53 protein-coding genes and 1 riboswitch (2 of these 54 cut by a window edge) are annotated in these 55,593 nt (G+C 70.1%); of the genes, 22 read left to right on the top strand and 31 right to left on the bottom strand.

The window, feature by feature from the left end; genetic code table 11:
• The 3 genes in view from dapC to ABIA36_RS12950 are tightly spaced (at most 45 nt apart) and all read right to left on the bottom strand, a layout consistent with a single transcriptional unit that may run on beyond the window.
• Positions 1-47 carry the 5' end (the start) of a succinyldiaminopimelate transaminase gene (dapC, locus tag ABIA36_RS12960; RefSeq protein ID WP_369962839.1) on the bottom strand. It extends 1,087 nt beyond the left edge of the window, so 47 of the gene's 1,134 nt are visible here — the first part of the coding sequence; its start codon is at positions 45-47; its stop codon lies beyond the left edge, outside the window.
• 14 nt (positions 48-61) lie between these two features.
• Positions 62-382 carry a ferredoxin gene (gene fdxA / locus ABIA36_RS12955; protein WP_369962836.1) on the bottom strand — a complete coding sequence of 107 codons (321 nt, stop codon included), beginning with the start codon at positions 380-382 and terminating at the stop codon, positions 62-64.
• 45 nt (positions 383-427) lie between these two features.
• Positions 428-856: a DUF6113 family protein gene (locus tag ABIA36_RS12950; protein ID WP_369962834.1), complete on the bottom strand. Its 429-nt coding sequence runs from the start codon at positions 854-856 to the stop codon at positions 428-430.
• Between the two features lie 99 nt (positions 857-955).
• Between ABIA36_RS12950 and efeU the strand changes: the two genes are divergently transcribed.
• The 3 genes from efeU to efeB all read left to right on the top strand — a co-directional run bounded on the left by efeU (position 956) and on the right by efeB (position 4,367).
• Complete coding sequence (efeU, locus tag ABIA36_RS12945; RefSeq protein ID WP_369962832.1) at positions 956-1,810, top strand: iron uptake transporter permease EfeU; 855 nt, start codon at positions 956-958, stop codon at positions 1,808-1,810.
• 65 nt (positions 1,811-1,875) lie between these two features.
• Positions 1,876-3,054: an iron uptake system protein EfeO gene (gene efeO / locus ABIA36_RS12940; RefSeq protein ID WP_369962829.1), complete on the top strand. Its 1,179-nt coding sequence runs from the start codon at positions 1,876-1,878 to the stop codon at positions 3,052-3,054.
• 2 nt (positions 3,055-3,056) lie between these two features.
• Positions 3,057-4,367, top strand: coding sequence for an iron uptake transporter deferrochelatase/peroxidase subunit (gene efeB, locus ABIA36_RS12935; protein WP_369962827.1), 1,311 nt, complete (start codon positions 3,057-3,059; stop codon positions 4,365-4,367).
• 102 nt (positions 4,368-4,469) lie between these two features.
• On the opposite strand, the gene ABIA36_RS12930 is transcribed toward efeB, so the two are convergent.
• The 6 genes from ABIA36_RS12930 to ABIA36_RS12905 all read right to left on the bottom strand — a co-directional run bounded on the left by ABIA36_RS12930 (position 4,470) and on the right by ABIA36_RS12905 (position 11,182).
• The gene (locus tag ABIA36_RS12930) at positions 4,470-5,036 is read right to left on the bottom strand and encodes a hypothetical protein (protein WP_369962825.1); all 567 of its coding nucleotides are present in this window, start codon (positions 5,034-5,036) and stop codon (positions 4,470-4,472) included.
• Positions 5,033-5,578: a DUF4062 domain-containing protein gene (locus ABIA36_RS12925; protein ID WP_369962823.1), complete on the bottom strand. Its 546-nt coding sequence runs from the start codon at positions 5,576-5,578 to the stop codon at positions 5,033-5,035. Before ABIA36_RS12925 ends, ABIA36_RS12930 begins: the two co-directional genes overlap by 4 nt.
• Positions 5,579-5,684: 106 nt before the next feature.
• Positions 5,685-6,155, bottom strand: a complete 471-nt coding sequence (locus tag ABIA36_RS12920; protein WP_369962822.1) for a hypothetical protein — start codon at positions 6,153-6,155, stop codon at positions 5,685-5,687.
• A gap of 47 nt (positions 6,156-6,202) precedes the next feature.
• Complete coding sequence (locus tag ABIA36_RS12915) at positions 6,203-6,673, bottom strand: DapH/DapD/GlmU-related protein (RefSeq protein WP_369962821.1); 471 nt, start codon at positions 6,671-6,673, stop codon at positions 6,203-6,205.
• Positions 6,674-6,811: 138 nt separating this feature from the next.
• On the bottom strand, positions 6,812-8,728 hold the full coding sequence (gene typA / locus ABIA36_RS12910; RefSeq protein WP_369962820.1) for a translational GTPase TypA: 1,917 nt from the start codon (positions 8,726-8,728) through the stop codon (positions 6,812-6,814).
• Positions 8,729-9,325: 597 nt separating this feature from the next.
• On the bottom strand, positions 9,326-11,182 hold the full coding sequence (locus tag ABIA36_RS12905) for a dipeptide ABC transporter ATP-binding protein (RefSeq protein WP_369962819.1): 1,857 nt from the start codon (positions 11,180-11,182) through the stop codon (positions 9,326-9,328).
• Between the two features lie 68 nt (positions 11,183-11,250).
• Here ABIA36_RS12905 and ABIA36_RS12900 point away from each other — a divergent pair, with 68 nt between their 5' ends.
• Positions 11,251-11,877: a PH domain-containing protein gene (locus tag ABIA36_RS12900; RefSeq protein WP_369962817.1), complete on the top strand. Its 627-nt coding sequence runs from the start codon at positions 11,251-11,253 to the stop codon at positions 11,875-11,877.
• Positions 11,878-11,909: 32 nt separating this feature from the next.
• Here the strand turns inward: ABIA36_RS12900 and ABIA36_RS12895 are convergent, their stop codons facing one another.
• From ABIA36_RS12895 to ABIA36_RS12885, 3 genes are all read right to left on the bottom strand, one after another.
• Positions 11,910-12,923, bottom strand: a complete 1,014-nt coding sequence (locus tag ABIA36_RS12895) for an ABC transporter permease (protein ID WP_369962816.1) — start codon at positions 12,921-12,923, stop codon at positions 11,910-11,912.
• Complete coding sequence (locus ABIA36_RS12890) at positions 12,923-14,455, bottom strand: ABC transporter permease subunit (protein ID WP_369962815.1); 1,533 nt, start codon at positions 14,453-14,455, stop codon at positions 12,923-12,925. The genes ABIA36_RS12895 and ABIA36_RS12890 overlap by 1 nt, the downstream gene beginning before the upstream one ends.
• Positions 14,456-14,643: 188 nt before the next feature.
• Positions 14,644-16,437, bottom strand: a complete 1,794-nt coding sequence (locus tag ABIA36_RS12885; protein WP_369962813.1) for an ABC transporter family substrate-binding protein — start codon at positions 16,435-16,437, stop codon at positions 14,644-14,646.
• Between the two features lie 280 nt (positions 16,438-16,717).
• On the opposite strand from ABIA36_RS12885, the gene ABIA36_RS12880 reads away from it, so the two are divergent.
• Complete coding sequence (locus ABIA36_RS12880) at positions 16,718-17,545, top strand: CPBP family intramembrane glutamic endopeptidase (RefSeq protein ID WP_369962811.1); 828 nt, start codon at positions 16,718-16,720, stop codon at positions 17,543-17,545.
• 19 nt (positions 17,546-17,564) lie between these two features.
• Here ABIA36_RS12880 and ABIA36_RS12875 read toward each other — a convergent pair whose 3' ends face one another.
• The 7 genes from ABIA36_RS12875 to gcvT form a co-directional block, all read right to left on the bottom strand.
• A complete protein-coding gene (locus tag ABIA36_RS12875) occupies positions 17,565-17,918 on the bottom strand; it encodes a hypothetical protein (RefSeq protein ID WP_369962810.1) in 354 nt (117 codons plus the stop codon).
• On the bottom strand, positions 17,915-18,250 hold the full coding sequence (locus tag ABIA36_RS12870; protein WP_369962809.1) for a hypothetical protein: 336 nt from the start codon (positions 18,248-18,250) through the stop codon (positions 17,915-17,917). The genes ABIA36_RS12875 and ABIA36_RS12870 overlap by 4 nt, the downstream gene beginning before the upstream one ends.
• Complete coding sequence (locus ABIA36_RS12865) at positions 18,250-19,488, bottom strand: DUF6792 domain-containing protein (RefSeq protein ID WP_369962808.1); 1,239 nt, start codon at positions 19,486-19,488, stop codon at positions 18,250-18,252. The genes ABIA36_RS12870 and ABIA36_RS12865 overlap by 1 nt, the downstream gene beginning before the upstream one ends.
• Positions 19,485-19,883 (bottom strand): hypothetical protein, encoded by a 399-nt coding sequence (locus ABIA36_RS12860; RefSeq protein WP_369962806.1) that lies wholly within the window; start codon positions 19,881-19,883, stop codon positions 19,485-19,487. The genes ABIA36_RS12865 and ABIA36_RS12860 overlap by 4 nt, the downstream gene beginning before the upstream one ends.
• A 180-nt stretch (positions 19,884-20,063) precedes the next feature.
• Positions 20,064-22,979 (bottom strand): aminomethyl-transferring glycine dehydrogenase, encoded by a 2,916-nt coding sequence (gene gcvP, locus ABIA36_RS12855; protein ID WP_369962804.1) that lies wholly within the window; start codon positions 22,977-22,979, stop codon positions 20,064-20,066.
• Positions 22,980-22,993: 14 nt separating this feature from the next.
• On the bottom strand, positions 22,994-23,368 hold the full coding sequence (gene gcvH / locus ABIA36_RS12850) for a glycine cleavage system protein GcvH (RefSeq protein ID WP_369962803.1): 375 nt from the start codon (positions 23,366-23,368) through the stop codon (positions 22,994-22,996).
• A 1-nt stretch (position 23,369) separates the two neighbouring features.
• Positions 23,370-24,587, bottom strand: a complete 1,218-nt coding sequence (gcvT, locus tag ABIA36_RS12845) for a glycine cleavage system aminomethyltransferase GcvT (RefSeq protein WP_369962802.1) — start codon at positions 24,585-24,587, stop codon at positions 23,370-23,372.
• Positions 24,588-24,760: 173 nt separating this feature from the next.
• Positions 24,761-24,856, bottom strand: a riboswitch (glycine riboswitch).
• Between the two features lie 159 nt (positions 24,857-25,015).
• On the opposite strand from gcvT, the gene ABIA36_RS12840 reads away from it, so the two are divergent.
• The 9 genes from ABIA36_RS12840 to ABIA36_RS12800 all read left to right on the top strand — a co-directional run bounded on the left by ABIA36_RS12840 (position 25,016) and on the right by ABIA36_RS12800 (position 33,695).
• The gene (locus ABIA36_RS12840; RefSeq protein WP_369963747.1) at positions 25,016-25,786 is read left to right on the top strand and encodes an NUDIX domain-containing protein; all 771 of its coding nucleotides are present in this window, start codon (positions 25,016-25,018) and stop codon (positions 25,784-25,786) included.
• Positions 25,783-27,078 (top strand): quinolinate synthase NadA, encoded by a 1,296-nt coding sequence (nadA, locus tag ABIA36_RS12835; protein WP_369962801.1) that lies wholly within the window; start codon positions 25,783-25,785, stop codon positions 27,076-27,078. The genes ABIA36_RS12840 and nadA overlap by 4 nt, the downstream gene beginning before the upstream one ends.
• A gap of 1 nt (position 27,079) precedes the next feature.
• A complete protein-coding gene (gene nadB / locus ABIA36_RS12830; protein WP_369962800.1) occupies positions 27,080-28,630 on the top strand; it encodes an L-aspartate oxidase in 1,551 nt (516 codons plus the stop codon).
• Positions 28,624-29,484, top strand: a complete 861-nt coding sequence (gene nadC, locus ABIA36_RS12825) for a carboxylating nicotinate-nucleotide diphosphorylase (protein WP_369962799.1) — start codon at positions 28,624-28,626, stop codon at positions 29,482-29,484. The genes nadB and nadC overlap by 7 nt, the downstream gene beginning before the upstream one ends.
• A gap of 13 nt (positions 29,485-29,497) precedes the next feature.
• Positions 29,498-30,646: a cysteine desulfurase family protein gene (locus ABIA36_RS12820; RefSeq protein WP_369962798.1), complete on the top strand. Its 1,149-nt coding sequence runs from the start codon at positions 29,498-29,500 to the stop codon at positions 30,644-30,646.
• A 159-nt stretch (positions 30,647-30,805) separates the two neighbouring features.
• On the top strand, positions 30,806-32,269 hold the full coding sequence (locus tag ABIA36_RS12815; protein WP_369963746.1) for an MDR family MFS transporter: 1,464 nt from the start codon (positions 30,806-30,808) through the stop codon (positions 32,267-32,269).
• A 133-nt stretch (positions 32,270-32,402) separates the two neighbouring features.
• The gene (locus tag ABIA36_RS12810; protein ID WP_369962797.1) at positions 32,403-32,972 is read left to right on the top strand and encodes a peroxidase-related enzyme; all 570 of its coding nucleotides are present in this window, start codon (positions 32,403-32,405) and stop codon (positions 32,970-32,972) included.
• Positions 32,969-33,331, top strand: coding sequence for a hypothetical protein (locus ABIA36_RS12805; protein WP_369962796.1), 363 nt, complete (start codon positions 32,969-32,971; stop codon positions 33,329-33,331). Before ABIA36_RS12810 ends, ABIA36_RS12805 begins: the two co-directional genes overlap by 4 nt.
• 10 nt (positions 33,332-33,341) lie before the next feature.
• Entirely contained in the window at positions 33,342-33,695 is a 354-nt protein-coding gene (locus tag ABIA36_RS12800; protein ID WP_369962795.1) for a DUF488 domain-containing protein, read from the top strand.
• A 36-nt stretch (positions 33,696-33,731) separates the two neighbouring features.
• Here ABIA36_RS12800 and aceB read toward each other — a convergent pair whose 3' ends face one another.
• Both aceB and aceA read right to left on the bottom strand, forming a co-directional pair.
• Positions 33,732-35,381 carry a malate synthase A gene (gene aceB / locus ABIA36_RS12795; RefSeq protein ID WP_369962794.1) on the bottom strand — a complete coding sequence of 550 codons (1,650 nt, stop codon included), beginning with the start codon at positions 35,379-35,381 and terminating at the stop codon, positions 33,732-33,734.
• A gap of 32 nt (positions 35,382-35,413) precedes the next feature.
• Positions 35,414-36,733, bottom strand: a complete 1,320-nt coding sequence (gene aceA / locus ABIA36_RS12790; protein ID WP_369962793.1) for an isocitrate lyase — start codon at positions 36,731-36,733, stop codon at positions 35,414-35,416.
• A gap of 120 nt (positions 36,734-36,853) precedes the next feature.
• On the opposite strand from aceA, the gene ABIA36_RS12785 reads away from it, so the two are divergent.
• A complete protein-coding gene (locus ABIA36_RS12785; RefSeq protein WP_369962792.1) occupies positions 36,854-38,320 on the top strand; it encodes a helix-turn-helix domain-containing protein in 1,467 nt (488 codons plus the stop codon).
• A gap of 24 nt (positions 38,321-38,344) precedes the next feature.
• On the opposite strand, the gene ABIA36_RS12780 is transcribed toward ABIA36_RS12785, so the two are convergent.
• The 6 genes from ABIA36_RS12780 to ABIA36_RS12755 all read right to left on the bottom strand — a co-directional run bounded on the left by ABIA36_RS12780 (position 38,345) and on the right by ABIA36_RS12755 (position 46,475).
• A complete protein-coding gene (locus tag ABIA36_RS12780) occupies positions 38,345-40,270 on the bottom strand; it encodes a cellulase family glycosylhydrolase (RefSeq protein ID WP_369962791.1) in 1,926 nt (641 codons plus the stop codon).
• 44 nt (positions 40,271-40,314) lie between these two features.
• Complete coding sequence (locus ABIA36_RS12775) at positions 40,315-41,154, bottom strand: carbohydrate ABC transporter permease (RefSeq protein ID WP_369962790.1); 840 nt, start codon at positions 41,152-41,154, stop codon at positions 40,315-40,317.
• Positions 41,147-42,130 (bottom strand): carbohydrate ABC transporter permease, encoded by a 984-nt coding sequence (locus ABIA36_RS12770; RefSeq protein ID WP_369962789.1) that lies wholly within the window; start codon positions 42,128-42,130, stop codon positions 41,147-41,149. The genes ABIA36_RS12775 and ABIA36_RS12770 overlap by 8 nt, the downstream gene beginning before the upstream one ends.
• 94 nt (positions 42,131-42,224) lie before the next feature.
• A complete protein-coding gene (locus ABIA36_RS12765; protein WP_369962786.1) occupies positions 42,225-43,529 on the bottom strand; it encodes a sugar ABC transporter substrate-binding protein in 1,305 nt (434 codons plus the stop codon).
• A 148-nt stretch (positions 43,530-43,677) separates the two neighbouring features.
• A complete protein-coding gene (locus tag ABIA36_RS12760; RefSeq protein ID WP_369962785.1) occupies positions 43,678-44,697 on the bottom strand; it encodes a LacI family DNA-binding transcriptional regulator in 1,020 nt (339 codons plus the stop codon).
• A 167-nt stretch (positions 44,698-44,864) separates the two neighbouring features.
• On the bottom strand, positions 44,865-46,475 hold the full coding sequence (locus tag ABIA36_RS12755) for a PucR family transcriptional regulator (RefSeq protein WP_369962783.1): 1,611 nt from the start codon (positions 46,473-46,475) through the stop codon (positions 44,865-44,867).
• 90 nt (positions 46,476-46,565) lie between these two features.
• Here ABIA36_RS12755 and ABIA36_RS12750 point away from each other — a divergent pair, with 90 nt between their 5' ends.
• The 5 genes from ABIA36_RS12750 to ABIA36_RS12730 all read left to right on the top strand — a co-directional run bounded on the left by ABIA36_RS12750 (position 46,566) and on the right by ABIA36_RS12730 (position 52,134).
• Positions 46,566-48,050: a CoA-acylating methylmalonate-semialdehyde dehydrogenase gene (locus tag ABIA36_RS12750; protein WP_369962782.1), complete on the top strand. Its 1,485-nt coding sequence runs from the start codon at positions 46,566-46,568 to the stop codon at positions 48,048-48,050.
• A 25-nt stretch (positions 48,051-48,075) separates the two neighbouring features.
• Positions 48,076-49,488 (top strand): aspartate aminotransferase family protein, encoded by a 1,413-nt coding sequence (locus tag ABIA36_RS12745; protein ID WP_369962781.1) that lies wholly within the window; start codon positions 48,076-48,078, stop codon positions 49,486-49,488.
• Between the two features lie 127 nt (positions 49,489-49,615).
• Positions 49,616-50,716, top strand: coding sequence for an NYN domain-containing protein (locus ABIA36_RS12740; RefSeq protein WP_369962780.1), 1,101 nt, complete (start codon positions 49,616-49,618; stop codon positions 50,714-50,716).
• Positions 50,713-51,147, top strand: coding sequence for a hypothetical protein (locus ABIA36_RS12735; RefSeq protein WP_369962778.1), 435 nt, complete (start codon positions 50,713-50,715; stop codon positions 51,145-51,147). Before ABIA36_RS12740 ends, ABIA36_RS12735 begins: the two co-directional genes overlap by 4 nt.
• Positions 51,148-51,198: 51 nt before the next feature.
• Entirely contained in the window at positions 51,199-52,134 is a 936-nt protein-coding gene (locus ABIA36_RS12730) for a zinc-binding alcohol dehydrogenase family protein (RefSeq protein WP_369962777.1), read from the top strand.
• 75 nt (positions 52,135-52,209) lie between these two features.
• On the opposite strand, the gene ABIA36_RS12725 is transcribed toward ABIA36_RS12730, so the two are convergent.
• The 4 genes from ABIA36_RS12725 to ABIA36_RS12710 form a co-directional block, all read right to left on the bottom strand.
• Positions 52,210-53,595 (bottom strand): glutamate decarboxylase, encoded by a 1,386-nt coding sequence (locus ABIA36_RS12725; RefSeq protein ID WP_369962776.1) that lies wholly within the window; start codon positions 53,593-53,595, stop codon positions 52,210-52,212.
• A gap of 139 nt (positions 53,596-53,734) precedes the next feature.
• The gene (locus ABIA36_RS12720; RefSeq protein WP_369962774.1) at positions 53,735-53,980 is read right to left on the bottom strand and encodes a hypothetical protein; all 246 of its coding nucleotides are present in this window, start codon (positions 53,978-53,980) and stop codon (positions 53,735-53,737) included.
• Between the two features lie 89 nt (positions 53,981-54,069).
• On the bottom strand, positions 54,070-54,393 hold the full coding sequence (locus ABIA36_RS12715; protein WP_369962773.1) for a hypothetical protein: 324 nt from the start codon (positions 54,391-54,393) through the stop codon (positions 54,070-54,072).
• 1 nt (position 54,394) lies between these two features.
• Positions 54,395-54,760, bottom strand: a complete 366-nt coding sequence (locus ABIA36_RS12710; protein ID WP_369962772.1) for a hypothetical protein — start codon at positions 54,758-54,760, stop codon at positions 54,395-54,397.
• Between the two features lie 94 nt (positions 54,761-54,854).
• Between ABIA36_RS12710 and ABIA36_RS12705 the strand changes: the two genes are divergently transcribed.
• Together ABIA36_RS12705 and ABIA36_RS12700 are read left to right on the top strand one after the other, a co-directional pair.
• A complete protein-coding gene (locus ABIA36_RS12705) occupies positions 54,855-55,100 on the top strand; it encodes a hypothetical protein (RefSeq protein WP_369962771.1) in 246 nt (81 codons plus the stop codon).
• A 66-nt stretch (positions 55,101-55,166) separates the two neighbouring features.
• Positions 55,167-55,593, top strand: partial view of an MFS transporter gene (locus tag ABIA36_RS12700; protein WP_369962769.1) — the start only. The gene runs 986 nt beyond the window's last position; only the first 427 of its 1,413 coding nucleotides appear in the window; it begins with the start codon at positions 55,167-55,169; its stop codon lies off the right edge, out of view.

Below are 55,593 nucleotides of genomic sequence, written 5' to 3'. Positions count from 1 at the left end.
GGCGCCATCAGGTCCCAGGGGTAGTCGGGCAGCTCTGCGAGAGCCACGTCACTCCGCCTTGTCAGTGCGCCTGCGGAGGCAGGGCGGTGATGAGCGGGTGGTCCTTCGCGATCACGCCGACCTTGGCGGCGCCGCCGGGAGAGCCGATGTCGTCGAAGAACTCCACGTTGGCCTTGTAGTAGTCGGCCCACTCCTCGGGGAGGTCGTCCTCGTAGTAGATCGCCTCGACCGGGCAGACGGGCTCGCAGGCGCCGCAGTCGACGCACTCGTCGGGGTGGATGTACAGCGATCGCTCACCCTCGTAGATGCAGTCGACGGGGCACTCGTCGATGCAGGCGCGGTCTTTCACATCGACGCACGGGAGGGCGATGACATAGGTCACTGTGGTTCCGGTTCCCTTCGGATGGACGGTCGGGAGGCTACCCCCCTAGCTTAGGCCGTCCGGGCTCGGGCCGCCGTGCTCGGCCACCGCCGGCGCCGTCCGGCGGTCGCGGTCACGCCGGGCGCCGCGGACGTCCGGCCACGCGACGACGATCGCGGTGATCAGGATCGGGCCGACGAGCCAGACCACGCCCATCGCGTTGTTCGGGATCAGCACCGAGCCGCCGGGGCTCTGCTGGGTGAAAATCAGGATGACGGCGATCGCCCCCAGCGCCGCGCACAGCGCGGGCCAGCGGGAGCTGCCGAGCAGCCGCAGACCGACCAGCAGCGCGGTGAAGCAGAGCAGCGCACCGATCAGTCCAAGCGGGACGGTGACTCCCCAGTCGACCGTGAGCTGCTGCGCGACCGTCCCGATCCCGCCGACCACCGCCCCCGCGACGACCAGGAGGACGGCGTTGACGATCCGGCTCAGCATGCTCGAATCCTAGCTGGACACGACAACCGGACGTGTCCTAGAGTCGTGCAGGTAAGGTTAGCCTTACCAACATCCCTCACCTCCACTCGAAGGTCCCCTGTGCTCGCGAACTACCTGATCGGCCTCCGCGAAGGCCTCGAAATGGCGCTCATCGTCACCATCCTCGTCGCGTACGTGGTCAAGATCGGCCGGACGGACGTGCTCTCGAAGCTCTGGATCGGCGTCGGCGTCGCGCTCGTCGTCCCGCTCGGGATCGGGGCGCTGCTCACCTGGGGCCCCTACGGCCTCAGCTTCGAGGCGCAGGAGATCGTCGGCGGAACGCTGTCGCTCGTCGCGGTCGGCTTCGTCACCTGGATGATCTTCTGGATGGGCAAGACCGCCCGCAGCATGAAGTCCACCCTGCAGAACCGGCTCGACTCCGCGCTCGTCGGAGCCGGCTGGGGCGTCGTGATCCTCGCCATGCTGAGCGTGGGCCGCGAGGGCATCGAGACCGCGCTCTTCGTGTGGGCCACGGTCGCCAGCATCGGCGGCGGCTGGGAGCCGGTCATCGGCGCGGTCCTCGGCCTGGTCTCCGCCGCGGCGCTGGGCTTCCTGCTCTACCGCGGCATGGTGAAGATCAACCTCGGCTCGTTCTTCACCTGGACCGGCGCGTTCCTCATCCTCGTCGCGGGCGGCGTGCTCGCCTACGGCATCGGCGACCTGCAGGAGGCGGGCGTCATCCCAGGCGCCGGCATCCACGCCTACGACATCAGCGGCATCATCCCGTCGTCGAGCTGGTACGGCACCGCGCTCGCGGGCATCCTCAACTTCAACCCGTCGCCGACCTGGGCCCAGGTCATGACCTGGGCCGGCTACATCGTCGTCGTGACCTTCGCCTACGTGCGCCAGCACCGCGCGTCGCACGCCCGGCCAGCGTCGACGTCCGCCGGGCCGTCGACGGCCGTCCACTCCTGAACGACAGCCTCGCGACCGCGCGGGGCGTCCACAGCATCCACCAGAGCAGAAAGCACAGCATCGCCATGCCCCGACTCCGCCACCTCGGCCCGATCGCCGCATCGCTGGCCGGCGCCGCCGTCGCGCTCGCCCTCACCGGCTGCGTCCCCAACAGGGCCGTCGCCGAGGCGGAGGCCATCCAGGTCACGCTGACGGACACCTCCTGCACCGTGAAGACCGCGACCGCGCCCGCTGGACCGGTCACCTTCCAGGTCAGCAACACGGGCTCCGACGTCAACGAGTTCGAGGTGCTGGCGCAGGACAAGCTGCGGATCGCCGCCGAGCGGGAGAACATCGGCCCTGGCACCACGATCAACTACGTGGTGCAGCTCGCCGAGGGCAGCTACTACACCGCGTGCAGGAAGGGGATGGTCGGCAGCCCGACCTCGCTCGCGAAGTTCACCGTCACCGCGGGCTCCTCCGACACGAAGACCGCGAGCGAGAGCAAGCAGGTCGCGCAGGCCGTCGGCAACTATCTCGCCTACGTCAAGGACCAGGCCGGGGAGCTCCTCACCGCGACCACGACCTTCGCGGCCGCCTACGAGTCCGGCGACGACGCGGCGGCACGCGCCCAGTACCCCGCCGCGCGGACGTTCTACGAGCGGATCGAGCCGACCGCCGCGCAGTTCGGCGACATCGACCCGGCCCTCGACCTGCGGGAGGCCGACCTCGAGCCAGGCCAGGAGTGGATCGGCTGGCACCGGATCGAGAAGGACCTGTGGGCGCCCGCCGGCTTTACCACCTCCGACGCCGCCGCACGCAAGACCCTCGGCGGGCGGCTCGTCGCCGACACCCGGCGGCTCTACGACCTCGTCCACGCCACGGACTTCACCCTCAGCCTCGACCAGATCTCCAACGGCGCCGCCGGCCTGATGGAGGAGGTCTCCCGCACCAAGATCACGGGCGAGGAGGAGATCTTCTCGCACACCGATCTGTGGGACTTCCACGCCAACGTGGAGGGCGCGGAGGTCGCCTACGGCACCGTGCGCGCCATCCTGCTCGAGAAGGGGGCGACCGGGACGGCCACGGCGAAGCAGCTCGACAGCGAGTTCGCGACGATCAACACGCTCCTCGCGCAGCACAAGGAAGCTGACGGCTTCGTGAGCTACCCGCAGCTGACGACGCCGCAGGTCAAAGCGCTCCAGGACTCGGTCAACGCGTTGAGCGAGCCGCTCAGCCGGCTCACCTCGATCCTGGTCAAGTAGCGGTGAGTGAGGACACGAACTCCGCCGACCGCCCGGCGCCGGAGCCGGACACGGGACGCTCCGGCCTGTCCCGACGCGGGATGCTCGGGCTCGCGGGCGCCGCGGTCGGTGCCGGCGTCGTCGGGTTCGGGGCCGGTGCGGCCGTGGGCCACGCCGTCGCCTCCTCCCCCGACGGCGCGACGTACCCGTTCTACGGCGCGAACCAGGCCGGCATCGTCACGCCGACGCAGGACCGCCTCCACTTCGCGGCGTTCGACGTCGCGGCCGGGCTCGACCGCGCCGGGCTGATCGAGCTGTTGCAGGACTGGACCGTCGCCGCGGCACGGATGACCCAGGGCAAGGCCGCCGGGAAGTACGGCCCCGCCACCGGCCCGGCGGACGCTCCCCCGGACGACACCGGCGAGGCGCTCGACCTGCCGCCGGGCGGCCTCACGCTCACCTTCGGCTTCGGGCCGACGCTGTTCACCGCGGCGGACGGGACCGAGCGGTTCGGGATCGCGGACAAGCGCCCGGCCGCGCTGGTCGACCTCCCGCACTTCCCGGGAGACGCGCTGCTCGACAGCCTCACCGGCGGCGACCTGTGCGTGCAGGCGTGCAGCGACGACCCGCAGGTGGCAGTGCACGCCATCCGCAACCTGTCCCGCATCGCCTTCGGCCGCGCCGCCATCCGCTGGTCGCAGCTCGGTTTCGGCCGCACGTCCTCCACCTCGCGCAGCCAGACCACGGCCCGCAACCTGTTCGGCTTCAAGGACGGCACCGCGAACATCAAGGCCGAGGACTCCTCGGTCGTGACCGAGCAGGTCTGGGCCGACCGCGGCGACGGCGCGGCCTGGATGCACGGCGGCTCGTACCTGGTGGCGCGGAAGATCCGCATGGTCATCGAGACCTGGGACCGCCAGCAGCTCGGCGAGCAGGAGCGCATCGTCGGCCGGGACAAGGGCGAGGGCGCGCCGCTCTCCGGCGGCACCGAGTTCAGCGAGCCGAACTTCCTCGCGCTGTCACCGGCCGGCGGGACGAAGATCGACCCCGACGCGCACGTCCGCCTCGCGCACCCGTCGATGAACGACGGCGCGCAGCTCCTGCGCCGCGGCTACAACTTCGTCGACGGGAACGACGAGCTGGGCCGGCTGAACGCGGGACTGTTCTTCATCGCGTTCCAGCGCGACCCGCGGAAGCAGTTCATCCCGATCCAGAACCGGCTCGCCAAGAACGACCTGATGAACGAGTACCTCAAGCACGTCGGCTCCGCCGTGTTCGCGGTGCCGCCGGGCGCCCGCGAGGGGTCGTACGTGGGCGCCCCGCTCTTCGGCTGAGACGCCGCGGAAAAAGTACTAGGCAGACCGGCGGGTCGCCAAAAATCATGAGCGGCCAACCCACCGAGCGGGCTCGTGCCTGGGCTCGGAGACACTTGTCGTTCAATTTACAGGTGCGTCATCCACCGGTGCGGACTCCGGCCGAGCGCCTCCGCTTTCGCCGCCCGGTGACGTGGAACCGTCATCATCGTGCGGTGACGGGGTTTCCGGCGTTTCGGATAACGTCACCTTGAATATTGCTTTGAGAGCCTCCCTACCAAACGCGGAAAGGGACCAGTAAGCCTCCGTATCGCTAACTGGATGTTTCTTAGGCGAAGGCTGTACCAAATCTAGAGTCGTGAGGTCGGCCAAAAGGCCCTTCATTTGATTCAGCGCGACAATGTCCCAACCATTGGCTTTGTCGGCCCTAATATGCATCGCTAGAGTCCCCGCCATGCCACTTACGGAGGCTTCGATGAGCATCTCCGGCCCAAGAATGCGGAACACATGGAACAGTTCGACTTCAGCGTCGGTCTGCCACTTTCCGCCGGGAGTGTAACGGTACGAGGGAGTCCGCTTCGTATTGAAGAGCGTGCGCATTGTGCGCTGCACCTCTTCCTTCTGTTCCTTCTTCGAGGCCTCCTGTGTTTCTGTGATCTGTCGCCGCAGCGCGGCATTCTCTGCGCTCAAACGGACAACTTCGGGGTCACCTCTGGTCCACCGCCCCTGGTAGAAGCACGTACCCACCCCTCACGAGGGTTTGCAGCGAATGCTTTCATCAGCGCAACCGAGAATCGCCCGTAAAGGTCTTCCGCTGAAGACCAGAAACTGACGGGCTTGGCTCGGACTAGTGCCTTGAAGTCGACCAGGGCTCTCTGACTGTCCGCTCCCGTTTCGGTGCGGTCGCCAGGCCATGGAGCCTTATCGTCGATAATGAAGCCCAGAACTGGAATCCCTTGCGCGACGGCGTGTTCGTACTCTTTGCGCGTGTAGCTGATTCCGTCACCGGTGAGCGAGCCGAGGCGATGGGCAATGACTACGGCGTAATAGTCGCTCTCCTCAATATGCCTAGCAATGATCTTCCATTGCTCCTCGTCGGCTGCGCTGAACATCTCCATTCCCACAGGGATGTGGCCCATTTCAAGGACCGCCTTAATTACTTGTTCGCGCTCATCCCTCAGGTCTTCGTATGTTGAACTGATGAATACCTGATATTTCGCCGAGGTGGCCATGTGCGTCCCTTCCCAATGTCGCGGAACGCTCGGTGGTCAGTTGTCCCGGACCTGGACCAGCCTATTTGCTCCGAATCCAGGAACGAGGTACTTCGGCGCTCTTGGCTTACGGCGTCGCCGTCGGCGACGGCGTCGCCACGGCGGCGCTGGACACGGAGTAGTTCGCGACCCAGCCGTTGTTGCCCGCGTCGCTGACCACGACGAGGACGCCGTAGTCGGCGTTCGCGAAGGTGCCCGTTCCGCCGCCGTCCGGCCCCTGGGCGCCGAACTGGCCGTCGAAACCGGCGTCCGTGAGCTGCTTGGCGATGTCCGTGTACGCCTTCGCGTCCGCGACCTTCACGGTCACGTTCCAGACCTTGCCGTGGCCGCTGCCGACGCTCGCGCCGAACACGACCGCGCCCTTGTAGAGCGGGACCGACGTCGGGAAGTCGGACGGGACCTTGTTGCCGCCGATATCGACGTTGCCGCCGGTGACGTCCTTGACGACGGTCTGGAAGCTGCAGCCCGCGAGAGCGGGCGCGGCCCCCAGCAGAAGGAGGGCCGCGACCGGGAGCGCGACAAAGCGCGAACGTCTCATGTGTCGATTATCCGCGCCCATGTTCCTGCCGGTACCGCAAGCCGCGCTCAGGAACCCGGTACAGAAGCCGATGAGCCAGATGCCAAGGTCCGGATCCGGCGAGCGGGCACCCCGACGTAGACGCCATCGGGCTCGGTCGATCGTGTCACAACCGCGCCGGCGCCGATCACGCAGCCCGGTGCGATAGTGACGCCGGCAAGCACGACGACGTTCGCCCCGACCCAGCTTCCATCGCCCACGACGATCGGCTCGGTCCGGTCGTCGCTCGCGCGCTTGGTCGACCCGCCGATCCCGTGTGTTCCTCCGGCGAGTGTGACCTGAGGACCGATGTATGCATTGGTGCCGATGTCGATTCGCCCGCCGTCTACGATGCAGCGGTGATTGATGAAGACACCGTCACCGATGGTGAGTTCCGACGCGCGGAAGATGCTCCCGGAGAGGATGGTCGCCCTCCCGACGCGCACACCGCACACACGCAGGATCGCCAGTCGCAACGGGCGCGGCACGATGTGTGACATCGCGAAACCGTTCGCTCCTACGAAGTTGACGGCGCGACGGATACGACTGGTCATACATCACAGGTTAGCGTGAACTTTCACGCATCGCCGAAGCTCCGGGCGATCCCTCAGGAGGCCGCCTCACGGCCGAAGCCGTGCTTACGCGTCCTGGCGCTTGAGGCGCGAGGCGGCGCGACCGCGAGCGGTGGCGTCGAGCTCGACCTTGCGGATGCGCACGGCCTCCGGGGTCACCTCCACGCACTCGTCCTCGCGGGCGAACTCCAGGCACTCCTCGAGCGTCAGCTGGCGCGACGGCGTCATCGACTCGAAGTTGTCGGCCGTGGACTGACGCATGTTGGTCAGCTTCTTCTCCTTGGTGATGTTCACGTCCATGTCGTCCGAACGCGAGTTCTCACCGATGACCATGCCCTCGTAGACCTCCTCGGTGGGGTTCACGAAGAAGGTCATCCGCTCCTGGAGGGCGATGATCGCGAACGGGGTCACGACGCCCGAGCGGTCGGCCACGATGGAGCCGTTGCTGCGGGTGACGATCTGGCCGGCCCACTCGTCGTAGCCGTGCGAGATCGCGTTCGCGATGCCCGTGCCGCGGCTGATCGTCAGGAACTCGGTGCGGAAGCCGATGAGGCCGCGCGACGGGACGATGAACTCCATGCGCACCCAGCCGGTGCCATGGTTCGCCATGTTCTCCATGCGGCCCTTGCGGGCGGCGAGGAGCTGCGTGATCGCGCCGAGGTACTCTTCGGGAACGTCGATCGTGAGGTGCTCGTACGGCTCGTACGTCTTGCCGTCGACCTTCTTGGTGACCACCTGCGGCTTGCCGACGGTCAGCTCGTAGCCCTCGCGGCGCATCTGCTCGACGAGGATGGCGAGCGCGAGCTCACCACGACCCTGCACCTCCCAGGCGTCGGGGCGGCCGATGTCGAGCACGCGGAGCGACACGTTACCGATCAGCTCGCGGTCGAGGCGGTCCTTGACCATACGGGCGGTGAGCTTGTGGCCCTTGACTTTGCCGACGAGCGGCGAGGTGTTGGTGCCGATCGTCATCGAGATCGCGGGCTCGTCGACGTGGATCAGCGGAAGCGGTCGGATGTCCTCGGGGTCGGCGAGGGTGTCGCCGATCATGATGTCCGCGAAGCCGGCGACGGCGACGATGTCGCCGGGGCCCGCGCTCTCGGCCGGATAGCGGTCCAGCGCCTTGGTGATCATCAGCTCGGTGACGCGCACGTTGTGCACATCGCCGTCGTGACGCACCCAGGCGACCGTCTGGCCCTTCTTGAGGGTGCCGTTGAAGATGCGCAGCAGCGCGAGGCGGCCCAGGAACGGCGACGCGTCGAGGTTCGTGACGTGCGCCTGCAGCGGAGCCTCGGGGTCGTAGGTCGGCGCGGGGATGTGCTCCAGGATGGCCTCGAACAGCGGCTCGAGGTCCGCGTTGTCGGGCAGCTCGCCGTTCTCGGGGCGGTTCAGGCTCGCGGCGCCGTTACGACCGGAGGCGTAGACCACCGGCACGTCGAGGATCGCGTCGAGGTCGAGGTCGGGCACGTCGTCGGCCATGTCGCTCGCGAGTCCGAGCAGGAGGTCCTGGCTCTCGTGGACGACCTCCTCGATGCGGGCGTCGGGACGGTCGGTCTTGTTGACCAGCAGGATGACAGGGAGCTTGGCCTCCAGCGCCTTGCGCAGCACGAAGCGGGTCTGGGGCAGCGGGCCCTCGGAGGCGTCCACCAGCAGGACGACGCCGTCGACCATCGACAGGCCGCGCTCGACCTCGCCGCCGAAGTCGGCGTGGCCCGGGGTGTCGATCACGTTGATGGTGATGGGGCCGTTGGTGGCGTGCTTGCCCTTGTAGGAGATCGCCGTGTTCTTGGCGAGGATCGTGATGCCCTTCTCACGTTCCAGTTCGTTGGAGTCCATGGCACGCTCTTCGACGTGCTCGTGGTCGCCGAACGAGTTGGTCTGCCGCAGCATGGCGTCGACCAGCGTGGTCTTGCCGTGGTCGACGTGGGCGACGATCGCGACATTGCGCAGATCGTCGCGGTGGGCGACGGCGTTCTCGGACATGCGTGAAGGCTCGACTCTCGTCAGGAAGTAAAAGGGGAACGGTCTATTCTATCCCAGCGCGCGGGCGCCTCCGTGAACGGCCCTCAGCCGAGCGCGAACGCCGCACCCGGGACGGCGTCGAGGAGGGCGCGCGTGTCCTGCTCCACCAGCCGGCTGGCCTGACGTCGGTGGGGTTCACCGGCGCTCCCGGTGCCGCATCCCCCGAGCGGACGGAAAGGTCCTCTGTCAGCGAGAGGCAGACGGTGGGATGCGGCGCGGGGGTCGTCGAAGTGTCCTGGCGGAGCGACTCCGCCGTTCGCCTCACCGTCTACGAGAACAACGTCGCAGGCGCGCGGACCACGGCGGACGTCGCGGCAACTCCGGGCGAGCACTCGTACACCAGCGCCCATCACACGCTGCCCTGGGCGTTCCTGGACGATGACGGGACGTCGGTTGCGGTGGACAGCCGCGCACAGTGTGCGCACTATCACTGAGTTGACCCGCAACACGAGCAGCTACACCGAGAGGTGCGTCGCTTTCAACCGCTAGGAGCTGTCGGCCGAGAGCAGACGAAAAGTGGGCCGCGTCCTACGACGCGGCCCACTTTTCATAATCGGCTTACAGCCCCTGCGCCACCGGCGGCTCCGGCTGCTGCGGCAGGCCCTCGTTGACCGGCACGACCTCGTCCGAGCCCGCGGCGAGCAGTTCCAGGCGCAGGGCGCGGCGGGCGCGCTGCTGCTCCGGGTCGGGCAGCGGCACCGCGGCCAGGAGGCGCTGCGTGTAGGCCTCCTTCGGGTAGCGGAGGATCTCGTCGCGGGTGCCGACCTCCACCAGTGCGCCGTGGTGCATCACGGCGATGCGGTCGGCGAGCACGTCGATGACGGCCAGGTCGTGGGTGATGAACAGGCACGCGAAGTTCATCTCCTTCTGGAGCTGCTGCATGAGCTCCAGAACGCGGGCCTGCACCGACACGTCGAGGGCGCTGGTCGGCTCGTCGGCGATCAACACCGTCGGCTTCAGCGACAGCGCACGGGCGATGCCGACGCGCTGCTTCTGGCCGCCCGACAGCTCGTGCGGGAAGCGGCTGCGGTAGGCGCGCGGCAGCTCGACACTGTCCAGGAGGCGGTCGACCTCCTTCGCCAGGCCGGCGCCCTTCAGGCCCTTCGCCAGGCGCAGCGGCTCACCGATCGAGTCGGCGATCTGGAGGCGCGGGTTCAGCGACGACGACGGGTCCTGGAACACGATGCCCACGCTGCGGTGCAGCTTGCGGATCTCGTCGCGGTTCGCCTTGCTGATGTCCTGGTCGGCCACCACGAGCTTGCCGGAGTGGATCGGCAGCAGGCCGATCGCGGCGCGGCCGAGCGTCGTCTTGCCGGAGCCGGACTCGCCCACCAGGCCGACGACCTCGCCCTCGTGGATCTTCAGGTCGATGTCGGTCGCCGCGCGGAACGCGGGGACGCGGCCGTGCTTCGGGTACTCGATGGCGACCTTCTCGAAGTCGACGACGACCTTCCGCTTGTCCATCTCCGCCTCCTGGGCGGCGGCGGCGGCGATGCGCTCGTTGACGCGGATGCGCTCGGCGTACTCGGCGTCCGGGTTCTCGGCGCCGGCGGCGAGGGCGGCGGTCGTGTCGATCTCCTCGTCCTCGCGCTGGCCGAGGTGCGGCACGGCGTCCAGGAGTGCGATCGTGTACGGGTGCTGCGGAGCGTCGAAGACCTCCTTGACCGTGCCGGACTCGACGATGTCGCCCTTGCGCATCACGACGATGTTGTCGGCCAGGTCGGCGACGACGCCCATGTCGTGCGTGATCAGCAGGATCGCGCTGTCCAGCCGGTCGCGGAGGCTGCGGATGAGCTCCAGGATCTCGGCCTGCACGGTCACGTCGAGCGCGGTGGTCGGCTCGTCGGCGATCAGCAGCTTCGGGTCGCAGGAGATCGACTGGGCGATCATCGCGCGCTGGCGCTGGCCGCCGGAGAGCTGGTGCGGGTACGAGTTGAACGCCTTCACCGGGTCGGGCAGCTCGACCATGTCGAGCAGCTCGAGGGCGCGCTCCTTTGCCTCGTGCGGCGACATCCCGAAGTGAATGCGCAGCGTCTCGACGATCTGGAAGCCGACCGTGTAGACCGGGTTCAGCGCGGTCATCGGCTCCTGGAAGATCACCGCGACCTGGCGTCCGCGGACGCGGCGCATCTGCTGCGGGTTCAGGCCGGTGAGCTCGCGCCCCTCCAGCTTGATCGAGCCGCGGACGCGGGAGTTCTGGGGCAGGAGGTCGAGGATCGCCATCGAGCTCGCACTCTTGCCGGAGCCGGACTCTCCGACGATGGCGAGCACCTCGCCCGCCTTGATCTGGTAGTTCAGCTTCTTGGCCGCGGGCACCCAGACGTTGTCCACGCCGAAGTCGACGGACAGGTCGGTGACCTCGAGCACGGGGGCGCCGACGACGACCCCGGCCCCGCCGGTGGTGTTCTCGGTCATGATTCTTGGTTCCTTTCGGGGGCGCACTCGAGCGGGGTGGAGACAGTGCGGGATGAGAGCATGGACCCATGCCCTACGTCTCCCCCGCCGAGCGCGAGGTTTTCGTGTCCCGGTTCAACCGGGTCCTTGCCGTTCTGATCTGGGCGGCCGCTGCCGCCCTCATCGTCGGCCTTCTGGTGAGCGTGCACGATGCGCGCCTGCTCTACGTCGTGCCGTGCGCGCTGTTCGCGCTCATCGGCTGGGCGCTGCTGTGGCGTCCGCGCCTCACGGTCGCCGACGAGGGCATCGAGGTGATCAACGTCACCCGCACCGTCGACATCCCGTGGCAGGCGCTCATCCACGTCGACACCAAGTACGCGCTGACCCTCTACACCCCTGGACGCAAGTTCCCGGTGTGGTCCGCTCCCGCTCCCGGCACGGGGCGGACGCTGCGCGCCACCCGCCAGGAGACCAGGGGCCGTGTGGGCAAGCCGAACGTCGCGGACAGCGTGCGCCGCCCGGGCGACCTGCTGAACACCGAGTCCGGCGCCGCGGCCGAGGTGGTGCGACGCCGCTGGATCCAGCTTCAGCAGAGCGGCACGATCGACAGCGGCCTGGCGGACGAGACGCCCGTGACGGTCCGCTGGCACATCGTGTCGCTGGCCGCGCTGACCGTTCTCGCGGTCGGCACGGTCGCCGCCCTGCTGGTGGCCTGAGGAGGCCACCAGCAGCGCAGCGCGGGCGGATGTCACAGCACGTCCTCCGCGAGGGCCGCGCCCGTGCGGGGTCCGTTGAAGTCGTCCTCGCCGGGCTCCGGCTCCTCCTCGCGCATCTTGCGGAGGTTGAACCGGCGGTGGCGCGGGTCGAACGCGTCGCGCAGACCGTCGCCGACGAAGTTGACCAGCAGGGCGAGCGTCACGATGAACGAGCCGGGCCACCAGAACAGCCACGGACGGGTCTGGAACGCGGACTCGTTCGAGCTGATCAGCAGGCCGAGCGAGACGTCCGGCGGCCGGATCCCGTAGCCGAGGAACGACAGCGCCGTCTCGAGCAGGATGGCCGAGGCCATGATCAGCGTCGAGGACACGATGACGACGCCGATGGCGTTCGGCAGGACGTGCTTGAAGATGATCCGGGCGTCCGAGGCGCCGGCGACGCGGGCCGCCTCCACGAACTCCCGCTCGCGCAGCGACAGGAACTCGCCGCGCACCAGACGCGCGATGCCCATCCACGAGAAGAAGCCGAGCATCAGGGCGAGGAAGAACGCTCCGAGGCCGCCGAACATGTGACCGACGACCGAGCCGATGACCAGCGCCGGGATCACGATGAACACGTCGGTGATGCGCATCAGGATCGCGTCGACCACGCCGCGGAAGTAGCCCGCGATCGCGCCGACGACGACACCGACGACACTCGCGATGAGGCCGAGCACGACCATCACCAGCACCGAGTTCTGGATGCCGCGCATCGTCAGGGCGAAGTAGTCCTTGCCGATGCGGTCCTGGCCGAAGGGGTGCTCCCAGGTGGGGGAACCCTGCGCGACCTGGTTGTTCAGCTCGACGTAGTTGTACTTCCACCAGCCGGGGATCGGCCCGATGCCGATCGCGGAGATGGAGAACAGCACGATCAGGATGAACAGGATCGCGCTGGCGACGGCGACCTTGTTGGACAGGAAGCGCTTCCAGATGAGCTTTCCCTGGCTGACGGGCGGGGAGCTCGGCTCCTGCAGCTCGTCGGCGATGATGGGTTCAGTGGTCGACATCAGCGGACCCTCACTCTCGGGTCGAGTGCGGCGTAGGACAGATCCGCGAGGAAGTTGAACAGGATGGCCATGATCGCGATGACGAGGAAGTACGCCATCACGGGGTTCAGGTCACCGCGCGACAGTCCCGCGTTGAACAGGGAGCCCATGCCCGGGATGGCGAAGACCTTCTCGGTGATGATCGCGCCACCGAGCAGCGCACCCACGTCGAAGGCGACGAGAGTGGTGATCGGGATGAGCATGTTGCGGAACGCGTGCCGGACGACGACCGTGCGCTCGGGCATGCCCTTGGCGCGCGCCGTGCGGATGAAGTCCTGGCCGAGCACCTCCAACATCCCGGCGCGCGAGTAGCGCGTGTACGACGCGAACGAGATCAGCAGCAGGGCGATCGTCGGCAGGGCGAGGTGCGTGAACGTGTCGAGACCCGTCACCCACATGTCGCCGGTCAGGCCGGGGGTCGACGAGCCGACCGTCGCGATCGGGCGGCCGTTGGTGTCCTGGAAGTACGTCGGCCACGCCTGCATGAAGCGGTCGACGACGATCAGGAAGCCGGACACGATCGTGACGATGACGGCGACCCGCATGTTCTGGCCGCGGTCGTAGCCGCCGACGAGCCAGCCGATGCCCAGGCTGACCAGGATCGCGACGATCGCCAGGATGACGATCGTGGACGGCGTCGAGATGTTGAACAGCCACTGCAGCCCGAAGTAGCAGACCAGCGCCACGGCGCCCGCGATGCTCGCGGAGATCAGCGCCCGGCGGCTCTGCAGGCCGGCGGTCAGCGCGGTAGCGCCGATGACGGTCCCGGCGATCAGGATGATCATCACGACCGGGCCGAGACCGGGGTGCAGGAACCAGTTGGTGGCGCTCATCAGCAGCAGCACGCCCGCGGTCGCGACGCCGGAGACGGCGAACGTGGTCGCGCGCCTCCGCATGTCGCCGCCGATCAGGGACTGCCAGATGAGTCCGGCCACCACCCCGATCAGCACCGCGACCCACCAGGGGATCGTCGGGTTCGCGAGGAAGTTGTTGAAGCCGATGGCCACGAACTCCTTGAGGAGCACGGCCACGAGGAACGCCGGGAGCGAGTACAGGAAGAAGCTGAGGAACGTGACGACGTTGTCGAGGCCGCTGTACTGGCGGAGGGCGGTGACGATGCCGATGGTGACACCGAGGAGGATCGCGAGGATGAGCGCGACGGTGACGAGCTGAACGGTCGAGGTGAGCGCCTGCGGGAGGATGTCCACCACCTTCGCGTTCGAGATGGTCGATCCGAGGTCGCACGAGTTCGCGAACGGGATGAGGCACTTGGCCGCGCCGCCCAGCCAGAGCAGCCACCGCAAGGGCGGGACCACGTCGAGTTGGAGCAACTGGATGCGCGCGTTGATGAGCGCGACCTTGTTGGGGGAATTGCTGCTTCGCAGATCCTGAAGCGGGTCGGAGCTATACGCGACCAGCATGTACATCAGGAACGAAGCGGCGATGATGATGAGCACTGAGACCAGGAGTCGTCTCAGGATGAAACTCGCCATAGGTTCAAAACCTTCACTGACAGGGCGCGCCATTGCGGGTTGGCGGCGAGGAGCTCGCCTGGCGCGATTCGGGGGGGACGACCGGATCACGGCCGCCGACTACATGATAACGGGGCGTCGACTGGAAGCCGACGCCCCGTCGCAGCGGAGTGCCCGGGGATCACCCGGGCACTCTCACTGTCGAGCGTTTACTTCGCGGTCGAGGACTTGACGGTCCACTGCCAGAAGTTCCAGAACGGGCCGTTCTGGTTGCCCATGTACTTCACACCGTCGACGCGGGCGTTGGCACCGAAGACACCCGGGAGCTGGAAGAGCGGCAGACCGTAGCCCTGCGAGAAGGCGGTCTTGTCGATCTTCATCTCCAGCGAGGTGAGCTTGCTGGTGTCGAGCGTCGTCTGGGTGGCCAGAGCGTCGTCGTTCGCCGCCGAGAAGCGGTTGTAGTTGCCGCCACCGGTGGTGGTGAACAGCTGCGGGATCTGCGAGGTGCCGGCGCCCGGGCTGATCCAGCCGAAGAGCGACGCGTCGTAGTTACCGCCCGGGAGGAGCTTGCTCCAGTCCGGCGAGCCGGCGTCGACGACCTTGAAGCCGGCCTTGGCGGCGGACGCCGAGATGGCCTGGAACTCGTCGACACGGTTCGGGTTGTTCGTGTTGTACAGGATGCGGACGGTCGGGGTCGCACCGGCGAGCAGCGTCTTGGCGCCCGCGATGTCCACCTTGTCGTACGCCGAGGAGCCGTTCTGCTTCACCGAGTCGCCGTACATCGGCTGCTGGTTCGGCAGCCAGATCTGCGAGTCGAGGACCTTGGCCTTCGGGTTCACCGGGGTGACGATCGAGTCGAGGATCTGCTGACGCGGGATCGTCTTCAGGAACGCCTCACGGACCTTCGGGTCGGCGAAGACCTGCGAACCGAAGTTCAGGTCGAGGTGGTCGTACGACGCCTGGTCGCCGGTCAGGACCTTCGCGCTGGTCTGCTTGAGGGCAGTCAGCGTGTCGGCCGAGGCCTGCGGGTTGATGATGTCGACCTCACCGTTCTGGAGAGCGGTGACCTGGGCGTTCGCATCCGGGATGATGCGGAACACGATCTTGTCCACGGACGGCTTGAGGCCGCCGGCGTAGTACTTGTTCTGCGTCATGGTGAGCGACTGGCCCGGGGTCCACGACGACACGACGAACGGGCCGGAGGAGACCAGCAGGTCGGGGTCGGTCGGGAACGCGGTCACGTCGTAACCGGTGTTGACGAACTTGGCCGCCTTCTCGAGCGTCGCGTTCGGGGCGACCGGGGCGTCCGGGTTGCCCTTCGGCAGCGTCTTCAGCAGCTTGGTCAGGTCGGCGGCCGAGGACAGGCCCGCCTTCTTGGCCACGATGTGCGCCGGCTGTGCGATCGGGTTGACGAGCTCCCAGTCCACGTAGGGCGTGGAGTACTTGAGCGTGATCGACGTGTTGTTGTCGCCCACGGTCGGGTAGTCGGTCGCGTCGATGCCCGCGGTCGAGCCCGCGATCGAGAAGTACTGGGTACCGCTCGTCACGTTGCCCTGGTTGTCGAACTTCGCCGAGTCGTAGTGACCGGAGGCGATGGCCCACGCGAGGATCATGTCGTCAGCGGTGACGGGCTGGCCGTCGGACCACTTGTCGTTCTTGTTCAGGGTGTACTTGACCGTGAGCGGGTTGTCCGAGAGCTTCTCGTACTTGCCGAACGTGTTGTCGTGGACGATCTTGTAGTTGTTGTCGATGTACTGGAAGCCAGTACCGTACGACCCGTCCAGGTACCCGACCTGGCCGTTGGTGTCCAGGTTGCCCTGCGGGGTCTGCGAGTTGAACGAGGTGAAGTCGTTCACGACAGCGACCGTCACGGTGCCGCCCTTGGCTGCGGACGAGGTCCCCGTGCTGCCGGTCGTGGTGCAGGCAGACAGCGCGAGCGCTGCAACGCCGGCGACGGCGACGGCGCTGAGCGCGTACCTGACCTTTCTTCCCTTGATGTGCAATGTTCCTCCTGTGCGAAGTGTGCGGCAGCACGGGCATGCGAGAGCCCCGTACCCCGCGGGATAAGAATGAATCTAGGTACGGTTGAGGGTGAATGCAAAATGGGGCTGGAAAACGTTACACAGTGGTAACTCAGTCGGTGGATTCTTGCGTCCACGCTACGAATTCGGTGGTCCTGGAGCGTGAAACGCAAGAAACCGTGCAGTTCCGCCGGTCGGCGGGTGGATTTCGCGGGAGCGCGGGCTCGTCGCGGCCCCCGGCCCGGCCTGGCAGGATGCAGATATGAGCACTGAAGCGGTCCGGCCCGGTCGAACCACGCCCGGTCCACCCACCTGGGCCGGTGAGACGCCCGTCGCCCGCGGGCAGCGACCGCGGCTGTGGTGGGAGGTCGCGATCATCCTCGGGCTCTCGCTCGGCCAGTCCGCGGTCTACTCCATCGTCACCATCATCGACCGCTCCACGCAGAGCACTCCCCTGGCGAACCAGACCGCGCAGGTGAACCCGTCGCAGTCCAACCGGGAGGTCTTCGACTTCCTCTACCAGTTCCTCGGCAACGCCTTCCCGCTGTTCGCCGTCGCCCTGGTGATCTTCCTGCTCTGGCAGCCGCGGCGCACCGGCTTCCGCCGGATCGGGTTCGATCTCAGCCGGCCGGGGCGCGACCTCGGCGGCGGTCTCCTGCTCTTCCTGGTGATCGGGGTGCCCGGCATCCTGTTCTACGCGCTCGGGCGCGTGCTGGGGCTCACTGTCCAGGTGCAGGCGTCGCCGCTCGACACGCACTGGTGGACGGTGCCGATCCTGGTGTTCGCGGCGCTGCGGGCGGGCCTCCAGGAGGAGGTGATCGTGGTCGGCTACCTGTTCACCCGGCTGCGCCAGCTCGGCTGGTCGAAGTGGTGGATCATCGTGGCCGCCGCGCTCCTCCGCGGCAGCTACCACCTCTACCAGGGCTTCGGGCCGTTCGTGGGCAACGCGATCATGGGCGTCGTGTTCGGGTGGTGCTACACGCGCTGGGGCCGGGTGATGCCGCTGGTCGTGGCCCATGTCGTCATCGACATCGTGTCGTTCGTGGGCTACCCGCTCGCCGTTGCGCTGTGGCCGCACATCTTCGGGTGAGACGCGCTTCGTCGACCCGTCAGTTTCCCAGCCGGTCCTGCTCTCGCCTGCGCTCGTGGAAGTCCTCGAGTTCGCGCGCGTGGCGGGACTGCAACGCCCGGTAGTCCTCGTCCAGGCGGGCGACCACCGCGCCAGCCGAGCGGATGTTCTCGTCCACGTCGTTCGAGAGCTGCGCGTAAACCGCCCTGAACCGGGGGTCGTCGGCCGCGCCCTGCCGGACGAGTTCGTAGAAGCCCTCCTCCATCGACCGCATCCGCGACCGGTAGTACGAGACGTACTCGTCGGCCTGCTCGATCCGGCGCCGCGCGACAGCCTCCTCCTCGCGGTGCGTCTCCTCCAGTTCACCTCGCGTGCGGTGCTCGTCGTGCGTCATGGGGTGATGCTGTCCACTGCGCGGGTGTAGTCGTTCTTCGCCGCGATGTGCTCGAGACCGCTCGTCACCTTCTTCTCGACGGCGCCGGAAAGCGCGGCAGCGACGTTCGCTCTGCCGAGCGTCACGGTCACCGCGGTGACCGCTCCCGCCATGGCCACCCAGTTGGCACTCTTCACGACGCCGTACTGGGTGTGGACCACCGGCGGAAGCGCCGCGTCCAGCAGCACTCTCGCCGCCTGATGGACGGCGCCGTCGATCGCGTGGATCGTCGCGTCCACCGTCCCGGACACATCCTCCACCGCCTCCTCGATGAGGTCAGCCAGCCACGACATCACGCCCCTCCCATCGAGCCGAGTGCGTAGGCCCGCGCCCAGGCCGCATCCTGTTCGACCGCATTCGTGACCGTGCTCATCACGCCGTGCGAGATCCGCCGCACCGTGTCGATGTGGTCGTCCACGAGTTCGTTCACGGCCGCGACCGCCTCCACGTCGATGTTCTTCTCGACCTGGAGGCTGTGGGCTCGCACGCACTCCTCGATGTCCGTCTCCGTCACCAACGGGTACAGCTGGGCGGCCAGGCTCTTCGCGTTGGTCAACGCCGTCGTCATCGCAGGAACGAGCCCGTTGTTCACGTCCTTGATGGTCTGGAGATGAGTCGCGACTCCCCCGACGCTCGATGCCAGTCCCAGTGCGGCCGCCGTGTCCACGGCGACGACGAGACCGGACAGCGCCGCGCCGGCAGTGACCGCGCCGACCCCGTTGACCGTCGAGACGATCCCGTGCAGGACCCGCAGCGTCTGACCCTGTCCGGGGCTGGCGATATCCGCCAGTTCCGCGAGTTCCGCAATCGTCAGGCTCCTCCCGCCCACGCCGAGCATGGCGCCGAAGGGATCGAAGCCGAACGCGTCCCCCAGGTCGTGATGCTCCATCACGCCCTTCCACAGCTCGTCCCCGACGAAGACGCCGGCACCCGTCCCGTGCCCCAGCAAGTTCCCGACCAGGTCGAACTGGTTCACGTAGTTCGTCAGCGGTGCCCCACCCTTATTCCGCTCCGCCTGGACCCACTCCTTCGCCTGCGGGGACAGCACGCCCCACGGGTCGGGAGCGTTGAAGGTGGTCGAGTGCCAGTGGTTCTCGGCAGCGACGTACAGGGCGAGGTAGCCGCCGAGGGAGTGGCCCACGGTCTCGATTTGTGCGCTGGGGTGCCCGTCGGCGGCGAGTCGCTTCTGCACCTGCTCCGCGAACTTCTCGGCCTCGCGAACCTGCGTGCCTTCCCCCGTACGGCGGCCCACGACCGAGACGAGGTCCGCGACGGCGTCGGCGCGATCATTGGGATTAGTGCCCGCGAACGCGACGTAGACCTGGGAGTAGTCCGGGATTCCGTTGATCACGGGGACGACGGCCATGCCCTGGAAACCGGTCGCGGGGTCGGTGGCGGTGTCGAAGACCTGGAGCTTCACCCTGCCCTCGGCCGTCAAGAAGTCCACACCGCTTATTGGCAACGGGTTGCGCTCGAGCGGATCCACCCAGTACGACTGACCGGCAATCGATGCATAGTCTTCCGGGGTCATTCGATCACCTCGGATGCCCCATCGCTGTAGATCACGGTCACGGGTGCGGGTGCCGTCCCGGGAGCGATGGTCGGCAACGGATTGCCGATCCTCGAGTATCTGCTGATCCCCAATATCTCGCTGAACTCCTGACCATCGACGGTGACCACAGCATGCACCCCCCACGGCGCCTCGAAGCCCGCCGGTCCACCCTCTTCCGTGAATCTGATTTCCTCCACGCCACCCTGCGTCTCGAGGAAAGCGATCGCGGCCTTCCTCTGGTTGGCGAGATTGGTCTCCGTGTTCACTTCTTTTCCTCCCCATGCGCAGGCGCTCAGACCGATGGCAAGCGCCGCAGCCATGCCAATGAGAAGCGGCATTCGTTTGCGAACCCTGATCGCGAGCCGGTGCCGCATGCCAAGACACCTTTCCTTCGGAGGCCAGCACGCCGACGCCGACGATGAAAGGAGACTAACACCCTTCCTCTACAATCACACCCAATAGAATTTCTTTACAAGCATTTCCCCGCACAAACGCAAACCGCCGAGCCACGGATATCCGTGGCTCGGCGGTTGGACCGGTCTCGCGAGGCGGCGCTACGCGAACGCCTCCGGCGGCGGGCAGGCGCAGAACAGGTTGCGGTCGCCGTAGGCCTGGTCGATGCGGCGCACCGGCGGCCAGTACTTGTTGCGGACCAGCGTCGGGACCGGGTAGACGGCCTGCTCGCGGGTGTACGCGTGGTCCCAGGTGGAGGTCGCCACCGACTCCGCCGTGTGCGGGGCGTTCCGCAGCGGGTTGTCGTCGGCCGGCCAGTCCCCCGCCGCGACCGCGTCGGCCTCGGCCTTGATCGCGATCATCGCGGTGACGAAGCGGTCCAGCTCGGCGAGGTCCTCGCTCTCGGTCGGCTCCACCATGAGCGTGCCCGCGACCGGGAACGACATGGTCGGGGCGTGGAAGCCGAAGTCGATGAGGCGCTTGGCCACGTCGTCCACGGTCACGCCGGTGCGTTCGGTGAGCGGACGGACGTCGAGGATGCACTCGTGCGCGACGAGGCCGTTGTCGCCCGCGTAGAGCACCGGGAAGTGCTCGCGCAGCCGGGCGGCGACGTAGTTGGCGGCGAGCACCGCGGCGCCGGTGGCGTCCGCGAGGCCCTGGGCGCCCATCATCCGGACGTAGGCCCAGGAGATCGGGAGGATGCTCGGGCTGCCGTACGGGGCGGCGGAGACGGGGGCGCCGCCGTGCTCGATGCGACCGTCCGGGCCGTCCGCGCCGACGAGCACATGCGTCGCGTCCTGCGCGAGCGGGTGTCCGGGCAGGAACGGCGCGAGGTGCGCCTTCGCCGCCACCGGACCCACGCCGGGGCCGCCCCCGCCGTGCGGGATACAGAAGGTCTTGTGCAGGTTGAGGTGGCTGACGTCGCCGCCGAAGTCGCCGAACCGGGCGTAGCCGAGCAGCGCGTTCAGGTTGGCGCCGTCGACGTAGACCTGGCCCCCGGCCTCGTGCACCGCGGAGGTGATCGCGACGACCTCGTGCTCGTAGACGCCGTGCGTCGACGGGTAGGTGATCATCAGCGCCGCGAGGGTGTCGGCGTTGGCCGCGATCTTCGCGCGCAGGTCGTCGAGGTCGACGTTGCCGAGCTCGTCGGTGGCGACCACGACGACGCTCATGCCGGCGAGCACCGCGGAGGCGGCGTTGGTGCCGTGCGCCGACTGCGGGATGAGGCAGACGGTGCGCTGGAGATCGCCGCGCGAGCGGTGGTAGCCGCGGATGGCGAGGAGGCCGGCGAGCTCGCCCTGGCTCCCGGCGTTCGGCTGCAGCGACACGGTGTCGTAGCCGGTCACGTCGGCGAGCCAGCCCTCGAGCTGGTCGATGAGCTCGAGCGAGCCTGCCACGTCCGCCGCCGGGGCGAACGGGTGCAGGGCGGCGAACTCGGGCCAGGTGACGGCCTCCATCTCGGTGGCCGCGTTGAGCTTCATGGTGCACGACCCCAGCGGGATCATGCCGCGGTCGAGCGCGTAGTCGCGGTCCTGGAGCTGGCGGAGGTAGCGCATCATCGCCGTCTCCGAGTGGTGCGTGGAGAAGACGGGGTGCGTGAGGAAGTCCGAGGTGCGGGCGAGCGCCTGGTCGAAGGACGGCTCCGAGCCGAAGACCGGCGCCGCGTCGCCGTCCTCCACCGTGCCGCCGAGCACCTCGATCAGGTCCGCGAGCGGGAAGACGCCGTCGCGCAGGTCGGCGGCGGTCTCCTCGTCCAGGCTCAGCGACACCAGGCCGGAGTCGACCGCGTGCAGCAGCAGGCCGCGCTCGTGGGCGCGCGCGACGACCGTCGCCGCGCCGTCCACCTCGACCACGAGGGTGTCGAAGAACGACCGGGAGCGGACCTCCACCCCGGAGGCGCGCAACGCGTCCGCGACGGCGACGGTGGAGAGGTGCACGTGGCGGCCGATCGCGCGGAGGCCCGCCGGGCCGTGGTAGACCGCGTACATCGCGGCCATGACGGCCAGGAGCACCTGGGCGGTGCAGATGTTGGAAGTCGCCTTCTCGCGGCGGATGTGCTGCTCGCGGGTCTGCAGCGTGAGCCGGTAGGCGGGCTTGCCGATCGCGTCCTGCGAGACGCCGACCAGGCGGCCGGGGAGCTGGCGCTCCAGGCCCTTGCGGACGGCCATGTAGCCGGCGTGCGGGCCGCCGAAGCCCATCGGGACGCCGAAGCGCTGGCTGGTGCCGACGGCGACGTCGGCGCCGAGCTCGCCCGGCGAGGTGAGCTGAGTGAGCGCCAGGAGGTCGGCGGCGGCCACGACGACCGCGCCGGCACCCTTCGCCGTCGCGATGACCGCGGACGGGTCCCAGACCCGGCCGGAGGCGCCGGGGTACTGCACGAACAGGCCGAAGGCCTCCTGCAGCTCGGCGGCATCGGCCGGAGTCGAGGCCAGGTCGAGCACGACCAGCTCGATGCCGACGGCCTCCGCGCGGTTGCGCAGCAGAGCCAAGGTCTGCGGGAACGTGTCGGCATCCACCACGAAAGTCGAGCCGGCGGCAGCCTTGGAGGCGCGGCGAGCCAGCAGCACGCCCTCCACGACGGCCGTGCCCTCGTCCAGCATCGAGGCGTTGGCGGTGTCCAGCCCGGTCAGGTCGGAGACCATGGTCTGGAAGTTGATGAGCGCCTCCAGGCGGCCCTGGGAGATCTCCGGCTGGTACGGCGTGTACGCGGTGTACCAGCCCGGGTTCTCCAGGACGTTGCGCTTGATGACCGCCGGGGTGATCGTGCCGTAGTAGCCGAGGCCGATCAGGCTGCGGTTCACGGTGTTGCGCGCGGCGAGCGCGCGCAGCTCGCGCAGCGCCGCCCGCTCGCTGATCGGGGCGGGCAGCGCGGAGACGCGCCCCGCGGCGGTGCGGATGGTGTCCGGCACGGCCGCGGAGACGAGGGCCTCCACGGATTCGTAACCGAGGGCGGACAGCATGGATCGCTGCGCGTCCCCGTCGGTGCCGATGTGACGCGTCTGGAACTGGTCGCTCATGTCTAGGGGATGCCTTACTCGCCCGTGAGGGCCTTGTACTCGTCGTAGGAGAGGAGGCCGTCCGGGAGGGCGCTGAAGGTCACCTTGATGAGCCAGCCCTCGCCGAACGGGTCGCTGTTGACCAGCTCCGGGGCGTCGACCACGGCCTGGTTGGCCTCGGCGACGGTGCCGTTCACCGGCGCGAAGAGCTCGCCGACCGACTTGGTCGACTCGATCTCGCCGACCACGCGGCCGGCGGCGACGTCGCTGCCCTCCGCGGGGAGCTCGACGAACACGACGTCGCCCAGCTTCTCGGCCGCGTAGCTCGTGATGCCGACCGTTGCGGTGTCGCCCTCGATGAGGAGCCACTCGTGCTCTGGGGTGTACTTCAGGTCCTGCTCGGAGGCCATGTCAATGCTTCTTTCTGCTGTAGAAGGGGAGGGCGGTGACGGTGAACGGGAGGCTGCTGCCGCGCACGTCGACGTGCAGTTCGACGCCCGGCCGGGCGAACTTCGGGGCGACGTAGGCCATGGCGATCGGGACGCCGATGGTCGGCGAGAGGGCCCCGGAGGTCACGACCCCGACCTCCTCCTCGCCGCCGTCGGGCGCCGGGGCGAGCACGGGGTAGCCGGCGCGCGCGGCGCGCTTGCCGTGGCCCATCAGGCCGACGAGCACGCGGGCTTCGGCGTCCGGCCCTTCCTCGCTGGCGGCGCGGCCGACGAAGTCGGTGTCCTTGGCGAGGTTGACGACGCGGCCGAGGCCGGCCTGGGCTGGCATCGTGTCGCGGCCGAGCTCGTGGCCGTAGAGCGGCATGCCGGCCTCCAGGCGCAGCGTGTCGCGGCTGGCGAGACCCGCGGGGACGAGGCCCTGCTCTCGGCCGGACTCCAGGAGCGCGTCCCAGAGGGCGCGGGCGTTGTCCGGCGCGATGTACAGCTCGAAGCCGTCCTCGCCGGTGTAGCCGGTGCGGGCGACGAGCACGGGATGCGTCTCGAACTCGGCCGGGATGCTCCAGTAGTACTTGAGGTCGGTGACCCGCTGGGCGAAGTCGTCCCCCTCGAGGTGGAAGCCGGGAGTGGCGAGCAGGATGCTGAGCGCGGCGGGGCCCTGCACGGCGATCAGCGCGATGTCGTCGCTCTCGTCGTAGACCTCCACGTCGAACGGGGCGGTCCGGTCGCGCAGCTCCTCGGCCACGGTCTCCCGGTTGGAGGCGTTCGCCACCACCATGTAGCGGTCGTCGCCGGTGCGGTAGACGACGAGGTCGTCGAGGATGCCGCCGGCGCGGGAGAGCAGCATGCTGTACTTCGCCTGGTCGAGCGCCAGCGCGGACAGCTTGCCGGCGAGCGCGTAGTCGAGCGCCTGGCCGGCCTCCGGGCCGATGAGGACGATCTCGGCCATGTGCGACAGGTCGAAGAGGCCGGCTGCGGTGCGAACCGCGTGGTGCTCGGCGAGGTCGCTGGAGTAGCGCACCGGCATCTGCCAGCCGGCGAAGTCGGTGAAGGAGGCGCCGGCGGCGGTGTGGGCGTCGTGCAGCGGGGAGGTGCGCTCGGACGCGGCGGCCTCCGGTGTGTCGGTCGGGCCGTCCTGCGGGGTCTGGCCGTTCTGCGGGGCCTGGCTGTCGTGCGAGCTCATGAGTTCTCCGTTCGCCGGCCGTCGCCGGAGGGATGAACGGTAGCGCGGTGCGCGCTCCGTGTGAAGAACTCCCCCTCTGTCATCCGGCCTGAGAGTTTCACCGCGGCCGCTGCTGCGGACGAGGCTTTCACCGTGGGCGAGGGCATGTGCGCTGCCCTGCTTTTCAGAGTGGCCAGTCCGATGCGGTACACGTACCTGAGAGATTGTCGGGGAGGATTGCTCCTTCGGTGCCGCTCCGCTCGCGCGCGCGACTCTCCCGCATCGGCCTGAATGGCCCGGTATTCAGTTGACTTCGGCCAGCATAACGGGTCCGCGCGGCGGGTGCGCGCGCCCGCGACCGTTGCCGCCCATTTGGTGTTCTGGTCACCACGACACTAAGATGTTCCCAACTTAGAGTCACGGTGACTTTTAGTGGACGGGAGGCCGCGATGGCCGAGCACGAACGCGCGAGTGCGATGCTCGCCGTCTCGACGGTCATCTTCGCGCTGCGCTCCGACGAGCTGACCGGTGGCCGGGCGCAGGTCTGGCTGCCGCTGGTCCGCCGCATCCGCGATCCGTTCCAGGGGCGCTGGGCGCTGCCGGGCGGCCCGCTCCGGGTCGATGAGGACCTGGCGGTCGCCGCGGCCCGCACCCTGGGCGACACGACCGGCCTGGCGCCGCGCTACCTGGAGCAGCTCTACACGTTCGGCGACGCGGTGCGCTCCCCCGGCGACGAGCGCGTGGTCTCCATCGTCTACTGGGCGCTGGTCGGCAGCGCAGAGGCGGAGGCGGCGACGGCCGGCGAGAACGTCGGCTGGTTCTCGGCCGACGACCTCCCCGAGCTGGCGTTCGACCACAAGCTGATCGTCGAGTACGCCCTCTGGCGGCTGCGCACGAAGATGGAGTACTCGCGGATCGCGCACGCCTTCCTCGGCGAGCGCTTCACCCTCGCGCAGCTCCGCGAGGTGCACGAGGCCGTGCTCGGCCGCCCGCTCGACCCGGCCAACTTCCGGCGGACCATCGAGTCCTCCGGCGCCGTCGTCGCCACCGGCGACTACCTGACCGGAACGCGGCACCGACCGCCCCGGCTCTACCGCTACAACGACTCGATCGACCTCGCCGACGCGGGGCCGCTCCCCCGGCAGCAGCCTCCTTTCGGCCTGCGCCAGAACCGCTCAACAGCAGAGCACCGTCCCACCCCGGAAAGCGAGCAGTCATGACCATCGCATCGGTCGACACCACCATCCAGCTCATCTCGAGCGGCAGCATCGACGGCGCCACCTGCGCCCCGGAGCTGGTCGACGGGCCCTGGCTGTTCGACTCCGCTCCGCCCTCGTACGGTCCCGGCGCGTCGCAGGACGACCCGATCCCCGCGTTCGCGCCGAAGCAGGGCGAGCTGCCCGAGGAGTACCGCACCGCGTCCAAGGAGGAGCTGGCCGAGCGCATCCGCGCGGCCAAGGCGACTCTGGGCGACAGGGTCGCGGTGATGGGCCACTTCTACCAGCGCGACGAGGTCGTGCAGTTCGCGGACTTCGTGGGCGACTCGTTCCAGCTCGCCAACTTCGCCAAGGCGCGCCCGGAGGCCGAGACCATCGTGTTCTGCGGCGTGCACTTCATGGCCGAGACCGCGGACATCGTGTCGCGGCCGGAGCAGAACGTCATCCTCCCCAACCTCGCCGCCGGCTGCTCGATGGCCGACATGGCCGACCTCGACTCCGTGCAGGAGTGCTGGGAGGCGCTGGAGGAGCTGTACGGCACCGAGTCGGACGCGGACGGCCGCGTCCCGGTCATCCCGGTCACGTACATGAACTCGTCGGCGGCGCTCAAGGCGTTCTGCGGAGAGCACGGCGGGATCGTCTGCACGTCGTCCAACGCGGCGACCGTGCTGCAGTGGGCGTTCGAGCGCGGGCAGCGCGTGCTGTTCTTCCCGGACCAGCACCTCGGGCGCAACACCGCCAAGGCGATGGGCGTCCCGGTCGAGCGGATGCCGCTGTGGAACCCGCGCAAGCCGCTCGGCGGCAACGACGAGGCGTCGCTCGACGAGGCGCAGGTCATCCTGTGGCACGGCTTCTGCTCGGTGCACAAGCGCTTCACGGTCGGCCAGATCGAGCACGCCCGCGCCGAGTTCCCCGGCGTCCGCGTGATCGTGCACCCCGAGTGCCCGATGGAGGTCGTGGACGCGGCCGACGAGCACGGCTCGACCGACTACATCGTCAAGGCGATCCAAGCGGCGCCGGCGGGTTCCACCTTCGCCATCGGCACCGAGATCAACCTGGTGCAGCGGCTCGCGGCGGAGTACCCGCAGCACACGATCTTCTGCCTCGACTCGGTGGTCTGCCCGTGCTCGACCATGTACCGCATCCACCCCGGCTACCTCGCCTGGGTGCTGGAAGGCCTGGTGCGCGGCGAGGTCGTCAACCAGGTGCGCGTGCCCGACGAGGTCGCCGCACCCGCCCGGGTGGCGCTGGAGCGCATGCTCGCCGCCCGGCCGGACACGACGATGGCGGCCTGACATGGCCCGCGTCGTCGTCGTCGGGAGCGGGATCGCCGGGCTCGTCGCCGCGCTCCGGGCGGCGGAGCGCCACGACGTGACGATCGTGACCAAGGGCGGCATCGCCGACGGCAGCACCCGGTACGCGCAGGGCGGGATCGCCGCCGCGGTGTTCTCCGACGACAGCGTCGCCGACCACGTCGCGGACACGCTGCGCGCCGGCGCCGGGCTGAACGTGCGGGAGGCCGTCGAGGCGCTCTGCGGCGACGGGCCGGCGCGGGTGCGCGAGCTGATCGCGCTCGGCGTCGCTTTCGACCGCGACGGCCGCGGCTTGGCCCGCGGGCTGGAGGCCGCGCACTCGAGCGCCCGCGTGCTGCACGCGGGCGGCGACGCCACCGGCGCCGAGATCGAGCGGGCGCTCGACGCGGCCGTGCGCGCCGCAGGCATCCGGGTGGTGACCGGCGCGTTCCTCCGCGACGTGCTCGTGACGGACGGCGCGACTTCCGGGGTCGCGCTGCGGCTGGCCGACGGCACGGAGACCGAGCTCGACGCCGACGCGGTGGTGCTGGCGACCGGCGGCTGGGGGCAGCTCTACGCGCACACGACGAACCCGGAGATCGCCACCGGCGACGGTGTGGCCGCCGCGTACCGGGCCGGCGCGCTGCTGGCCGACCTGGAGTTCACGCAGTTCCACCCGACCGCGCTGCGGCTTCCGTCCGCGGACGGCGGCTCGCGCACCTTCCTGGTGTCGGAGGCCGTGCGCGGCGAGGGCGCGGTGCTCCGCAACGCGCGCGGCGAGCGGTTCATGCTCGACGTGCACCCCGACGCGGAACTCGCGCCGCGGGATGTCGTGGCGCGCGGGATCGCGGTCGAGATGGCGGCGCAGGACGGCCTCCCGGTCGTACTCGATGCCACGGCGCTCGGGGCGGACTTCCTCGCGCGGCGCTTCCCGACGATCGACGCCGCCTGCCGCGCCGCCGGGATCGACTGGTCCCGCGAGCCGGTGCCGGTGACCCCCGCAGCGCACTACGCGATGGGCGGGGTCGCGACGGACATCCACGGCCGCACGAGCATCGCCGGCCTGTTCGCGGTCGGGGAGGTCGCCTGCACCGGGGCGCACGGCGCGAACCGGCTGGCCTCCAACTCGCTGCTGGAGGGGCTGGTGTTCGCGCACCGCGCCGCGGAGGCGATCGGTGAGCCGTGGCCCGAGGTGCCGGCGTGGGTGGCGGAGCCGGGGCCGGCCGCGTCCACTGCGACGGAGTCCGGCGAGCGCGACGAGCCGTTCGACCGCGCACGACTCCGGTCCGTCCTCTGGGCGGGCGCGGGCCTGCACCGCGACCGGACCGGGCTCGAACGCGCCGCGCGCGAACTGGCCGACATGCGCATGCCCGAGCCCGGCGAGGGCGCCAACCTGCTGCAGCTCGGCCGTCTGGTCGTGGCGGCCGCCCTGTCGCGCGAGGAGTCGCGCGGCGCCCACTTCCGTTCCGACTTCCCGCTGCCGGCGGCGGGCACGCCCCGCCACACGGTGCTCGCACCCCTGCCCGCTCCCACCGAGGTGACCGTTCCATGCTGACCCGCCAGACCATCCACGACGTTGTCCGTGCCGCCCTCGCCGAGGACGCGCCCTGGGGAGACCTGACCAGCGAGCTGCTCATTCCCGAAACGGCATATGCCACCGCGCGGCTCTCCGCGCGCGAGCCCGGCACGTTCTCCGGAGGCGCCGTCTTCGCCGCGGCGATGACGCTGACGGACCCTGCGATCGAGGTGGAGCTGGCCGTCGCGGACGGCGACGCGTTCGAGGCGGGCGACACGCTCGCGACGGTGAGCGGCCCGGCGCGCTCGGTGCTGCAGGGCGAGCGCGTGGCGCTCAACTTCGTGCAGCGGATGTCCGGGATCGCCACCCTCACGGCGGCCTTCGTCGCGGAAGTGGCGCACACCTCCGCCCGTATCGTCGACACCCGCAAGACCACACCGGGCCTCCGGGCGTTCGAGCGTCACGCCGTGCGCAACGGGGGCGGGCACAACCACCGCTACTCGCTCTCCGACGCCGTGATGGCCAAGGACAACCACCTCGCGATCCTCACGGCGCAGTCCGGGCTGTCCGTGACCGACGCCCTCCGCCGGGTGCGCTCCGAGCTGTCGCACACCACGCACCTGGAGGTCGAGGTGGACCGCATCGACCAGATCGAGCCGGTGCTCGCCGCCGGGGTGGACACGATCATGCTCGACAACTTCACGCTGGACGAGCTGCGCGAGGGCGTCGCCCTCGTCGGCGGCCGGGCGATCGTGGAGGCCAGCGGAAACGTCAGCCTCGCCACCGTGCGGGACATCGCGGAGACCGGGGTGGACGTCATCTCCTCCGGCGCGCTCACGCACAGCGTCCGCTCGCTCGACCTCGGCCTGGACGTGGTGCTGGAGAACGCATGACCGAGCTGCAGCCATGACCGGGCTCTACCTCGACGCCGCCGCGACCTCCGCGGTGCGCCGTGAGGTGCTGGAGGCGATGTGGCCGTACCTCACCGGCGACTTCGGCAACCCGTCGAGCCACCACGCGGTCGGCGAGTCGGCGGCGCGCGCCCTGGCCGCGGCACGGGCGACGGTGGCCGAGTGGCTCGGCTGCAGGGCGTCGGAGGTCGTCTTCACCTCGGGCGGCACGGAAGCGGACAACCTCGCGGTGAAGGGGATCGCGCTCGGCGCCCCCCGCGGCCGGCACCTCGTGACGACGCCGATCGAGCACGAGGCCGTGCTGGCCTCCGTCGACTACCTGGTGCGCGTGCACGGGTTTGAGGCGACGTACGTGCCGGTCGGGCGTGACGGGCTGGTCTCCCCCGACGACTTCGCGGCGGCGCTCCGGCCGGACACGACCCTCGCGAGCGTGATGCTCGCCAACAACGAGGTGGGCACCGTCCAGCCGATCGCGGAGCTGGCGGCGCTGGCCCACGCGCAGGGCGTCCCCTTCCACACGGACGCGGTGCAGGCGGCGGGCTGGCTGCCGCTGGACGTGAAGGCGCTCGGCGTTGACGCGCTCAGCGTCTCCGGGCACAAGATCGGCGCGCCCAAAGGGATCGGGGCGCTCTTCGTGCGCGGTCGGCTCCCGCTCGAGCCGGTGCTGCACGGCGGCGGCCAGGAACGCGGGCGCCGCTCGGGCACCGAGAACGTGGCGGGCGCGGTCGCACTCGCGACGGCGGCGCGGCTGGCCCTGCGCGACCGGGAGGCCAACGCCGCCCGCGCGACGGCGGCACGCGACGCGTTCACCGCGGCGGTGCTGGCGCAGACGCCCGGGGCGGAGTTGACCGGGCACGCGTCGGCGCGGCTGCCGGGCACGGCCTCCTTCGTCTTCCCCGGCACCAACGGCGAGACCGTGCTGCTGGAGCTGGAGCGCCGGGGCATCGTGTCCTCCAGCGGCTCGGCGTGCGCCGCCGGCAGCGAGGATGCGTCCCACGTGCTGCTCGCGCTCGGCTACGCGGAGGACGTGGCCCGCACCGCGGTTCGCTTCTCCTGGGGGCCCGACGTCACCGAGGAGGCCCTCGTGGCCGTGGCACCCGCCGTCGCCGAGGCGGTCGGCGAGGTGCGCGATCTCGCCTCCTGACTCCGCGTTACGCGGAGAGTGAACGGCGGGTGAGTTCATCTGCCCGAAACCCACGGTGTCGGTGGTCGCGGATAGTGTGGACCGGTGACTGAGAAGACCTCACCTGCGCCTCGCGCCGACGCCATCGACACCGGAGCGCCCCATCAGTCCGAGGGGGAATTGGGCGCGGCGGAAACGAGCACCGCGCACCCGCGCATCGCGCCGCGCGACCAGCGCGTCATCTGGCTGCTGCTGGCGGCCACGTTCGTCGTGATCCTCAACGAGACGATCATGAGCGTCGCCATTCCGAAGCTGATGGACGACCTCCACATCGACGCGCTCGCCGCCCAGTGGCTCTCGACCGCGTTCATGCTGACGATGGCGGTCGTCATCCCGATCACCGGCTTCCTGCTGCAGCGGTTCACCACCCGGCAGGTGTTCATCGCCGCGATGTCGCTGTTCTCGCTCGGCACGCTGGTCGCCGCCGTCGCGCCCGGGTTCAGCATCCTGGTCGTCGCCCGCGTGATCCAGGCGTGCGGCACCGCGATCATGCTGCCGCTGCTGATGACCACGCTGATGACGCTGGTGCCGCCGGCGCTGCGGGGTCGCACGATGGGCAACGTCTCGATCGTCATCTCGGTGGCCCCGGCGATCGGCCCGACCATCTCGGGCGTCATCCTCAACTTCCTGGCCTGGCGCTGGATCTTCCTGATCGTGCTGCCGATCGCGCTCGTCATGCTGCTGATCGGCATCAAGTTCGTGGAGAACGTGACGGAGACCCGGAAGAGCCGGGTGGACGTGCTCTCGGTCATCTTGTCGGCGTTCGGCTTCGGCGGACTGGTCTACGGGCTGACGCTGAGCGGCGAGACCGGGCCGGCCGCCGCCGGCAACGGGCCGATGCTGTGGGGATCGCTCGCGGTCGGCGTCGTGGCGCTGGCGGCGTTCATCACCCGGCAGCTTCTCCTGCAGCGCAAGGACCGCGCGCTGCTCGACCTCCGCACCTTCCGCAGCCCGATCTTCACGGCCGCGATCGTGCTGATGGCGATCACGATGGCCTCCCTGTTCGGCGTGATCATCGTCCTGCCGCTGTACCTGCAGCACGTGCTGCACCTCGACGTGCTCGGCACGGGGCTGCTCCTGCTTCCGGGCGGTCTCGTGATGGGGCTCGCGGCTCCGTTCGTCGGCCGGCTCTACGACCGGATCGGTCCGCGCCCGCTGGTGATCCCGGGGTCGATCCTGGTGAGCCTGGTCATGTGGTCGCTGACGATGGTGACCGAGACCACCCCGATCTACCTGGTGCTCATCGCGCATATCACGATGAGCCTCGGCCTGGCGCTCATCTTCACGCCGCTCTTCACGGCCGGCCTCGGCGCGGTGCCTCCGCACCTGTACTCGCACGGCAGCGCCATCCTCGGCACCATCCAGCAGGTCGGCGGTGCGGCGGGCACCGCGCTGCTGGTGGCGGTGCTGTCGGCGCAGACCGCGGCCCTCGCGGCGGGCGGCGCCTCGCTCGACGCGGCCACAGCGGGCGGCATCCGCGCGGCGTTCGTCGCGGCGGCGATCATCTCGCTGTTCGGGGTCGTCGGCTCGGTCTTCGTCGGCAAGCCGGCCGACGCGCCGGCGGAGGCGGCCTTCGCGCACTGAGGCGCAGCCTCGCGCGCCCGTGGCGCAACCTCGCGCACCTCTGGCACGACCGTTCGCACCTCTGGCATCCCGGCCACCGCGGTGGCACGATGAGTCCCGCGACCTGCACTCTGGCGACCTGCGAGGAGGAGCCATGGCCATCATCCAGACCGTCGAGCCCGGCGAGGCGACCGGCGACGTCGCCGAGATCTACGGCAAGGACGAGCGCGACCTCGGCTACGTGGCCGAGTACACGCGCGTGATGGCATCTAATCCCGAGGCGTACCGCGCCTGGGAGCAGCTCGTGAAGGCGATCGTCGCCCAGCTCGGCGTCCGGCGTTTCGAACTCGTCACGCTCGCCGCCGCCGAGGGCACGCACTCCCAGCACTGCCGCCTCGCCCACGGCCGCAAGACGCTCGCGGTCATGGACGCCCACGAGGTGGAGGCCGTCGCCCGCGACTTCCACGACGCCGGCCTGAGCGAGGCCGAGGTGGCGATGATGGACTACGCCAAGCGGGTCAGCGAGGACTCCGCGTCCATGACCGACGCCGACTCGCTCCGCCTACGCGAACTCGGCTTCACCGACCGCGAGATCGTCGACATCACGCTGGCTGCCGCGGCGCGCAACTACTTCAGCCGCGCCATCCAGGCCCTGGCCGTCTCGGTGGAGGTCCCGCCTGGGATCAGCGACAGCCTTCGCGGCGCGCTGCTGGCGCCGCTGTGAGCGCCGAAGAACTGCCGCCTGCTGGAGAGATCAACCCGGTGGAGCGGGAGATCGTGCAGGACGTGACGCTCGCCAACCCGCGCCCGGTCGGGCGCATCCAGACCCGCCGCATCACGATGCAGCCGGACGTCGTCGGCGGCCTCCACCTCCACAACGGCCCGGTGGTCGGTTCGATCGAGCGCGGCTCCGCGATCTACCAGGTCGAGGGCGGACCCGCGGTCGTCCTGGAGGCCGGCGACACCTTCTACGAGGAGGAGGGCGCCCGGATCGCGCGGTTCGACGCCGGGCCGGAGGGCGTCGTCTTCCTCGCCCACTTCCCCATCGGCACCGACGAGGAGCCGACACTCACGATGCTCTAGGAGGCCCCAGATGGTCTATCGCGTCAAGCGCGTCTACGACCCGCCCGCCGTCGAGGACGGCCTCCGCGTGCTGGTCGACCGGCTCTGGCCGCGCGGCCTCACGAAGGAGAAGGCGAAGGTCGACCTCTGGCTCAAGGACGTCGCGCCTTCCACCGAGCTGCGGCGCTGGTTCCACCACGAGGCGCCGCTGTTCGACGAGTTCACCGCCCGGTACGACGCCGAGCTCGACGCGAACCCGTCGGTCGCGCGGCTCCGCGAACTGGGCGAGACGCACCCGGTGGTGACGCTGCTGGTCGGCGCGCGCGACCCGGAACTGAATCAGGGGGTGGTGCTCGAGAGGTATCTCGAACACCACCCCCGGTGACGGCAACCACAGCCGTCGACGCCGGACGTGCCCGGTTCAGACGGCCGGCGCCAGCTCTTCCTGTCTCTCCTGCTCGTCCACCAGGAACCAGGTGTACGCGGGGATGGTCAGGAAGGTCGGGAACTCCTCCCCCAGCGACACCTCGGCCAGCAGCTCCGCGGCGTCGTCGAAACGGTCGGCCGTGCCCGCCGTGCGCGCAGCGGCGCTGAGGCGGATGCACTCCTCGGCCAGGATCCCGGCGATGAGCGCGCGGTCTACCGGCGTCCCCTCGGCGGTGACCACCCGGTTCTCGATCCACTGCCGCAGCAGCGAACGGGAGATCTCCGCGGTGGCGGCGTCCTCCATCAGCCCGTCGATCGCGACGGCGCCGGTGCCGCGCAGCCAGGCCTCGATGTAGCGGAGGGCGACCGAGACGTTCGAGCGCACTCCCGCGTCGGTCACGGTGCCACCGGCCGACGTGACATCCAGGAGGTCGGCGGCCGTGACGTGGACGTCGTCGCGCCGGCGGTCGACCTGGTTGGGCCGGTCGCCCAGCACCGAGTCGAACTCGGCGAGCGCCGTCGGGATCAGGTCGGGGTGGGCGACCCAGGTGCCGTCGAAGCCGTCGCCGGCCTCCCGGCGCTTGTCGTCGGCGACCTGCGCGAGGGCGCGTTCGGTGGCCTCGGCGTCGCGGCGGTTCGGGATGAAGGCGCTCATCCCGCCGATCGCGTGGGCGCCGCGCTTGTGGCAGGTGGCGACCAGCAGCTCGGTGTAAGCGCGCATGAAGGGGACGGTCATCGTGATGCCGCTGCGGTCGCCGAACGCGAAGCGCTTGCCGCGGCCGAGGAACGTCTTGATGATCGAGAAGATGTAGTCCCAGCGTCCCGCGTTCAGGCCCGCGCAGTGGTCGCGCAGCTCGTAGAGGATCTCCTCCATCTCGAACGCGGCCGGGATGGTCTCGATGAGGACGGTCGCCCTCACCGTGCCGACCGGCATCCCGATCCGCTGCTGGGCGAAGACGAAGATGTCGTTCCAGAGCCGCGCCTCCAGGTGCGACTCCAGCTTGGGCAGGTAGAAGTACGGGCCACGGCCGGATGCGACCAGCTCCTCCGCGTTGTGCCAGAAGTACAGGCCGAAGTCGGTGAGGGAGGCGCTGGCCGGCGTGGTGCGCCCGGCCCGGTCGGTGAAGGCGAGGTGCTTCTCGACCAGGTGCCAGCCGCGCGGCCGCATCACGATCGTGGGCGTGTGCTCGTGCGGGGTGGTGACCCGGTAGTCCTTCCCCTCGGGGCTGGTGAAGGCGAGCCGCCCGCGGACGGCGTCGTACAGGGTGCGCTGGCCGCCGACGACGTTGGCCCAGGTGGGGCTGGTGGCGTCCTCCTGGTCGGCCAGCCAGACCCGGGCGCCCGAGTTGAGGGCGTTGATCGCCATCTTCGGGTCGGTGGGACCGGTGATCTCCACGCGGCGGTCCTCCAGGCCCGGGCCGGCGCCGGCGACGCGCCAGCTCGGGTCGTCGCGGACGGCCGCAGTGGTGCTGAGGAAGCGCGGGTCGCGGCCGTTGCCGGCCTCCTCGCGGCGGCGCTGGCGCTCCAGCAGGAGCTCCTGGCGGCGTCCGGCGAAGGCCTGGTGCAGGTGGTCGAGGAAGGCGAGCGCTTCCGGGGTCAGGATGTCGTCGGTCCCGTCGACGCGGGGACCGGTGATCTCGATCATGGTCGTGTCCTTTCGTTCGTCCGCGGCGCGGATCAGAACTGGTGCTGTTCGGTGGAGCCGACGAGGGCGAGCGTGGCGCTGTCGGGGTTGAGCGCGGTCGCGATGCGGTCGAAGTAGCCGGTGCCGACCTCCCGCTGGTGACGGGTGGCGGTGTAGCCGGAGCTCTCGGAGGCGAATTCGGCCTCCTGGAGGTCCACGTACGCGCTCATCTGCCGGTCGGCGTAGTCCTTGGCGAGCGTGAACATGGAGTAGTTGAGGGCGTGGAAGCCCGCGAGGGTGATGAACTGGAACGCGTAGCCCATCGCCGCCAGCTCGCGCTGGAACCGGGCGATCGTGGCGTCGTCCAGGTGCTTGCGCCAGTTGAACGACGGCGAGCAGTTGTAGGCGAGCTTCTTGCCGGGGAACTGCGCGTGCACCGCCTCGGCGAAGCGCCGCGCGAGCTCCAGGTCGGGCTCGGCCGACTCCACCCAGAGCAGGTCGGCGTACGGCGCGTAGGCGAGGCCACGGGCGATGACCGGCTCGATGCCGTTGCGCACCTCGTAGAAGCCCTCGGCGGTGCGGGTGCCGGTGAGGAACGGCCGGTCGCGCTCGTCGTGGTCGCTGGTCAGCAGCGTTGCCGCGAGCGAGTCGGTGCGGGCGATCACGATGGTGGGGACGCCGGCGACGTCGGCCGCGAGCCGCGCGGCGTTGAGCGTGCGGATGTGCTGCCCGGTCGGGATGAGCACCTTGCCGCCCATGTGGCCGCATTTCTTCTCGCTGGCGAGCTGGTCCTCCCAGTGCACGCCCGCGGCGCCGGCCTGGATCATGCCGTGCATGAGCTCGTAGGCGTTGAGCGGGCCGCCGAAGCCGGCCTCCGCGTCGGCGACGATCGGCGCCATCCAGTCGGACACCGGGCCGTCGGTGCCCTCGACTTGGCCGGCGCGCAGCAGCGCGTTGTTGATCCGGCGGACGACCGCGGGCACCGAGTTCGCCGGGTACAGGCTCTGGTCGGGATAGGTCTGACCGGACAGGTTGGCGTCGGCCGCGACCTGCCAGCCGGAGAGGTAGATGGCCTCCAGGCCGGCGCGGACCTGCTGCACAGCCTGGTTGCCGGTGAGGGCGCCGAGCGCGGCGACCCACTGCGCGTCCGGACCCGTGCCGTCGCGCTGGATGAGCTGCCAGAGCTTCTCGGCGCCGCGGCGGGCGAGGGTCTGCTCCTCGCGCACCGGGCCGCGGAGCGCCACGACGTCCTCGGCCGTGTAGTCGCGGCGGATGCCGGACCAGCGCGGGTCGGCGTCCCACTCGAGGCGCAGCTCGGCGGCGGTCTGCGTCGTGTCTCCGGGACGGGCCGGGCTGTTCATGGTGACCTCCATCGGTCGGATCGTATGAGACGATCGTGGCCCGGCCGCAACAGGTCTGGAGAAAATCCGCGGACAGAAATTCACGGGTTCTTCTGTTTGCTAGAACTTCGCCGGAGTGTCAGCATGGCCTGCATGACCGGCACCGCTGTCCGGATCGACGACGAGCCGATGGGAGCCGACGCGCTCACCCTCGGCCGGCGCGTGCGCGCGTTCCGCCTGGAGAAGGCGATGACCCTGGAGGCGCTCGCCGCCGCGATCGACCGGGCGCCCTCCCAGGTCTCCGCGATCGAGAACGGCAACCGCGAGCCGCGCCTCGCCCAGTTGCGCGCCATCGCCGCGGCCCTCGGGGTAACGGTGGACGACCTCCTCGCCCCCGACGCCCCCGACGAGCGCGCGGCCCTGGAGATCGCCGTCGAGCGAGCGCAGCGCGGACCGGTCTTCGGCGCCCTCGGCATCGACCCGGTGCGGGTGTCCAAGGCGGTCCCCGACGCCACGTTGCGGGCCATCCTGGCCCTCCACCAGGAGGTCGCGCGCCTGCACAGGGAGCGCGCGGCGACCCCCGAGGAGGCCCGCCGCGCCAACGCCGAGCTGCGCGCCACGATGCGCGCCCGCGACAACTACTTCGCCGACCTGGAGGCGATCGCCGCCGACCTGCTGTCGGTCGTCGGCCACTCCGGCGGCCCGGTGTCCCACCAGACCGTGGCGGACATGGCCGACCACCTCGGCTTCTCGCTGCACTATGTCGGCGACCTCCCGCACTCCACCCGCTCGGTGACCGACAAGCGCAACGGCCGCATCTACCTGCCGACCGAGCAGTCGGCCTCCCGGGACTCCCGCTCCCCCATCCTGCAGGCGTTCGCCTCGCAGTTGCTCGGCCACGACGAGCCCGGAAATTACGCCGACTTTCTGCGGCAGCGGGTGGAGACCAACTACCTCACCGCCGCGCTGCTGCTGCCCGAGAAGGACGCGGTGGCGTTCCTGACCGAGGCCAAGAACTTCCGCCGCATCTCGATGGAAGACCTCCGCGACGCGTTCGCCGTGTCGTACGAGACGGCCTGCCACCGGTTCACGAACCTGGCGACCGCGCGGCTCGGCATCCCGGTGCACTTCATGAAGGTCCACGAGTCGGGCACCATCATCAAGGCCTACGAGAACGACTCGGTCGCATTCCCGTCCGACGCGCTCGGCGCGATCGAGGGCACCCCGGTCTGCCGGAGCTGGACGGCCCGGACGGTCTTCGACGTCGCCGACCGGTTCAGCCCGTACTACCAGTACACGGACACCCCGCGCGGAACGTTCTGGTGCACCTCCCGCATCGAGAAGGCCAAGGAGGGCGACTACTCGGTGAGCGTCGGCGTGCCCTTCGCGCACGTGAAATGGTTCCGCGGCCGCGAGACCACCCACCGCGCGGTGTCGCGCTGCCCGGACGAGTCGTGCTGCCGCCGGCCGTCGGGCGCGCTGGCCGACCGCTGGGAGGGGATGGCATGGCCGGCGGCGCGCACGCCGACGTCGCTGCTGGCGGCGCTGCCGACGGGGACGTTCCCCGGCGTGGACTCGACGGAGGTCTACGACTTCCTGGAGCGCCACGCCCCCGCCTGACCACCCGCCGAAGGGCAGGGCGGATCAGTCCAGCACGACCTCCCGTACCGCCACCCCGTACGGGTCGAGCGCGATCTCGGCCGCCGCCTCGCCATCCAGCGTCCGCAACTCCCCCGCCACCTCCGGCCGCACCGTGACCGGCGTCGCGTGCTGCGACACGAACACCGCGAAGCGCCGCCCGTCGTCGTGCACCAGCGTGTCCACGAACACCCGCGGGTCGTCGAGCCGCACGTCGCGCTCCACGTCCGCCACCGCGGCCAGCGCCTCGTACAGCCGCCAGGTCTCGTCCGGGTTGCTGCGCGCCCGCGCGGACGCGAAGTACTCCAGCGGGTAGGTCGTCAGCACCGCGCGCCCCGCGCCGTGCTCCTTCACGACGATCGCCGGACGGTCGTGCGCGTCCACCGCGACGACGGTCCCGGAGGTCGCCCGCACCGGCAGGTACGTGCGGCCGTTCTGGTTGCCGGCCGCGGGGAAGGTCAGCACCGTCCCTGCGGTCAGCGACCCGAAGTCCTGCACGAACCGGATCGTCGCCGCCTCGTCGGTCACCGGCTCCGCGAGCCCGTACGCGCTCTCCATCCGCACGCCGAAGAGCGCCTCCGTGTTCGTCCACCACGGCCCGCGCTGCACGCCGCTGTCGCCGTGCGAGTACGACGCGTACACGGTCGCGCCGTCCCGGGCCAGCTCCTCGAGCTGCAGCCAGGAGGTCGCGCAGAGCTGTTTGACCGACGGCAGCAGGTAGAGGCCGTAGCCGACCGGGAGGCCGCCGTCCTCCCGCTCGCGGACCACCGCCACGGGGATGTGCGCGCCGTGCGCCGCGACGTACGCCTGCTCGCCGGTCGCCACGATGTGCGCCCGCTCGGCCTCGTTCGTGAACGGGTAGTCGGCCTCCAGGTGCGACGGCACGACGATGGCGGCGTCGACCGGCGTGCGCTTCGTGTTCGGGAGGTCGATGGCGGCGAGGTCGGCGGCGAACCGCGCCAGCTCGCGCAGCGGCGGCTTGGGCGCGCCGTGCCGGTCGGTGATGCCGAAGTGCATCTCGAACGGGTGGTGGGAGTACGGCCGCTGGTCGGCGAGGTCGTCGTAGTCGGTGTTGTTCCAGGCGATCCAGCCGGTGGCTCCGGCGAGCAGCGTCGTGTAGAGCAGCTGCCGGTAGTACGACGCGGCGCCCTCGTCGGAGACGAAATCGCTGGTGAGGCCGAACTCCTCCATGATGACGGGGAGGCCGACGCCGGAGAGCTCGGCGATGTACGCCGCCTTGAGGTGCTGGCGGGTCTGGTCGGTCTCCATCCGGTAGACGTGCGGCCCGACGAAGTCGGTGAAGCGGGCGAGGTCCCGCACAGAGAAGCCGTTGTCGTGCCCGGTCGTCTCGATGCCCCAGGCCCCGTCTCCGACCGCGACCGGCTGCGTGCCGCCGCCCGCGCGCACGGCGTTCACCAGCAGGGAGGCCCAGGCGTCCACGACCGGCCGCGGCGCCTCCCCGCCATAGATCGGCATCTCGTTGGTCAGCAGCCAGCCGGCGACAGCCGGATGCGCGGCGAACCGCGCGGTGAGCTCCCGCACGTACCAGGCCTGCCGCCCGACGAACCAGACGTCGCTGTAGAGGTCGCGCCCCTGCCGCCAGGCCGGATCCCAGTTCTCGCCCGACATGTGTCCGACGAGGAAGGTCGGCACGGTCGACATCCCGGTCTCGGTGTGGGCGTCCAGGAAGTCGGCGAAGTTGGCGAGGCACTCCTCGTCCAGCGTGTCCGGGGTCGGGTGGAAGTCCGGCCAGTAGAAGAACGACCGGGTCATGTTCAGGCCGTGGTCGGCCAGCACGCGCAGCTCCTCGCGGATGACCGCGGGGTCGTAGCGCTTCCACATGAGCGGGCCGCCGGTGCGCGACCAGAAGTTCGCGCCGAGCCAGACCACAGGGGCGTCGTCGACGTGCAAGACCGGAGAGGGGCGATCCATGGTGCCTTTCGGAGGGTAGTGCGGAAGGGGTCGGCGGCTGCTGGTCACTTGACGGCGCCGGCCGTCAGCCCGGCGACGAAGTTGCGCTGCAGCAGCAGGAACGCGACGACGATCGGGAGGGACACGACCAGGGACGCCGCCATGATCTGGTTCCAGTACACGTTCGTCTGCGTCGAGTAGAGCTGCAGGCCGACGGCGAGCGTCCTGTTCTCGTCGGTCGTCATGACGGACGCGAACAGCACCTCTCCCCAACTGGTCATGAACGAGTAGATCGCGACCGCGATCAGGCCCGGACGGGCCGCGGGGAGCACGACGTGCCAGAGCGCACCCATCGGGCCCGACCCGTCCACCTTCGCCGCCTCGTCGAGGTCGCGCGGGATGCCGTCGAAGTACCCGGCGAGCATCCAGATGGAGAACGGCAGCACGAACGTGAAGTACGTGATGATGAGGCCCCAGCGGGTGCCGACGAGCTGGATGCCGGTCGCCTGGTTGATGTTCACGAAGATGAGGAACAGCGGCAGCAGGAACAGCACGCCGGGGAACATCTGCGTCGACAGCACCGTGGTGGTGAAGACGTTGCGGCCCTTGAACCGGTACCGCGACACCGCGTAGGCGGCGAAGACGGCGATCACCAGGGAGATCAGCGTCGCGGCGCTCGAGACGATCAGGCTGTTCACGAAGTACGACGCCAGCGGCACGGTCGTCCACATGTCGATGAACGGCTGGAACGTGATGTTCTGCGGCCACCAGGTGAACGCGGCCTGCACCTCCGAGAGCGGCTTGATCGACGACGTGACCATGACGTACAGCGGGACGACCGTGAAGATCGTCAGGAAGACGACGACGACCCAACGGAAGACGTGGGATGAGCGGGTCTCACGCATTGCGGTTCCTCCGGTTTCCGATGAGCAGGTAGGCGCCGGTGACGACCAGCAGGAACAGCAGCAGGAGGACGCTCATCGCGGCTCCCGAGCCGAAGTTCCAGGTCAGGAACGACGCGTTGTAGATGTGGAAGGAGATCAGGTCTCCCCCGGCCGGTTGGGCGGTGCTGCCGAACAGCACGAACGGCGTGTTGAAGTCGTTGAACGTCCACAGGAACATCACCAGCAGCAGCACCGAGTTGACGGGGCGCAGCATGGGGAGGGTGATCGACCGCCACTGCCGGAAGGGCTTGGCGCCGTCCACGGCCGACGCCTCGTAGACCTCGGCGGGGATCGACTGGAGCCCGGCCATCAGCATCAGGAAGGCGAACGGCCACAGCCGCCAGATCGCGACGATGACGATCGACCAGAACGCGTTGCCGCCGATCAGCCAGAACGGCTTGTCGCCGGGGAGGCCGAGGTTGTCGAACAGGAAGTGGTTGACCGCTCCCGTGTCCTTCTGGAACATGAACTTCCACGTGATGATGCCCGCGTAGAGCGGCAGCGCGTAGGGCACGAGGAAGAGCGTGCGGAACAGCGCCCGCCCGCGGAACCGGCCCTGCAGGGCGACCGCGGCGGCCATCCCGAGCGCCCAGGAGAGCCCGACGACGAGGATGGTGAAGCCGCAGGTCACCAGGAACGACGAGAGCAGACCGGCTCCGACGGACCCGTTGAAGTCGACGGCGACGGCGTAGTTCTTCAGCCCGACGAAGGGCGCCTCGCCCCAGTTGGCGATGTAGAACTTGGTGAGCTGGAGGAAGCTGATCCAGATTCCCGTGAGCATGGGAACGACGTGGATGAACAGCTCGAAGATGATGGCCGGAGCCAGCAGGATGAACGGCAGCCACCACCCTTTGGGGCGGCGGCGCTTCTCCTTGGGCGGTGGTGCGTCGGCCGGCACGGTGAGTGACGGTCCGCGGACGTCTGTCGTCGTCGACATGGGTCTCCTTGAGGGTGTGGCTGTGTCCGCCGGGCGGACGCCCGGCCGCAGGTTCGCGGCCCGGCGCCCGCCCGGCAGAGCGGATCGTGCTGGGTCAGCCGCCCAGCGACTGCTTGACCTGGTCCTGCGCGTTGGACAGGGCCGCCTTGATGTCGGCGTCGGAGACCGTGCCGCCGGTGGCGATCTTGGCGAACATGTTGTTCATCGCCTTGCCGACGGTGTTCTCGAACTGGTCCTCGGCCGGCACCAGGGGCAGCGGCTTCGTCATGGTGTTGTAGATCTTCGTGAACGTCGCGGCCTCGTCGGGGTTGTCGGTGAAGGTCGCCTTGGCGCCGTTCAGGACGGGGAGGCTCGCGTACGGCTTGCCCAGCCGGGCCTGCACGTCCTTGCTCGTCATGTACTGGACGAACTGGAGCGCGGCGTCCTTGTTCTTGGTGTTCTTGAAGATCGACAGGTTGATGCCGGCGACGAAGCTGGCGATCTTCTTGCCCGTCTCGGGAGCCGGGAAGGGCACCACGCCGTACTGGTCGTTCTTCATGCCGTTGGCGACGATGGAGGCGTCGGCGTTGTTCTGGCTGAGGATCATCGCGACCTTGCCGGTGGCGAAGTCGTTCACCGCCTGCACGCCGTTGTCGTACTGGGCGTTGGAGGTGGCGACGACCTTGTCGGTCTGCATCAGGTCGAGGTAGCGCTTGATGCCGTCGACATTCGCCTGGCTGGTGAACGTCGGGTTGCCCTTGCTGTCGAACCAGGACCCGCCGTTCTGCGCGGAGTTGATGAACGCGAAGTGCACGTTCTCGGTGTAGCTGCCCGCGGCGAGCGAGAAGGCGTACTGCGAGCCGGTGGTCAGCTTCTTCGCGTCGGCGACCAGGTCCTCCCAGGTCGCGGGCGGGGTGAGCCCGGCGTCGGTGAACATCTTCTTGTTGTAGTACAGGCCGTACGCGAGGCCGTAGAGCGGGACGCTCGTCACCGGCTTGCCCGGCGCGCCGCCGGTCTCGAGCGCGGTCTTCACGAACTTGTCGCTGCCGCCGATGGCCTTCATCTCGCTGTCGCCGAACGGCATGAACGCGCCGGTCGCCTGCAGGGAGGCGGCCCAGGTGTTGCCGATGTTCAGCACGTCGGGGCCCTGCCCGGACGTCACGGCGGTCTGGATGCGCGTCTGCAGGTCGTTCCAGCCGATGACCTCGAGCTTGACCTTCACCCCGGTCTTCTTGGTGAAGTCGTCCAGCACCGGCGTCAGGACCTGCTTGTCGTTGTCGAGGCTGGTCCCCTGGTTGCTCGCCCAGTAGGTGATGGTCGACCCGCTGGCCGACGATGTCGAGCCGCTGCTGCTGCAGCCCGCGGCCACGAGCGAGATCGTGGCCGCCAGCGCGGCGGCGGCGATAACGCGTTTCCTCATTGTGACTCCTTCGTCTCTTGATGGGCGCCGCCGCTCCCGTCCCCGGGGAACGCGCGTGACGCCAGGGCGACTATAACTGAACCGGTTCAGTTTATCCAGCGTTGACACCTCGGGTTTCGAGGGTATACAGCGTTGTCTGCGAAACCCGTCAGCGGCCGGCGCGGACGCTGGTGGAGCGCACGATGAGCTCCGAGGCGCGCGCGGTGCGGGTGAGGGTCTCGACCCCGGCGAGCTCATCGAGCAGCATCCGGGTGGCGCGCCTGCCCTGCTCCTCCGGGAAGCGCGCGAGCGCCGTCAGCGGCCGCGAGCCGATCCGGCACACCAGCGAGTCGTCCCAGCTCGCGAGCGCCACGTCGTCGCGGCCGGCGCGGGCGAGCGCCGTCTGGGCGCCGAGGGCGAGCAGGTCGTTGGAGGTGACCATCGCGGTCAGCGAACGGTCGTCCGCGTGGGCGGCCGCGATCCGCTCGCCGGCCTCCATCGAGTAGTCGGAGGGTTCGGACGTCGCCTGCATCCCGCGCTCGGCCGCGAACCGCGCGATGGCCCTGGCCCGCTCGCGCTCGTGCTCGAACTCGGCCGGCCCCTGCAGATGCAGGATGCGGCGGTGCCCCAGGGCGTACAGGTGGTCGATCAGGATGCGCGCGTCGCCCGCGGCGTCGTAGAGCAGCACCCGGCCGGGGTGGGCCTCCTCGTCTCTGCCGCTGCCGTGCAGCACGAACGCCAGCCCGAGCTCATCCAGGAGGGCGGGGCGCGGGTCGCCGACCGTGATGTCGAAGAGCATCACGCCGTCCACCCGCTGCTCGGCGCTCCACCGGCGGTAGGCCGCGAGGTCCTGGCCGTCGGAGCTGCCGACCATCCGCAGCAGGAGCGACTGCCCGCCCTCGGCGAGCTCGGCCTCCACCCCGGCCAGCAGGCTCATGTAGTACGGCTCGGTGCCCAGCAGCCCGGGATCGCGGCGCAGCACGATCCCGATCGCGTCGGACCGGGAGCGCGAGAGCGCGCGGGCGCTCGAGCTCGGATGCCAGCCCAGCGAGTCGGCGAGGTCGAGCACGCGTCGCCGGGTCTCGTCGCTCACACCGGGCTGACCGTTGAGCGCGTACGACACCGACGCCTTGGACAGGCCCAGCCGGTCGGCGAGGCCGCCGATCGTCACCCGGGTCGCTGACACCACGTCGTGCTCCTCTCGCGGCGACCGCTCCGCGCGGTCGATCGGGGCCAGAGTACCGCGAACTGAAGCGGTTCAGCCCGCTTGTCTTCTGCGACTGCTCGTACATCCGGGCGCCGGGCGGCGCCCCCTGACCAGGAAAGATCGTACGGCAGGTGCGGGCGCGGCGACGCTCAGTTCCGGATCCGCCGCGCCAGCACCGCCGCGTGCAGCGCGCCGATGGTCTCGCCGTCGTCCAGGTCCAGCCCGAGCAAGTCCTCGATGAGGGCGATCCGCTGGTAGAACACCGACCGGGAGAGGTGGCTCGCGGCGGCGGCCCTCGTCCGGTTGCCCGGATGGCTGAGGTACGCGCGCAGCACCTCGATCAGGTCGCCGTCGTTGGCGAGGTCGTACTCGATCAGCGGGCGCAGCATCCGCTCGGCGTACTCCTGCAGCCGCGGGTCGTCGCCGAACGCCGTGACCAGGCGCAGCAGTGGACGGCTCTCCGCGCGTTGCACCACGGCGTGCCGGCCTCGGCCACCGCCGCCGCGGCCGGTGAGCTCGACGGCCTCCTCGACCGACGACAGCAGCCCGGGGATGCCGTGGGCGTCCGAGCCGACCCCGACGACCGCGGCGTCCCCGCCGGCCAGCGCGTCGGCGACCGCGTCCGCGCCGGGGCGGCCCGACCGGGACGACACGGCCACCACGAGGAGCCCTGGCACCGTGGGATGCGGCGCCGCGATGGCGTCCGCCCCCGCGCCGCGCGCAGCCTCCAGCGCGCGAGCCGAAGCCCCGGCCTCCACCAGGCCAGAGCGGGTGCGCACGGCGACCCCGGCGAGCACCCGCTCGGCGACCGGGAACCCGGAGGCCTCGAAGCGTGCGGCCATGCCGCCGTCGCCCGCGAAGCGCCGGCCCAGCAGCGCCCCCAGCAGGGCGTCGTGGCTGCGCCGCGTCCACTCCTCCTCGTCGCGGTCGGCGAGGCGGCTGAGCGCCAGCGCGACGGCGGCCTGCTCCAGCACGCTCGACCGGCCGGCGGGATGCGGCTCGCCCGGGAGCGCGATCAGGTGGCCCCAACGCATCCCGCGCGCCTCCACGGGTGTCAGCGTCCAGCCCGGCTCCCCTGCACCCCGGTGCACGGCCCGCGAGCGCTGCTCCCAGCGCTCCAGCTCGGCCTCCCCGTCGCCGACGTTCTCGGCGACGAGCACCTGGTGGCCGGTGTCCTCCAGCACCACCGGGCAGCCCAGCACGCGCGCCGCCTGCGCGACGATGAAGTCGGCGGGGCTGCCGCGCAGGCTGAGCCCCGTGAACAGCGCGTGGATCTCGTCCCTGGCCCGCAGCGCGACGGACTGGTCGTCGATGATCCGCGCGTGCACCGCCTCGGTGATCGCGACGAAGCGCGCCTCCCGGTGCAGGACTACGAAGGGCAGCCCGGCGGCCCGGAACTCCTCCACGAGCGGCGCCGGCGCCTCGGGCCTGCGCTCCCCCAGTTCGAGCACGAGGCCGGCGATCCCGGCCGCCGCGAGGTCGCGGCCGAGCGTCCGCAGCGCGCGGGCGTCGCGCGGCCAGCCGAGCCCCGTCGCCAGCAGCAGCTCGCCGCCGGAGACCAGCCGGGCCACGTCCGCCGTCTCGGCGACGTGCACCCAGCGCACCCGGGTGTCGAGCGCGTCCTCACCGGCGAGGACCTCCGGCAGCGCGTCGGCCACCTGGTCCATCCGCAGCACCTCGCGGACGGTCGGCAGGAGCATCCGCTCCGCCCCCGGACGAACTGTCTCGTCGTTCTCGAACGTCCGACGGTCTGGCCTCATCGGTCGGTGCTCCGCTCTGTGATCATGGGAATTGCAAGCCTACTTCCCCGCCGGGCATTCCGTCCGGCGCCGCACCACCAGGAGGATCCCGTGGCCCTCATCCGCCACTTCGTGAACGGCCAGGAGTCCGGCGACCCGGCCCGCCTCGGCCCCGTCTTCGACCCGGCCACCGGCGTGCGGCAGCACGATGTCGTACTCGCCAGCGCCGCAGAGACCGAGGCCGCCATCGCCGCGGCGAAGGCCGCCCTCCCGGGCTGGCGCGCCACGAGCCTGACCAAGCGCGCCGACGTGATGTTCCGGCTCCGCCACCTCCTCACCGAGCGCCGCTCCGAGCTCGCCGCGATCGTGACGAGCGAGCACGGCAAGGTGCTCTCCGACGCCGCGGGCGAGATCGCGCGCGGGCTCGAGAACGTCGAGTTCGCGTCGGGCCTGATCGACAAGCTCAAGGGCGAGTACAGCGAGCAGGTCTCCACCGGCGTCGACGTGCACAGCGTCAAGCAGCCGGTCGGCGTCGTCGCGTGCATCACCCCGTTCAACTTCCCGGTGATGGTGCCGCTCTGGATGGTCGCGAGCGCCATCGCCTGCGGCAACACCGTCGTGCTGAAGCCGAGCGAGAAGGACCCGTCCGCGTCGGTCTTCCTGGCCAAGCTGTTCGCCGAGGCGGGCCTGCCGGCCGGCGTGCTCAACGTCGTCCACGGCGACAAGGAGGCGGTCGACACCTTGCTCGACTCCCCCGACGTCGCCGCCGTCTCCTTCGTCGGCTCGACGCCGATCGCGCGGTCGATCTACCAGCGCGCCGCCGCCAACGGCAAGCGCGTCCAGGCGCTCGGCGGGGCGAAGAACCACATGGTGGTCCTGGAGGACGCCGACATCGAGGCCGCCGCCGACGCCGCCGTCTCCGCCGCGTACGGCTCGGCCGGCGAGCGCTGCATGGCGGTCAGTGTGCTGGTCGCGGTGGGCGAGGCGGGCGACCGGCTCGTCCCGGCCATCCAGCGCCGGCTCGGCTCGCTCGCGATCGGCCCGGGCACCGACCCGGCCAGCGAGATGGGCCCGCTCATCACCCGCGAGCACCGCGACAAGGTCGCCTCCTACGTGGCGAAGGCCGCGAGCGAGGGCGCGACGGTCGTCGTGGACGGCACCGCCCAGGAGTTCGACACCGACGGCTTCTTCGTCGGCGTCAGCCTGGTCGACCACGTGAAGCCGGGCACCGCGGTCTACGACGACGAGATCTTCGGACCGGTGCTCTCGGTCGTCCGCGTCGACACCTTCGACGAGGCCGTCGCGCTCATCAACGCCAACCCGTACGGCAACGGCGTGGCGCTGTTCACCCGCGACGGCGGCGCGGCCCGCCAGTTCGAGTTCGACGTGGAGGTCGGCATGGTCGGCATCAACGTCCCGATCCCCGTCCCGATCGGCGCGTACTCGTTCGGCGGCTGGAAGAACTCGCTGTTCGGCGACTCGCACATCTACGGCCCGGAGTCGTTCCACTTCTACACGCGCAGCAAGGTCGTCACGACGCGCTGGCCCGATCCGGTGCACTCGAAGATCGAGCTCGCGTTCCCCGGAAACTCCTGAAGCCCTCCCGAAAGGAGTCACCTCCATGACCGACACCATCGGCACCGCCGCCCGCACGGGCTTCACCGACCGCCGCGGCGTCTCGCACTCCTTCGGGGACGCGGACGCCGAGACCCAGGTGCGCAGCGACGACCGCAGCCACGTCTTCCACTCCTGGAGCGCGCAGGCTCAGATCGACCCGCTGCCGGTCGCCGCGGGCGAGGGCTCGACGTTCTGGGACTACCAGGGCAACGCGTACCTCGACTTCAGCTCGCAGCTCGTGAATCTGAACCTCGGCCACCAGCATCCGGACCTCGTCGCCGCCATCCAGCAGCAGGCCGGCCGGCTCGCGACCATCCAGCCCTCGATGGCGAACGACGTGCGCGGCGAGCTCGCGCGCCGGATCGCCCGCGTCGCGCCCGGGACGCTGAACCGGGTGTTCTTCACCAACGGCGGCGCGGACGCCAACGAGTACGCCGTGCGGATGGCCCGCCGGGTGACCGGACGCCGCAAGGTGCTGTCGATGTACCGCTCGTACCACGGCGGCACGGCGACGGCGATCTCGCTGACCGGCGACCCGCGGCGCTGGGCGAACGAGCCGAGCGACCCGTCCGTCGCACACTTCTTCGGCCCGTACCTGTACCGCTCGGCGTTCCACTCCACCACCCCGGAGGAGGAGACCCAGCGCGCGCTGGAGCACCTGGAGAGCGTCATCGTGCTGGAGGGCGCCGCCACGGTCGCCGCGATCATCCTCGAGACGATCGTCGGCACCAACGGCGTGCTGATGCCGCCGCCCGGCTACCTCGCCGGCGTGCGCGCGCTCTGCGACAAGTACGGCATCGTCTACATCGCCGACGAGGTGATGGTCGGCTTCGGCCGGGTCGGCGAGTGGTTCGCGGTAGACGCGTTCGACGTCGTGCCCGACCTGATCACCTTCGCGAAGGGCGTCAACTCCGGGTATGTCCCGCTCGGCGGCGTGGTCATCTCGGACGCGATCGCTTCGTTCTTCGACGACGTGTCGTTCCAGGGCGGCCTCACGTACTCCGGCCACCCACTGGCCTGCGCGGCGGGCGTCGCGACGTTCGACGTGTTCGAGCGCGACGGCATCCTGGAGCGCGTGCGCGACCTCGGCGAGCGCGTCGTGCAGCCGGAGATCACCGCCTGGCTCGAACGGCACCCGTCGCTCGGCGAGGTCCGCGGCCGCGGCCTGTTCTGGGCGTTGGAACTGGTGCGCGACCGGGAGACGCGCGAGCCGCTGGTGCCGTTCAACGCCTCCGGCGCCGACGCGGCCCCGATGGGCGAGGTCGCCGCGGCGTGCAAGGCGGCGGGCGTCTGGCCGTTCACCCACTTCAACCGCATCCACATCGCCCCGCCGCTGGTGATCGAGGAGGACGAGCTCCGCCGCGGCCTCGCCGCGATCGACGTCGCCCTCACGGTCGCCGACCGCTACACGCGCTGACGCCTGTTCCCGGCACCGGGCACGACACGCCGCTCAGCCCACCGGCGAGCGGCGTGTCGCGCCCCCTCTTGCCGCCCGGACGGAATGGGACCGGGCCGTCGAGCCCTCCCCGGGATATCGTGACAGCATGAGTGAACCTGGGGACGGCCGCGTCGCTGTCTATATCGACTTCGACAACATCGTCATCTCCCGTTACGACCAGGTGCACGGCCGCGGGTCGTTCATGCGCGACCGGCAGAAGTCGGGCACCCAGCCCAAGCCGGCCTTCGTGGCGAAGCTCGCGGAGGCGCGCGTCGACCTCGGCGCGGTCATCGACTTCGCGTCGTCGTTCGGCACCCTCGTGCTCACCCGCGCCTACGCCGACTGGTCCGCCGCGGTGAACGCCGAGTACCGCGGCCAGCTCGTCGGCCGCGCCGTCGACCTCGTGCAGCTCTTCCCCGCCGCTGCCTACGCGAAGAACGGCGCCGACATCCGCCTGGCCGTCGACGCGGTGGAGGACCTGTTCCGGCTCCCCGAGCTCACCCACGTGGTGATCGTGGCGGGCGACTCCGACTACATCCCGCTGGCCCAGCGCATCAAGCGCCTCGGCCGGTACGTGATCGGGATCGGCGTCGCCGGCTCGACCGCGCGCTCGCTGGCGGCGGCGTGCGACGAGTTCGTCAGCTACGACGACCTCCCGGGCATCGCCCGCGACGAGGCGGCCGAGACCGACGCCGCTGCGGCGGAGACCGTCGGTGCGACGGTCGGCGAGGAGACCGAGGCGGTTCCGGAGGCCGCGCCCGCCGCCTCCTCACGTCGCCGCTCCTCCCGCTCCACTGCGACCTCCACCGCTGCGGAAGCGGAGACCGACCAGCCCGAGGAGCCCGCGAAGCGCCCCGCCCGCAAGCGCAAGGCCGCCGAGCCCGAGCCGGAGGCCGAGGAGGAGACCGCCGAGGACCCGCAGGTCGTCGCCACCCGCCTCCTCGCCCGGGCGATGCAGCTCGGCCACGAGAAGGACGACACCGAGTGGCTGCACTCCTCGTCGGTGAAGAGCCAGATGAAACGCATGGACCCGTCCTTCAGCGAGAAGGCGCTCGGCTACCGGTCGTTCAGCGACTTCATCAAATCCCGCAACTACCTGGTCGAGCTGGACGACAGCTCCACCGCCCAGGTGCTGCGACTGGCCCCGGCCCGGTCGCGGCGCGTCCGGCACAGCGGCAAGGCCTCGGACACGGTCTCGGCGTCATGACCCCGGCAGAGGGTGGCACCGGGAACGCGGATCGTCCCGCCGTCGTCACCGCGGTCGCCGTCCTCTGCTGGCTGGTCGGGACGGTCGAGCTCATCCTCAGCGTGCTGCTGATCGTCCTCGCGGCGATCCGCGGCATCCTCCCCGCCGGCGAGACCGGGAACATCCTGGTCTCCACCATCGGCTACCTGATCGTCGCGATCGCGTACATCGCGGTCGGGTTCGGCGTCTTCCGCGGCGCGGACCTGGCGCGCGTGATCGTGCTGCTCGCGAGCGTGGTGCACCTCGGCGTCGGCCTGTACACGGCGCTCACCACGCAGCCGGTCGCCGGCATCCTCTCGATGGGGCTCGCGGTCGCGATCGCGCTGCCGCTGTGGGTCGGGCGCGGGGCATCCTGGTTCGGCCACGGTCGCACAGGAGCGCCCACGGCCTGAGCCCGCGCGATCCTGAGCGCCCACCCAGGCTCACCGCGTTGACTGGGCGGCATGGCACGAGTGTGGTTGGCAGAGCAGTGGGGTTCCCCCGACACGTGGACGTTCGCCGAGCGTGAGGTCCCGCGTCCCGGACCGGGCGAGGCGACCATCCGCGTGCGCGCCGCCGGCGTCAACCCGGCGGACTACAAGCACGTCGCCGCTCCCCGCCCGGGCCTCGAACTGCCGGTCCCGATCGGCTACGAGGCGGCGGGCGAGCTGGTGGAGCTCGGCCCGGGCACCGAGCTCGCCTCGGGCGGCGGCGCGCCGGGTGACGCGGTCGTCGCGTTCCGCATCCAAGGCGGGTACGCGACCGAGGTCACCGTGCCGGCGGCCGACGTCTTCGCCAAGCCGGCCGCGCTCTCCGACGAGGAGGCCGCCAACCTGCTGCTGGCCGGTGCGACGGCCGCGCAGATGCTCGACGTGACGCACGTGAGCGCCGGGGACACCATCCTCGTGCACGGCGCGTCCGGCGCGGTCGGCGTGAGCGTCCTGCAACAGGCCGCCGAGCTCGGCGCGCACGTCATCGGCACCGCGAGCGAGGGCAGCTTCGCCCGGGTGCGGCGCTTCGGCGGCATTCCCGTCGCCTACGGTCCCGGCCTCGCCGACCGGGTCCGGGAGGCCGCGCAGGGGCCGATCGCCGCCGCGCTCGACACGGTCGGCACCGACGAGGCGATCGACGTCTCCCTCGAGCTGGTGGAGGACCGCGACCGCATCGTCACCATCGTGGCCTCCGAACGTGCCGAGAAGGAGGGCTTCCACGCGATCTTCGGCGCGCAGCCCGAGAGCGCCGCCTTCCGCGACGCGGTCCGGCCGAAACTGCTGGCGCTCGCGGCGGAGGGTCGGCTTCAGGTCCCGATCGCGCGCACGTACCCGCTCGCGGAGGCTCAGGAGGCGCTGCGGTTCCTCGCCGAGGGGCACCCGGGAGGGAAGATCGCGCTGCTGCCGTGATGACGGGACCTTGGTCGCAGGCTCCCTCGGAGCTGGGGTCGCGGCATCGCTCCGCGCTGCTCCGAGCTCCACCGCTCAGTGGTGGAACGCCACCCGGTCCGGCCCCGGCATCGGGGCCTTCAGTTCGTCGAGCTCCTGCACGCTCGCCCGGATCGCGTCCACCAGGCCGCCCGCGAGGTCGCGGCTGAGCCCGTTGCGCACCACCGCGCGCTGAACCGTCACGTCGGTGAGCGCCTGCGGCATCGGGTAGGCGGGCACCAGCCAGCCGCGCGTCCGCAGCCGCATCGACAGATCGTAGAGCGTCCAGGGCGCGTCGTGGTCGGCCTTCAGCTGCCACGCCGCGACCGGGATGTCGCTGCCGTCCGTCCAGATGTCGAAGCGTCCGAGCCCCCGCACCTCGTCGGCCAGGTAGCGGGCGACGTCCCGGGAGGCGGTCTGCACGCGCTTGTAGCCGTCGAACCCGAGGCGCAGGAACTGGTAGTACTGCAGCAGCACCTGGGCGCCGGGGCGAGAGAAGTTGATCCCGAACGTGGGCATCGAGCCGCCGAGGTAGCTGACCTTGAAGATCAGCTCCTCCGGCAGCAGGTCGGCCTCCCGCCACACCACCCAACCGATGCCGGGATAGACGAGCCCGTACTTGTGCCCGGACGTGTTGATGGAGGCGACCCGCTCCAGCCGGAAGTCCCACACGATGTCGGGCTGGAGGAACGGCGCGACCATCGCCCCGGACGCGCCGTCGACGTGGATCGGGATGTCCAGCCCGGTCTTCTTCTGGATCGCGTCGAGCGCGTCGCTGATCGCCTGCACCGGCTCGTACATCCCGGTGTAGGTCACCCCCATGATCGCGACGACGCCGATGGTGTTCTCGTCCACGAACCCGTCGAGCCCCTCGCCGTCGAGCGTCGTGTGGTCGAGCGAGATGGGCACGAACCGCGGCTCCACCTCGAAGTAGTTGCAGAACTTCTCCCAGCACACCTGCACCGCGGCGCTCATCACGAGGTTGGGCTTCTCGGTGGACAGCCCGGCCGCGCGCCGCCGCTGCTGCCAGCGCCGCTTGAGCGCGAGACCGCCCAGCATGCACGCCTCCGAGGACCCGATGGTGGAGGTCCCGATCGACCGCTCCGGCTTCGGCGCGTTCCACAGCCCGGCGAGCATCCGCCAGCACCGCGTCTCGATGGCGGCGGTCTGCGGGTACTCGTCCTTGTCGACGATGTTCTTGTCGACCGCCTCCGAGTACAGCCGCCCGGCCTGGTCCTCCATCCAGGTGCCGACGAAGGTGGCGAGATTCAGCCGCGCGTTTCCGTCGAGCATGGCCTCGTCGTGCACCACCTGGAAAGCGGTCTCGGGCAGCGACTCCCCGTCCGGGAGCGTGAACCGCGCGAACTCGGTCGCCTCCCCCGGCCGCGAGAACACGGGATTCAGACCGACGGGCTCCTCGGGGGACTCGTAACCGTGGCGCATGGGGCGAGCCTATGCCCGAGGGGCGGGATGGCGCAGGGCCGCTCGTGTGCGGGTTCGCTCAGACTGGGTCGGTCAGGCGCCCGGCGCACACCTCCCCCTGACGCTCGCGGCCGCGCCGTAAGCGCTCCATCCCGGTCGCCTATTCGATCTGCATCTGCGTCCGCGCGGGCGGCGGGCAGATCAGGAACGCGTGACCGTGGTCGCGTTCGCTCCTGTGCTCGTCGATCCGGCTGCCGCACAGCGGGCACGTCGCAGCTTCCGTCCTCGGTGCCTCCTGGCCGTAGGGGCCCAGCGGAGGCGGACCGAGGACCGGGAGCAGCTTGGCGTCCAGCCATTCCGCCGCTCGCTCGGCACGAGTGCCGAGCCGGCCCTCCACCTTGTCCATGCTTCGATGGTAGGCCGGTCCACGCCCGGTGAGAGTGCCTCGCAGCGGGCGCCCAGGCGCCCCTGAGCGCTCGCCCCTCAGCGGGACCCTCAGTGCTCGGCCGCTCCCCCGCCCTCCACCGAGTCCTCCGGCATGATCACCATGCCGCCGGTGCGCTGGCTGGTCTGCAGCAGCGCCTCCATCCAGCGTTCGTTGAGCGCGGGCGGGCGGGAGCCGTTGAACACGAACGCCAGCGGGATCTCGCGGCTGATCCAGAGACTCATCCGGCCGCCGCCCTGCTCGACCGGGACCTCCCAGTTCAGCAGGAAGCTCTCGTGGCGGCGGAGCTTGGTGACCAGGGCGATCTTGACGTGCGAGAGTGTCCGGTCGTCGAACTCGTACTCGCGCCCGGCGCCGTAGACGAGTTTGCCCATCTCAGTCCGCCTGCTTCTTCGCGCGCGACTCGCGGTAGCTGCCCGCGGGGACTTCTTCGCGGATCTCCGCGCGGAGCGCGTCCTCCAGCATCAGGCCGGCATTGCCGTTGGCCTTCTCGGTGAGGATCGCGAGCCAGTCCCGGTTGAGCTCGGGGAGCGTGGGGTGCGTGAAGGCGAACTGGAGGCTGATGGACGGGTCGAGCCAGATCGAGCGCAGCGTCGGCTCGGTGCCGCCCGTGCGGTCGGCCCAGATGAGCAGGAATCCCTCGCGTCGCCGCAGCTTCGTGGCGATCACCGCCTGAAGATGTGCGAGCACCCGGTCGTCGAAGGTGAAGCCGTCGGCTCCGTCATAGATCAGCGTTCCCATGGTGTCCTCTCCGGCACGTCCACTCCGCATCACACTTTCGCCGTCCACCCGCGCGCCGTCAAGATGTCGCATCGGCGCGGCGTAACGTCTGCCTATGGACGCTCTCACGCGAACCATCAAAGCGGCACTTCTGTACGAGGACGGCCGCACCCTGGACAGTGTCGTGGTCGTGCCGCTGATCGGCGGGTGCCCACCGGGCGAGATCCGCGTCGCCACCCTCTTCGCCGGCGCCCTCGCCTACGACGTCTACGAACTGGACGACGACCAGGAGTTCTCGTCGATGCCCGCCTACCCGTACCGCTCGACGATCCCGCTCACCACGGCCGACCTCGCCGGCTGACGGGCCGCCGGGAACCGGAGGTCGTCCGGCACCGGCCGCCGCGCGCGCCCCGCGTAGGGTGGACGGGTGACCGACGCACCGCCCGACAACGCCCGCACGGGCTGGGCGGTGGCCTCCCTCAGCCTGGGCACTCTGCTCAACCCGCTGAACTCCTCGATGATCGCGGTGGCGCTGGTGCCGCTGCAGCGCGACTTCCAGGTGACCGTGACGACAGTGACCTGGGTCATCACCTCCTTCTACCTGGCCTCCGCCGCCGGGCAGCCGCTGATGGGACGGTTCGCCGACCGGTTCGGCCCGCGGCGGCTGTTCCTGTTCGGGATGCTCGTCGTCGTGCTGGCGTGCGCGCTCACCCCGTTCTCGTCGTCGTTCGCCGCCGTCTGCGCCGGCCGGGTCGCGCTCGCGGTGGGGACCGCGACGGCGTTCCCCTCGGCGATCGCGATGCTCCGGACGGTCTCGGCGCACACCCGCGTGGGGACGCCGCGGCTGCTCGGCC

The organism is Leifsonia sp. EB34 (genome assembly GCF_041260585.1).
Classification (GTDB): Bacteria; Actinomycetota; Actinomycetes; order Actinomycetales; family Microbacteriaceae; genus Leifsonia.
The sequence above is the reverse complement of the archived record's forward strand: the minus strand, read 5'-3'. Positions and strand labels throughout refer to the sequence as shown.

What these genes read in the sequence shown, in the direction of transcription:
- ABIA36_RS12950 (WP_369962834.1), bottom strand. Translation starts at nt 856, where the DNA reads ATGCTGAGCCGGATCGTCAACGCCGTCCTCCTGGTCGTCGCGGGGGCG.
- efeO (WP_369962829.1), top strand. Translation starts at nt 1,876, where the DNA reads ATGCCCCGACTCCGCCACCTCGGCCCGATCGCCGCATCGCTGGCCGGC.
- ABIA36_RS12925 (WP_369962823.1), bottom strand. Translation starts at nt 5,578, where the DNA reads ATGGCCACCTCGGCGAAATATCAGGTATTCATCAGTTCAACATACGAA.
- ABIA36_RS12920 (WP_369962822.1), bottom strand. Translation starts at nt 6,155, where the DNA reads ATGAGACGTTCGCGCTTTGTCGCGCTCCCGGTCGCGGCCCTCCTTCTG.
- ABIA36_RS12915 (WP_369962821.1), bottom strand. Translation starts at nt 6,673, where the DNA reads ATGTCACACATCGTGCCGCGCCCGTTGCGACTGGCGATCCTGCGTGTG.
- typA (WP_369962820.1), bottom strand. Translation starts at nt 8,728, where the DNA reads ATGTCCGAGAACGCCGTCGCCCACCGCGACGATCTGCGCAATGTCGCG.
- ABIA36_RS12905 (WP_369962819.1), bottom strand. Translation starts at nt 11,182, where the DNA reads ATGACCGAGAACACCACCGGCGGGGCCGGGGTCGTCGTCGGCGCCCCC.
- ABIA36_RS12900 (WP_369962817.1), top strand. Translation starts at nt 11,251, where the DNA reads ATGCCCTACGTCTCCCCCGCCGAGCGCGAGGTTTTCGTGTCCCGGTTC.
- ABIA36_RS12895 (WP_369962816.1), bottom strand. Translation starts at nt 12,923, where the DNA reads ATGTCGACCACTGAACCCATCATCGCCGACGAGCTGCAGGAGCCGAGC.
- ABIA36_RS12890 (WP_369962815.1), bottom strand. Translation starts at nt 14,455, where the DNA reads ATGGCGAGTTTCATCCTGAGACGACTCCTGGTCTCAGTGCTCATCATC.
- ABIA36_RS12880 (WP_369962811.1), top strand. Translation starts at nt 16,718, where the DNA reads ATGAGCACTGAAGCGGTCCGGCCCGGTCGAACCACGCCCGGTCCACCC.
- ABIA36_RS12875 (WP_369962810.1), bottom strand. Translation starts at nt 17,918, where the DNA reads ATGACGCACGACGAGCACCGCACGCGAGGTGAACTGGAGGAGACGCAC.
- ABIA36_RS12870 (WP_369962809.1), bottom strand. Translation starts at nt 18,250, where the DNA reads ATGTCGTGGCTGGCTGACCTCATCGAGGAGGCGGTGGAGGATGTGTCC.
- ABIA36_RS12865 (WP_369962808.1), bottom strand. Translation starts at nt 19,488, where the DNA reads ATGACCCCGGAAGACTATGCATCGATTGCCGGTCAGTCGTACTGGGTG.
- ABIA36_RS12860 (WP_369962806.1), bottom strand. Translation starts at nt 19,883, where the DNA reads ATGCGGCACCGGCTCGCGATCAGGGTTCGCAAACGAATGCCGCTTCTC.
- gcvP (WP_369962804.1), bottom strand. Translation starts at nt 22,979, where the DNA reads ATGAGCGACCAGTTCCAGACGCGTCACATCGGCACCGACGGGGACGCG.
- gcvH (WP_369962803.1), bottom strand. Translation starts at nt 23,368, where the DNA reads ATGGCCTCCGAGCAGGACCTGAAGTACACCCCAGAGCACGAGTGGCTC.
- gcvT (WP_369962802.1), bottom strand. Translation starts at nt 24,587, where the DNA reads ATGAGCTCGCACGACAGCCAGGCCCCGCAGAACGGCCAGACCCCGCAG.
- ABIA36_RS12840 (WP_369963747.1), top strand. Translation starts at nt 25,016, where the DNA reads ATGGCCGAGCACGAACGCGCGAGTGCGATGCTCGCCGTCTCGACGGTC.
- nadA (WP_369962801.1), top strand. Translation starts at nt 25,783, where the DNA reads ATGACCATCGCATCGGTCGACACCACCATCCAGCTCATCTCGAGCGGC.
- nadB (WP_369962800.1), top strand. Translation starts at nt 27,080, where the DNA reads ATGGCCCGCGTCGTCGTCGTCGGGAGCGGGATCGCCGGGCTCGTCGCC.
- nadC (WP_369962799.1), top strand. Translation starts at nt 28,624, where the DNA reads ATGCTGACCCGCCAGACCATCCACGACGTTGTCCGTGCCGCCCTCGCC.
- ABIA36_RS12820 (WP_369962798.1), top strand. Translation starts at nt 29,498, where the DNA reads ATGACCGGGCTCTACCTCGACGCCGCCGCGACCTCCGCGGTGCGCCGT.
- ABIA36_RS12810 (WP_369962797.1), top strand. Translation starts at nt 32,403, where the DNA reads ATGGCCATCATCCAGACCGTCGAGCCCGGCGAGGCGACCGGCGACGTC.
- ABIA36_RS12800 (WP_369962795.1), top strand. Translation starts at nt 33,342, where the DNA reads ATGGTCTATCGCGTCAAGCGCGTCTACGACCCGCCCGCCGTCGAGGAC.
- aceB (WP_369962794.1), bottom strand. Translation starts at nt 35,381, where the DNA reads ATGATCGAGATCACCGGTCCCCGCGTCGACGGGACCGACGACATCCTG.
- aceA (WP_369962793.1), bottom strand. Translation starts at nt 36,733, where the DNA reads ATGGAGGTCACCATGAACAGCCCGGCCCGTCCCGGAGACACGACGCAG.
- ABIA36_RS12785 (WP_369962792.1), top strand. Translation starts at nt 36,854, where the DNA reads ATGACCGGCACCGCTGTCCGGATCGACGACGAGCCGATGGGAGCCGAC.
- ABIA36_RS12780 (WP_369962791.1), bottom strand. Translation starts at nt 40,270, where the DNA reads ATGGATCGCCCCTCTCCGGTCTTGCACGTCGACGACGCCCCTGTGGTC.
- ABIA36_RS12775 (WP_369962790.1), bottom strand. Translation starts at nt 41,154, where the DNA reads ATGCGTGAGACCCGCTCATCCCACGTCTTCCGTTGGGTCGTCGTCGTC.
- ABIA36_RS12770 (WP_369962789.1), bottom strand. Translation starts at nt 42,130, where the DNA reads ATGTCGACGACGACAGACGTCCGCGGACCGTCACTCACCGTGCCGGCC.
- ABIA36_RS12765 (WP_369962786.1), bottom strand. Translation starts at nt 43,529, where the DNA reads ATGAGGAAACGCGTTATCGCCGCCGCCGCGCTGGCGGCCACGATCTCG.
- ABIA36_RS12755 (WP_369962783.1), bottom strand. Translation starts at nt 46,475, where the DNA reads ATGAGGCCAGACCGTCGGACGTTCGAGAACGACGAGACAGTTCGTCCG.
- ABIA36_RS12745 (WP_369962781.1), top strand. Translation starts at nt 48,076, where the DNA reads ATGACCGACACCATCGGCACCGCCGCCCGCACGGGCTTCACCGACCGC.
- ABIA36_RS12740 (WP_369962780.1), top strand. Translation starts at nt 49,616, where the DNA reads ATGAGTGAACCTGGGGACGGCCGCGTCGCTGTCTATATCGACTTCGAC.
- ABIA36_RS12735 (WP_369962778.1), top strand. Translation starts at nt 50,713, where the DNA reads ATGACCCCGGCAGAGGGTGGCACCGGGAACGCGGATCGTCCCGCCGTC.
- ABIA36_RS12730 (WP_369962777.1), top strand. Translation starts at nt 51,199, where the DNA reads ATGGCACGAGTGTGGTTGGCAGAGCAGTGGGGTTCCCCCGACACGTGG.
- ABIA36_RS12725 (WP_369962776.1), bottom strand. Translation starts at nt 53,595, where the DNA reads ATGCGCCACGGTTACGAGTCCCCCGAGGAGCCCGTCGGTCTGAATCCC.
- ABIA36_RS12720 (WP_369962774.1), bottom strand. Translation starts at nt 53,980, where the DNA reads ATGGACAAGGTGGAGGGCCGGCTCGGCACTCGTGCCGAGCGAGCGGCG.
- ABIA36_RS12715 (WP_369962773.1), bottom strand. Translation starts at nt 54,393, where the DNA reads ATGGGCAAACTCGTCTACGGCGCCGGGCGCGAGTACGAGTTCGACGAC.
- ABIA36_RS12710 (WP_369962772.1), bottom strand. Translation starts at nt 54,760, where the DNA reads ATGGGAACGCTGATCTATGACGGAGCCGACGGCTTCACCTTCGACGAC.
- ABIA36_RS12705 (WP_369962771.1), top strand. Translation starts at nt 54,855, where the DNA reads ATGGACGCTCTCACGCGAACCATCAAAGCGGCACTTCTGTACGAGGAC.